The 57671-nt window shown below is 28.6% G+C and carries 47 protein-coding genes and 1 rRNA gene (1 of these 48 running past the window's edge); 26 read left to right on the top strand and 22 right to left on the bottom strand.

Translation table 4 applies throughout. From position 1 onward, the window contains the following. From ACXYRR_RS01855 to ACXYRR_RS01885, 7 genes are all read right to left on the bottom strand, one after another. A 16S ribosomal RNA gene (locus ACXYRR_RS01855) occupies positions 1 to 131 on the bottom strand; the annotation flags it as partial. Positions 132 to 354: 223 nt separating this feature from the next. Continuing rightward, entirely contained in the window at positions 355 to 9576 is a 9222-nt protein-coding gene (locus tag ACXYRR_RS01860) for a beta-N-acetylglucosaminidase domain-containing protein (RefSeq protein ID WP_458597545.1), read from the bottom strand. Between the two features lie 219 nt (positions 9577 to 9795). Next, positions 9796 to 12741, bottom strand: a complete 2946-nt coding sequence (locus ACXYRR_RS01865) for an AAA family ATPase (protein ID WP_458597546.1) — start codon at positions 12739 to 12741, stop codon at positions 9796 to 9798. Then, positions 12728 to 13438, bottom strand: coding sequence for a ribonuclease III (gene rnc, locus ACXYRR_RS01870; RefSeq protein WP_435129096.1), 711 nt, complete (start codon positions 13436 to 13438; stop codon positions 12728 to 12730). Before rnc ends, ACXYRR_RS01865 begins: the two co-directional genes overlap by 14 nt. Then, positions 13431 to 14399 carry a phosphate acyltransferase PlsX gene (gene plsX, locus ACXYRR_RS01875; RefSeq protein ID WP_458597547.1) on the bottom strand — a complete coding sequence of 323 codons (969 nt, stop codon included), beginning with the start codon at positions 14397 to 14399 and terminating at the stop codon, positions 13431 to 13433. Before plsX ends, rnc begins: the two co-directional genes overlap by 8 nt. Further along, on the bottom strand, positions 14399 to 16024 hold the full coding sequence (locus ACXYRR_RS01880) for a DAK2 domain-containing protein (RefSeq protein ID WP_458597548.1): 1626 nt from the start codon (positions 16022 to 16024) through the stop codon (positions 14399 to 14401). Before ACXYRR_RS01880 ends, plsX begins: the two co-directional genes overlap by 1 nt. Beyond that, positions 16024 to 16320 (bottom strand): hypothetical protein, encoded by a 297-nt coding sequence (locus tag ACXYRR_RS01885; RefSeq protein WP_458597549.1) that lies wholly within the window; start codon positions 16318 to 16320, stop codon positions 16024 to 16026. Before ACXYRR_RS01885 ends, ACXYRR_RS01880 begins: the two co-directional genes overlap by 1 nt. Before the next feature lie 96 nt (positions 16321 to 16416). On the opposite strand from ACXYRR_RS01885, the gene recO reads away from it, so the two are divergent. The 11 genes from recO (at position 16417) to ACXYRR_RS01940 (ending at position 29829) form a co-directional block, all read left to right on the top strand. Continuing rightward, positions 16417 to 17088: a DNA repair protein RecO gene (gene recO / locus ACXYRR_RS01890; RefSeq protein ID WP_458597550.1), complete on the top strand. Its 672-nt coding sequence runs from the start codon at positions 16417 to 16419 to the stop codon at positions 17086 to 17088. A 102-nt stretch (positions 17089 to 17190) separates the two neighbouring features. Then, positions 17191 to 18408 (top strand): hypothetical protein, encoded by a 1218-nt coding sequence (locus ACXYRR_RS01895; RefSeq protein WP_458597551.1) that lies wholly within the window; start codon positions 17191 to 17193, stop codon positions 18406 to 18408. Positions 18409 to 18435: 27 nt separating this feature from the next. Beyond that, positions 18436 to 18846 (top strand): hypothetical protein, encoded by a 411-nt coding sequence (locus ACXYRR_RS01900; protein WP_458597552.1) that lies wholly within the window; start codon positions 18436 to 18438, stop codon positions 18844 to 18846. Between the two features lies 1 nt (position 18847). Further along, positions 18848 to 19978 carry a hypothetical protein gene (locus ACXYRR_RS01905; protein WP_458597553.1) on the top strand — a complete coding sequence of 377 codons (1131 nt, stop codon included), beginning with the start codon at positions 18848 to 18850 and terminating at the stop codon, positions 19976 to 19978. 81 nt (positions 19979 to 20059) lie between these two features. Then, the gene (locus tag ACXYRR_RS01910) at positions 20060 to 21106 is read left to right on the top strand and encodes a S8 family serine peptidase (RefSeq protein WP_458597619.1); all 1047 of its coding nucleotides are present in this window, start codon (positions 20060 to 20062) and stop codon (positions 21104 to 21106) included. A 148-nt stretch (positions 21107 to 21254) separates the two neighbouring features. Next, positions 21255 to 22547 carry a hypothetical protein gene (locus tag ACXYRR_RS01915; RefSeq protein ID WP_458597554.1) on the top strand — a complete coding sequence of 431 codons (1293 nt, stop codon included), beginning with the start codon at positions 21255 to 21257 and terminating at the stop codon, positions 22545 to 22547. Positions 22548 to 22788: 241 nt separating this feature from the next. Next, positions 22789 to 23202 (top strand): 30S ribosomal protein S12, encoded by a 414-nt coding sequence (rpsL, locus tag ACXYRR_RS01920; RefSeq protein ID WP_435129073.1) that lies wholly within the window; start codon positions 22789 to 22791, stop codon positions 23200 to 23202. 34 nt (positions 23203 to 23236) lie between these two features. Then, the gene (gene rpsG, locus ACXYRR_RS01925; RefSeq protein WP_435129070.1) at positions 23237 to 23707 is read left to right on the top strand and encodes a 30S ribosomal protein S7; all 471 of its coding nucleotides are present in this window, start codon (positions 23237 to 23239) and stop codon (positions 23705 to 23707) included. 18 nt (positions 23708 to 23725) lie between these two features. Further along, positions 23726 to 25816 (top strand): elongation factor G, encoded by a 2091-nt coding sequence (gene fusA, locus ACXYRR_RS01930; RefSeq protein ID WP_458597555.1) that lies wholly within the window; start codon positions 23726 to 23728, stop codon positions 25814 to 25816. 289 nt (positions 25817 to 26105) lie between these two features. Next, positions 26106 to 27920 carry a translation elongation factor 4 gene (gene lepA / locus ACXYRR_RS01935; RefSeq protein ID WP_458597556.1) on the top strand — a complete coding sequence of 605 codons (1815 nt, stop codon included), beginning with the start codon at positions 26106 to 26108 and terminating at the stop codon, positions 27918 to 27920. A gap of 7 nt (positions 27921 to 27927) precedes the next feature. Then, positions 27928 to 29829, top strand: coding sequence for a M13 family metallopeptidase (locus ACXYRR_RS01940; RefSeq protein WP_458597557.1), 1902 nt, complete (start codon positions 27928 to 27930; stop codon positions 29827 to 29829). Positions 29830 to 29921: 92 nt separating this feature from the next. Here the strand turns inward: ACXYRR_RS01940 and rplQ are convergent, their stop codons facing one another. The 9 genes from rplQ to secY form a co-directional block, all read right to left on the bottom strand. Then, positions 29922 to 30284 carry a 50S ribosomal protein L17 gene (gene rplQ, locus ACXYRR_RS01945; protein ID WP_458597558.1) on the bottom strand — a complete coding sequence of 121 codons (363 nt, stop codon included), beginning with the start codon at positions 30282 to 30284 and terminating at the stop codon, positions 29922 to 29924. Between the two features lies 1 nt (position 30285). Further along, on the bottom strand, positions 30286 to 31296 hold the full coding sequence (locus tag ACXYRR_RS01950; protein WP_435129052.1) for a DNA-directed RNA polymerase subunit alpha: 1011 nt from the start codon (positions 31294 to 31296) through the stop codon (positions 30286 to 30288). A 31-nt stretch (positions 31297 to 31327) separates the two neighbouring features. Further along, positions 31328 to 31717 carry a 30S ribosomal protein S11 gene (gene rpsK / locus ACXYRR_RS01955; RefSeq protein ID WP_458597559.1) on the bottom strand — a complete coding sequence of 130 codons (390 nt, stop codon included), beginning with the start codon at positions 31715 to 31717 and terminating at the stop codon, positions 31328 to 31330. Beyond that, on the bottom strand, positions 31717 to 32085 hold the full coding sequence (gene rpsM / locus ACXYRR_RS01960) for a 30S ribosomal protein S13 (RefSeq protein WP_435129046.1): 369 nt from the start codon (positions 32083 to 32085) through the stop codon (positions 31717 to 31719). Before rpsM ends, rpsK begins: the two co-directional genes overlap by 1 nt. A 17-nt stretch (positions 32086 to 32102) precedes the next feature. Continuing rightward, on the bottom strand, positions 32103 to 32216 hold the full coding sequence (gene rpmJ / locus ACXYRR_RS01965) for a 50S ribosomal protein L36 (RefSeq protein WP_435129043.1): 114 nt from the start codon (positions 32214 to 32216) through the stop codon (positions 32103 to 32105). An 11-nt stretch (positions 32217 to 32227) separates the two neighbouring features. Continuing rightward, entirely contained in the window at positions 32228 to 32446 is a 219-nt protein-coding gene (infA, locus tag ACXYRR_RS01970; protein ID WP_435129040.1) for a translation initiation factor IF-1, read from the bottom strand. A 1-nt stretch (position 32447) separates the two neighbouring features. Continuing rightward, positions 32448 to 33194 carry a type I methionyl aminopeptidase gene (gene map, locus ACXYRR_RS01975; RefSeq protein WP_458597560.1) on the bottom strand — a complete coding sequence of 249 codons (747 nt, stop codon included), beginning with the start codon at positions 33192 to 33194 and terminating at the stop codon, positions 32448 to 32450. Positions 33195 to 33256: 62 nt separating this feature from the next. Beyond that, positions 33257 to 33916, bottom strand: coding sequence for an adenylate kinase family protein (locus ACXYRR_RS01980; RefSeq protein ID WP_458597561.1), 660 nt, complete (start codon positions 33914 to 33916; stop codon positions 33257 to 33259). Continuing rightward, entirely contained in the window at positions 33910 to 35334 is a 1425-nt protein-coding gene (gene secY, locus ACXYRR_RS01985; RefSeq protein WP_458597562.1) for a preprotein translocase subunit SecY, read from the bottom strand. The genes ACXYRR_RS01980 and secY overlap by 7 nt, the downstream gene beginning before the upstream one ends. Before the next feature lie 268 nt (positions 35335 to 35602). Between secY and ACXYRR_RS01990 the strand changes: the two genes are divergently transcribed. Beyond that, complete coding sequence (locus tag ACXYRR_RS01990) at positions 35603 to 37543, top strand: DNA gyrase/topoisomerase IV subunit B (RefSeq protein ID WP_458597563.1); 1941 nt, start codon at positions 35603 to 35605, stop codon at positions 37541 to 37543. A 427-nt stretch (positions 37544 to 37970) separates the two neighbouring features. Here ACXYRR_RS01990 and rsmG read toward each other — a convergent pair whose 3' ends face one another. Beyond that, the gene (rsmG, locus tag ACXYRR_RS01995; protein WP_458597564.1) at positions 37971 to 38663 is read right to left on the bottom strand and encodes a 16S rRNA (guanine(527)-N(7))-methyltransferase RsmG; all 693 of its coding nucleotides are present in this window, start codon (positions 38661 to 38663) and stop codon (positions 37971 to 37973) included. Between the two features lie 96 nt (positions 38664 to 38759). Here rsmG and ACXYRR_RS02000 point away from each other — a divergent pair, with 96 nt between their 5' ends. The 14 genes from ACXYRR_RS02000 to ACXYRR_RS02065 all read left to right on the top strand — a co-directional run bounded on the left by ACXYRR_RS02000 (position 38760) and on the right by ACXYRR_RS02065 (position 52862). Continuing rightward, positions 38760 to 40475 carry a Na/Pi cotransporter family protein gene (locus ACXYRR_RS02000; protein WP_458597565.1) on the top strand — a complete coding sequence of 572 codons (1716 nt, stop codon included), beginning with the start codon at positions 38760 to 38762 and terminating at the stop codon, positions 40473 to 40475. Positions 40476 to 40561: 86 nt separating this feature from the next. Next, a complete protein-coding gene (locus ACXYRR_RS02005; protein ID WP_458597566.1) occupies positions 40562 to 41437 on the top strand; it encodes a hypothetical protein in 876 nt (291 codons plus the stop codon). A 91-nt stretch (positions 41438 to 41528) separates the two neighbouring features. Further along, positions 41529 to 41987 (top strand): hypothetical protein, encoded by a 459-nt coding sequence (locus ACXYRR_RS02010; protein ID WP_458597567.1) that lies wholly within the window; start codon positions 41529 to 41531, stop codon positions 41985 to 41987. A 439-nt stretch (positions 41988 to 42426) separates the two neighbouring features. Beyond that, positions 42427 to 42702: a hypothetical protein gene (locus ACXYRR_RS02015; protein WP_458597568.1), complete on the top strand. Its 276-nt coding sequence runs from the start codon at positions 42427 to 42429 to the stop codon at positions 42700 to 42702. Then, the gene (locus ACXYRR_RS02020) at positions 42702 to 43415 is read left to right on the top strand and encodes a hypothetical protein (protein ID WP_458597569.1); all 714 of its coding nucleotides are present in this window, start codon (positions 42702 to 42704) and stop codon (positions 43413 to 43415) included. The genes ACXYRR_RS02015 and ACXYRR_RS02020 overlap by 1 nt, the downstream gene beginning before the upstream one ends. 81 nt (positions 43416 to 43496) lie before the next feature. Beyond that, a complete protein-coding gene (locus ACXYRR_RS02025) occupies positions 43497 to 44900 on the top strand; it encodes a hypothetical protein (RefSeq protein ID WP_458597570.1) in 1404 nt (467 codons plus the stop codon). A gap of 290 nt (positions 44901 to 45190) precedes the next feature. Further along, positions 45191 to 45607: a hypothetical protein gene (locus ACXYRR_RS02030; protein ID WP_458597571.1), complete on the top strand. Its 417-nt coding sequence runs from the start codon at positions 45191 to 45193 to the stop codon at positions 45605 to 45607. Between the two features lie 130 nt (positions 45608 to 45737). Further along, positions 45738 to 46418, top strand: a complete 681-nt coding sequence (locus tag ACXYRR_RS02035; RefSeq protein WP_458597572.1) for a hypothetical protein — start codon at positions 45738 to 45740, stop codon at positions 46416 to 46418. 43 nt (positions 46419 to 46461) lie between these two features. Beyond that, positions 46462 to 47460: a heat-inducible transcriptional repressor HrcA gene (locus ACXYRR_RS02040; RefSeq protein ID WP_435128989.1), complete on the top strand. Its 999-nt coding sequence runs from the start codon at positions 46462 to 46464 to the stop codon at positions 47458 to 47460. A 1-nt stretch (position 47461) separates the two neighbouring features. Then, entirely contained in the window at positions 47462 to 48310 is an 849-nt protein-coding gene (locus ACXYRR_RS02045) for a nucleotide exchange factor GrpE (protein WP_458597573.1), read from the top strand. A 76-nt stretch (positions 48311 to 48386) separates the two neighbouring features. Further along, positions 48387 to 50180: a molecular chaperone DnaK gene (gene dnaK / locus ACXYRR_RS02050; protein WP_435128983.1), complete on the top strand. Its 1794-nt coding sequence runs from the start codon at positions 48387 to 48389 to the stop codon at positions 50178 to 50180. A 140-nt stretch (positions 50181 to 50320) separates the two neighbouring features. Continuing rightward, positions 50321 to 51109, top strand: coding sequence for an NAD(+) synthase (gene nadE / locus ACXYRR_RS02055; RefSeq protein ID WP_435128981.1), 789 nt, complete (start codon positions 50321 to 50323; stop codon positions 51107 to 51109). Between the two features lie 8 nt (positions 51110 to 51117). Further along, positions 51118 to 51843, top strand: coding sequence for a YebC/PmpR family DNA-binding transcriptional regulator (locus ACXYRR_RS02060; protein WP_458597574.1), 726 nt, complete (start codon positions 51118 to 51120; stop codon positions 51841 to 51843). Continuing rightward, on the top strand, positions 51843 to 52862 hold the full coding sequence (locus ACXYRR_RS02065) for a ZIP family metal transporter (RefSeq protein WP_458597575.1): 1020 nt from the start codon (positions 51843 to 51845) through the stop codon (positions 52860 to 52862). The genes ACXYRR_RS02060 and ACXYRR_RS02065 overlap by 1 nt, the downstream gene beginning before the upstream one ends. Before the next feature lie 31 nt (positions 52863 to 52893). Here the strand turns inward: ACXYRR_RS02065 and hpt are convergent, their stop codons facing one another. The 5 genes in view from hpt to alaS are tightly spaced (at most 53 nt apart) and all read right to left on the bottom strand, a layout consistent with a single transcriptional unit that may run on beyond the window. Next, a complete protein-coding gene (gene hpt / locus ACXYRR_RS02070) occupies positions 52894 to 53436 on the bottom strand; it encodes a hypoxanthine phosphoribosyltransferase (RefSeq protein ID WP_458597576.1) in 543 nt (180 codons plus the stop codon). Positions 53437 to 53489: 53 nt separating this feature from the next. After that, positions 53490 to 53972, bottom strand: coding sequence for a transcription elongation factor GreA (gene greA / locus ACXYRR_RS02075; RefSeq protein ID WP_458597577.1), 483 nt, complete (start codon positions 53970 to 53972; stop codon positions 53490 to 53492). Then, positions 53962 to 54666: a BC85_0335 family putative methyltransferase gene (locus ACXYRR_RS02080; RefSeq protein WP_458597578.1), complete on the bottom strand. Its 705-nt coding sequence runs from the start codon at positions 54664 to 54666 to the stop codon at positions 53962 to 53964. The genes greA and ACXYRR_RS02080 overlap by 11 nt, the downstream gene beginning before the upstream one ends. Continuing rightward, positions 54642 to 55097 (bottom strand): Holliday junction resolvase RuvX, encoded by a 456-nt coding sequence (ruvX, locus tag ACXYRR_RS02085; protein WP_435128963.1) that lies wholly within the window; start codon positions 55095 to 55097, stop codon positions 54642 to 54644. The genes ACXYRR_RS02080 and ruvX overlap by 25 nt, the downstream gene beginning before the upstream one ends. Continuing rightward, on the bottom strand, positions 55079 to 57671 hold the 3' portion of the coding sequence (alaS, locus tag ACXYRR_RS02090; RefSeq protein ID WP_458597579.1) for an alanine--tRNA ligase. It continues 35 nt past the right edge of the window; 2593 of the gene's 2628 nt are visible here — the last part of the coding sequence; the start codon falls outside the window, past its right edge — the gene reads right to left on this strand; it ends in the stop codon at positions 55079 to 55081. Before alaS ends, ruvX begins: the two co-directional genes overlap by 19 nt.

Below are 57671 nucleotides of genomic sequence, written 5' to 3' on the forward strand. Positions count from 1 at the left end.
TAATCTAAAAGGTACGTTAAGTACGTGTTACTCACCCATTCGCCGCTAAGTTATAAATAACTTCGCCCGACATGCATGTATTAGGCACACAGCCAGCGTTCATCCTGAGCCAGGATCAAACTCTCGAAAAAATTGACTGTCATGTTTTATATCTAGTTTTCAAAGAACTTTAAAAGCATCTAAATGCTTCGTTATTTATTATATCACAATATTTCATATTTCAAAATATTTTTTTTGATAATGTAATTTAGATAAAATTTGCAATACTTAATTTATCTTATCATAATATTTATTAATTACTAATAATTTTTGATATTTTAATAAAAAAATCGCTTTTATAAGCGATTTTTATGTTTATTTTTTGTTCTTGCGACGTTTAAGATGGAAGATTAATCCTAAAATTGCTGCTAATGATGCTAACACAGCGATAACAACTCCTGCAATTACTCCACCATTGCTCTTAGGTTGAGGTTTTGTTTGCTCTGGTTTTACATTTTGCTGTCTAGAAACTTCAGTTTCAACTTCTTTTTTAAGTGTTTCAAGGTTAGCAATTTTTTCTAAACTATATGAACCTGATTTTAATGTATTAAGTCTGTTTTGGTAGTCTGCTTTTTTGTTATCTGTATCAGGAAGTTTGTTAATTTCTTCTTGTGCTTGACTAACAGCATTATTCAATGCTTCTGTCATTTTTCCTTGAGCAACACTACTATTATCTAATTCATCATTTAAATCTGATTCTAATACATTGTAATCTTTACTTGATACCTTAGCGAGTTGGGCTTGATATTTACTTCTTTGCACATCTGAAATACTTGGATCAGATAATCAGGTTGCTAATGTTTGTTCTTGTTTTTTAATCTTATCAAGTTGTTGTTCTTGTGCCTTTTGCTCTGAAAGCTTAGTTTCGGCTTGAGGATCTACTTTCAATACATCTGCTTTAACATCAGTGTAAACTAATAATTTTGCATCGTTATCAAGATTATCTAATTCGGATTTGGCTGCAATTTTATCATCACCTTTTAATGCATTTACTCATGATGTAAGTTTATTCAAGGTTGCTTGATATTGGTCTTTAGCTTGTTGTTGGTCTACAGAAGCTTTTAAATCAGCGTTTTCGTTTAATAATTTGTCTTTAAGTGTTTGATAATCAGCAAGTTTTGCATCTGATTTAGCATTTAATGCTGCTAATGCATCTAAGTAACTGCTTTGTTTTGCTTTAGGTAAGTTTCTGATTTGCGCATCGAGAGCAATCTTAAATTCAGCAAAACTCTTAGCATCGGCTGCGGCTTTAGCTGCTTGATCACTATCTGCAACTTGTTTTTGTAATCCTGAAATTTCAGAATATATTTTTGCTTTAAGGCTATCAAATTGTTGTTGGGTAGCATTTGGTCCTAATGCATCCATTTGTGATATATATTCAACTTGCTTAGAAGCATCAATAAATGAAATAATATGCATTAAATCAGCACGATTTGCTTGATAACTTTGATCTTCTAATAACTTTTGCACTGCTGGAATTTCTTTTAATTTATTTTCTAAATTATCTAATGCTACAGTTTGTTTTGCTTTTAGTAATTTACTATCAGTAAGCATTGCTCTAAGATCTGTCTGTTTATCAGCAGGAAGGATGTTGATTAAATCATTGATGTTATTTAAAGCATCGGTGTATGATTGAGCTTTTTGCTCTTGAGCTATTTTTGCTTTAACAAGAGAGTTTTGGCTAAGTTCGTTATATAAATTATTTACATAATCAACTTGTGGGTTAGTATTTGAATAAATTTTATTTAATTTATCCAAGTTTTCTTTATTAGTTGGACTGTCATTTTTTTGCAGGTATTTGCTAATTGCATCATAAATTAATTTGCTGTCTTGTGCAACTGCTAAATCCACATTATCAAATAACAACTTGTCTTTAAACGCTTTTAAATCTGCTAATTGACTTGGATCTTTAAATTCATTAAGTTGTTTATAGTAATTAAATTGTAAATCAGGTGCTAAGGTAGCAATCATTTTTACAAGTTGATCCTTAAGAATATCAAAACTTGCTTTTGCATCTATATCTTTAAGTTCAGGTTTTAAAGTAAATATTTCTTTCTTAAGAGCATCAAGTTGTTCAGTTGTAGCTGCTGCATTAACCTTATTTATCAAATCTTGTTGATTGCTTTGATCAAGACTCTTAATTAAATCTAATAATCTTGGTTTTTGTGCATCTGCATCGACTGCATCCATATATTGTTGTGCATTTGAACCTAATACTGCTTTTTTAAGGTCTGTTAATTGTTTGAATTTTGGATCAAGTAACTCTTCTTGTTCTTTTGCTGCTAATTTTAATTGGTTATTTAAACCTGAAACCATATCATTAAATTTAGCTCTTGCTTTTCTTACTTGTCTATCATCGAATCCTGTTTTAATATCAGAGAATTTAGTTAAGATTTCATCTTTTAATCCAGTAAGTTTATCCACATCATTTGCATATAGTTTTGCAAGTTGTTGGTAATTTACAAACACTGGTGAATCTTTTAATGGATTTAAATCAAAGATTGTTACTAAATCATCTGTTAATTTATCTATCTTTTTCTTTGTTTGATTTTGTGCTTGTAGTTTTGTATATGTATCAGTTAGACTTGGACGAATTGTAACCATTTTTTGATAAATTTCGTCCAACTTAGCATTTGCTTGATCATCCATACCATATACATTGATGTCGTTTAATGATGAAATAATATCTGCTTGATTGCTTTGTGGTAATGATTGAGCAAGTTCTAATAAAACATCTTTTCTAGTTTTAAGTTGCTCAATTAACGCATCTAAGTTTGCTTTTTCTTCTGGAACAAATGAATTATAAAGGTTTTCATATGCTTTGACTTTATCAGTAACTGGATTTAATCTTTCTTGATAATCAGCTGCTAGTTTTGGTGGAAGCAATGAAATGTATTTATTCAATTTATCAACTGTTTGGTTATATGCATCTAGTTTGCTTTGTGCATCAAGTTTTTCTTTTAATTTTGGATTATTTGCTAATAATGAATTTTCAATTGCATCAAGGTTTAATGATACCCCTTTTATTCCATAAGAATTTAAACGAGTTAGAAAATCATTTTGCTCTTGGGTTGGTAAAAATTCAGCTAACTTCTTAAGTTCATCAATTTTTGCTTTTGTTGCAGCATCTGGAGTGGTTTCTACAGGTGCTAAATCTAATATTAATTCATTACTCAATGCATTTAATACACCTAATGAATTTGCATCATTAACTTTTTTAATAAATGCTTCTTTAGTAGTAGCATCAGTAATAACTTGTGCTTGTGAAGTTAGTTTTTCTTTTGTTTTAGCAATTTGTGCATCTAAAGCAATTTGTGCATTTTGTGCATCGGTGATTGCTTGCATTAACTTTTGAGCATCCAAGATACTTTGCACATCAGATAATTGTTTAGTTAAAACTGCTTTGACACCAGCATCAGTGATATTTGCTAATGCATCTTTTGCTTGTTGTTTAAGAGTATTTAATGATTTTTCATCCTGATCAACAATTGCGCTTCTTAAATCAGATAATAATGATCTTAATTCATCATCTGAAATATTTGCATTATTTGCTTTTGTTTTCAAATCATTTAAAAGACTTTGATCAACACCTGAAATGCTTGATAAATTATTAAGCATACTTTTTACTTCTGCTTTTGCTACATCAGAATTTGTTAATGCTAAAGCATTTGTTGCATCATCAAGTTCTTTTTGTGCATCTGCAATTTGTTTATCAGCAACATCATTTGTAAAAGCACGTTGTTTATATAAATCAGCTAATGCATTGTATTTTGATGTATATGTGCTATATGAATCGATAGTATACACACCATTTTCATTTGATACTTTAGATTTTTGTAACTGTGCAACTGCAGCATTTTGTTTATCAATATTTGCTTGAACTTGTGCTATAGCAGCATCTATTGCAGCTTTAGAAGCATCAATAGTTGCTGAATCTGCATTTGGATTAGAAGCAATATTTCTTTGATCAGAAATTATTTTATTAAGTTGATTATATAATGATGGATAACTTTGATGGTATCCTAATGCTATATCAGTTAATTTGTCTGCTTCTTTAACAAAGTCTTGATATTTAGCACCACGTTCTGTTAATTGTGATTTAACCGAATCCATTAATGCACGAAACTCTTTGTTAATTGCTATTAAGTCAGTAACCTTGGTATCAGGCGAATTAACTTTATCTTTATTTGCTTCAACAAAATCTGCTAACTTAGCATATGCTTGTGGGTTGTAGTGGGTTAATTGTGCTTTGATATCTTCAAATGTATCAAAATCTCTTTTTACTAAATCACGAGCAAATACAGATGGTTTTAATGAATCTTGTGCTGTTTTTACATTTGCTAATAATTGATTATATGTTGGTTCAGTTAGACTATTAGGATCTGCAACGGCATTTTGCAATGCTGTCACTGCATCTTGGTATTGTTCATATGATTGATCAGTATATTGGTTATCAGCATTGCTGATTACATTCGCTGAAGCACTAGCAACTTGATCTGGTGTTAAAGTAACTTTTGCATATTTAATAACATTTTGCATACTAAAGTATACTGTATCAACTAGTTCTTGGGTAGCAAGAAAGTCCTTGCTTACAATTTGCTTTGCTTGTGCTTTAAGTTCATTGTATCTGTCTTGATCTTCTTTGCTTCATTGACTTATGTAATCTGGGTCTTTTGTGATTAAAGCACTTAATTGAGTTTTATCAGTTGCATTAAGTTGTTTATTATGGAATCCGAATAACTCAGTGATTTTAGGAACAGTTTTTCCTCATGTAATCTGAATACCAGTAACATATATATCACGAGGAATGGTAAATGATGTATCACTACGAGATAATTCACCTAGTTTTTTATATTTTAATGTGTTATCTTTTGTATCAAAATATTGTGCAGATACACTAACATCTGGATAACTTGTATCAGTGATAATTCTTAAATCAAGATTATCAAAGTAACCTTTTTCATTTCGATAAAGAATTTGTGAATTAGGGTTTTTTGGTTGATAGAAAGTTGTTGCATCACGATCAATCATCTTTTCTGGACTATGAGCATCATCGATTCCAACCGCAGATACAGCTTCACTTGAATCTTTTGGTGTTAATCCAGTGGTATCGAAACGATCATCATCATTAACTGTATATACCACAGGTGTAACTTTTGCTTTTAAATTAGTAAATGATAAATTAACATTACTTCTACCTGTATTTATTACACGAACAAATCTTGCATTTTTAGCAACAGATACATCAGTATTGTCTGCATTAATTGCTACATCAGTTCAGTGGAAACCATCTAGTGAATATTGAACTTTAATATCTTTTAGTGAATCAGTATTCATAGTTTTTGAATTTTCAGTAGTCCCTGAAGCTTGTTCATCTGCTGCTTGTTTTGCTTTTGAAGTAGATGAAGCAGCAGGTGCAGGTGATTGTGAATTTTGTTCTCCACCAGAACTACTTTCTTCGGACGAAACAACATTTTTATCGCTTGTTTGATCAGCAACACTAAATGTTCTAGAAAGACTAGTCAATTTATAAACAGAATTAAAGTCTATACCTACTGAATCATTTGGTTTTAAATCAACAGTAACAGGAGTGTTATGTGTTCCTTCTTTATTATATAAATCAAATTCTTTTCCATCGAAACCTGTTGATAAAGAACCATTATGATTTAATAAGTATTTAGAAATATTAACACGTCTTTCGATAATATCTACTGATTTAATGTTTCAGTGTGTTAATGTGTTTGTTGGTGTTGGTTGTGGTTGAGACTGACTTGATGGTTCACTATCAGTTGCTTGTTGTGAAACAGCAACTGCTTGCGGTTGCGCAACTACATGTTCAGCAATAACTTTTAATCCTGTTCATTCTTCTTTGTAATTTGCAGTAGTTTGATTACTAGAACCAGAAGTTGTTGTTGAATGATCATTAATTGAAATAGTTACTTCCCCAGTTTGTGCATCCTTAGTGGTAGAATATCTATCAGATGGGATATCAAATACTTCATTATTAACAAGCCCTTGGATTTTAATATCAGATACTTTTGCTTGTGGATCTTGTTTTATCTTTACTTCTGCTACTTTTGCTGGACGGTTGAAATTAATTACAAAATAATCGTTATCTTGTATTGTAGTTTGAGACGATGAACCTGTTGTATTATATTTAAATGATGCAAGGGTGGCATCGTTTGAATCGGTTAAGTTAGATAATTTGTTATTAGTAATTGCTGAATCTAAAACAAGATTTAAACCAGTTGTCGGAAATAACTTTAAATCAGCTTCATTACTTAATGATTCAAGTTGGATATTACCGATAGTTCAACGACTTCCATTATCGTGTGTTCCTTTAACTACTAATCTAAAGTATTGGAATGTAGCATTTCCATACACTGTTTGAATTGCAGAACCATTTAAGTGCCCGAATCCAAATTGTTTTCACTCACCAGTGTTTGGTTCACCATCTAGATACTCAACTGCAAAATCATTCATTCTATCACCTGCATTTTGATAGGTTTGGAATAAATATAGTTGGGTAATATTCATTTTTTGAGGAAGTTTAAATCCAATGCTTTGATTTGCTTGTCAACCACCTGATGGAGTTTGTAAATAAATTCCATTTGCTGTACCATTTGAATTGTCAAATAATAAATTAGTATTGTTCGCAAGTTGAAGCACTAACCCATTTGTTGCAGATGTTGAATTTTTATCATTAACATTTTCAGATGCTTGCACAAGGGTAATTTTTGAATTAGAATCAGTTGATGAAATTGATGGATTTAAATCTTGTGCATAATTAACTGTCTCATCTTTATTAACAATAAAACTTACTAGTGAAAGCATATTATCGCTAGTTGAATCATCTTGATTATTAACTATTCTAATTGCTGTTACATTTGCAATCCCGCTTTCACCTAATTCGGTTGTTCCTCATGTTGCGGTTGGATCACTTACAGAACCTGCAACTGACTGTGGATTATTAGAAGAAACTGTTAAATTAGTTATATCTATATTTTTTTCACCTTTATTTTCTTGTAAGTCTTGTCATTGATTTGGTTTATCAGATGTTTGATATTGTAATTTTAATTTAGATAATAAACGTCATTTTTCATATCACATCTTTACATATACATTATGTAAGGTTATTGGACGACTGAATTGGTATCCAAAATAATCACCCTTTTTCATTCTTTTGTATTTTCCATCGGAACTAATATCAAAAGTAAATGTTGAATCACTATTATCTGCTTCTAAATGACTTGGATCTCAGTCGGCTCTACCATCGCGACCTAGGTTAGTAAAGAATGTTTTTTGCACCGCACCTAATGTTGAATTATCCACAGTTGCTAAAACATTATTATGTAAATTAGTTAAAAACTCAGTTAAAATACTTACAAAGTTATTCAAATCTGAATCACTTATTTGAATTGCTTTTAAAGCACCCTTAATCATAGTTTTATATGTTTGTGAGCGATTGTAGACAAGTTTTGCTTCTTGGGTTAATTTACCAAATACTACAAAGTCAAAATTTTTGTAAGCAGTTGTGGCATCTAAAGCAATAATACCCGCATTAGCTAAATCATATAAAGATTGCAATCAAGGTTTTGTTTGTAAAACAAGTTGACTTTTACCAGCCGCTAAAAATACATAATTAATATCATCTACTAGTTTTGATAATTTTGCTCTTAATCCATTGATATCACTTCTTGAAACTGAATCGATTCCTCTACGAATTGAATCACCGATTCCTCCTAAATAAAAGTTAGGTGCAGAGTTTATATCAGTTGATTCAACTGGAAATCCTTTGAAGTTATAATTGAAATTTCCATTAGATAATCAGGTTCGGTTAAAGTCTCAATATAATTTATAAAAGTGAGTTGAAATATTATATAAAGCATCTGTTAATTGTGGATCATTATAACTTTGGTCTACTGCAAAGTTTAAAGCATTAAGATGGGTTCTTTGTTCAATTCTTAACGAATCTGAATCAGTTAATTTGTTATTTACTCAACGTTTTCATGCATAATCTGCAAAATCAAATAAAGTTACCTTTGAAGGTCCTTCCATTTGGTTTGGATCAATTGCGATTCCATCAATTTTAGCAAACTTATAATTGCTTTTGTCAGGATTATTATTATCACTTATATCTTGTAAGGTTTTTAATCAGAATTGGTTAATTCCTAACATCAGATAATCTAAACTACTTTCACCTTTATGTCAGTTTTGAATATAAATTATTTTTTTGTTTCCTGCAGTAAAGTTATTAGAACCATCGATATTTGGTCAATCAGTTCCAGAATCTATATATAATTGTACATTTGAATTGAATTGATCATAGTAACTTTTAAGGGATGTACTTCCACTTTTTGGATTTGAACGGTTTCGATAATCAAGATATCCAATCTTTGCATCTAAGTCATCATATCTTTTACTTTGTTCATTTCATCATTTAACTAAATCATCTAAAAATGCTTTTTGTTTATTTCCAATAGTAGTGTAATCTGATTGAGATAAAGTACCAGTAGTTGAAACTGCATCTACAAATGGTTCATTGCTAAGTGGTGTTGCAATAACTATATCTTTAACACCAACATCTAAAAGTTGTTGTATTTTAGTTTTTAAAAGAGGTAATTTATCATTCATATTTGCAGTTGTGATTTTATCAGAACCTACAAATGGATTAATAAAATATACAAACTTCATACCATTATTTGAAGTTGCTTTAATCAATGTTTTAATATCTTTTAATTCATCTTGGGTATATAAAGATGATCATAATGTAGTGGTTTTTAAATCAGTTTGTGGTTGGTAGTAATATCTGTTGTATTTTAAGTAACCAGCATAGTTAATTAAATCTAATTTGGATGCAAGGGTGCTAATTGATGAAGTATTTCTTAGTGACAGTCCACGTATTTCACGATCAGCTCAGTCTTTAATAGTGAAATTACGAAGTTGGCTTCCATCAATTTGTTTAAATATATGTCATAAAGTAGTAGCACCATAAAATGCTGCATCAGCATCTTTAGCATACAAAGTAATAAAATTATTTGATGATCTTAGATAATATGCATCATTGTGACTAAATAAATCTGCAGCATTATCTGAAGAACTATCTTTTAACTCACTTGAACTAATACCAACTGTATTTAATAAGTTATCAACAGTATTATCTGAATCACCTTTAATACCAATTAAGATATTGGTTTTACCAAATAATAAATTCTTGCTACGGGTAATATTAGAAATATGTTTTGATTTTAAAAGATTTTCAAATCTTTTAATTGTAACTTCTGATACACTATCATCATAAACGATGTTTACTGTATCAGTTAATGAATATGTATTATTTCCTCCATAATTGATTTGTTGCACACCTGGATAGACTTTGTAGTCAGGTAAAGCAACTACTGGATTGCTTGTTGGGGTGCTTGCAGGAGTTTCAGTAGCAGATTTTGCTGATGAATCACCGGCACCTGTAGCACTAATAGCAGCAAATAGTCCCAAAGAACCAGCTGCTGCTAGTAATGTCTTTATTTTCTTTTTCATTTTCATATTATAAGTTTATTAAATTTTCCAAAAAAAAAAAAAAAAAACGGATAAAAATAATTTTGTTTCTCCGTTTTTGTGGTAAATTGCTTTTATTTCATATTTTGACAAGAAAATATGAAATAATCAAAGATTTTGCAATAAAATGTATTGTTTTTTGTTGTAATTTTCCCTTCTTTTTCTTAAATAAAATCTAAGAAAAAGAAGGATTTTTATATATTATACACTTGGTGTATTTTCATCTTGGGTTGCTAATTTCTTAGCATCTTCTAATTTAACACTGAAAAAGCTAGTAACTCCGCGTTTTTGCATTGTTGCGCCAAATAAAGCATCTACTCTTGACATTGTTCCTGGGCGGTGTGTGATAACTAAAAACTGGGTTTGTTTTTTAAGTTCTTGTAAGTATTCAGCATATCTAACCACATTTGCTTCATCTAAAGCCGCTTCTACTTCATCCAAGATACAAAGTGGTAATGGACGAGCTTTTAAAATTGCAAATAATAATGAAATTGCAATTAATGATTTTTCTCCACCTGAAAATAATTTAAGATTTTTAACAGATTTGCCTGGTGGCTGAGCAAAAATACTAATTCCGCTTTCGAGAATGTTTTTCGGATCAATAAATTTAACTTCCGCACTTCCTCCACCAAACATTGATGAAAATACTTTATGCATCTCAATGTTAACATCATCTACTATGTTAGTTAAACGAGCAACAATTTTTTTATTCATTTCTGAAATCGCTTCATCACATAAACGTATTGCTTCGGTTACTTCATCACGGTTTTTGGTATTAAATTCATAACGTGATTCAACTTCTTGTAGTTGTTCAATGGCTTCTAAATTAACATTTCCAAGTTCTTGAATTTCATAACGCAGTTCCTTTACTAATTCTTCGGCAGCAACTGGTGACATATTTAATGGATAATTCTCAATTGCATATTCTAAAGTTAATGCATAATGTGAACTAAGACGTTCTTTATGTTTTTCGAGTAAGTTTTTAGATTTTTCAAATGCAGCAGTTTTTTCACGAAATGATTCATTAAGAGTCTTTTGTAATTTCGAAATTCTTTTGTATTCTTCTTCTCAACTTAGTATTTTTGCATCAAGTGCTTCTTTTATTTGTGTATTTGAACTGATATCAAATTCAAGTAGTTGCAATTGCTGTTGTAGTTGCGCAATAGTTTGTTCAGAAACATCTAATTCGCTGATTTGCTCGTTATTAGCAGATGAAATTTGTGTTTGTAATTTATAATTTTCAATTTTACCGAAAGTATCTTTAACTTGGTATGATAAATTAAGATATTGTGAGTTATAAGAAGCTTGATAAGTTTTTTGTTGTTGTAAACTTTCGTTATCTTCTAAAATAGTTTTTGTTGTTTGTGCGATAACATTTTTAATTCCTGGAATCAAGTCTTTAAGTTCTTTAATTTTTTGATCAAGACCTAAAATATCTTCGCTAGCTTCAACAGTTCCACCAACCATAACTCCACCAACACGCACGATGTCACCATCTGTGGTAACTACCATATATTTTTTTTCAATAATTGTTGATATTTCGTTGGCTGATTTAATATCAGAAACAACTAAAACATTACCTAATAAAAATTCATTTAGCACTTGATATTTGTTATCAATTTCTACCAAATCTTTAGCAACACCCACAAAACCAGGGTGATTTCGAACCACTAATAAATAATCATCACGGATAAACTTACCTTTAATTGAAGCAAGAGGAATAAATGTTGCACGACCTCCGTTATTTTTTTTAAGGAAATTAATTGCTTTAACAGCTGTATCAGAATGATCAACTACTATATGCTGTGCAGCATTTTTCAAAATTGCTTCTAGGGCAGGCAGAAATTCGTTAGGAATCTTTATTAAATCTGCTACTAGTCCTATAAATCCTTTAAGTAATGTTTTATTTTCTAAAACTGTTTTTGTTCCTTTGTATAAGTTAGTAAAATTATTTTTCTTTTCTTCAAGAATTTCAAGTTTTGAAATTAATTTAGTATATTTGTTCTCTAAATCCTTGACTTTTATATTACCATCGTTAATTTTACTTTCTAATGTAGTAATATTTTCAGTTGCATGATTTCGTTTAGTTTCCATTTCAGATAACGATTCACTTAAATAACGATATTTTTCTTGCAAAGTACGTAATTCACTTAAAATCGCTGAAATACGCTCTTTTTCATCGAAATTTCCTTGTCCACTGGCAATCATTTCACGACGAGCTCGGTCTGCAGAAATGGCTTTTTCGATATTATTAATGCGTTCTGATAAACCTTGTTTTTTACCCGAATCACTTGATAACTTACGGTTTATTTCAATAACTTCATCGCGTTTATTTTTAATTTTGATATCTAATTCCTCAAGTTGACTGTTATATTGTTTATCAGTTTCATCAACACCTGAAAGATCTTCTGTTAGTGTTTTAACTAATTCACTATGTTTTTTTATTTCGTGTGCTAAATAGCCTATTTCAACACTTTTTAACTCTTCGGCCATCTTTTTGTATTTTAGTGCTTTTTCAGCATGGATGCGCAATGGAGTAAGTTGTTTTTCTAATTCCTTTATTGATACTTCAACCTTTCCTAAGGTTTCTTGGGCTCGTTCGAGTTTTTTTTCTGCTTCTGCTTTACGGAATTTATATTTAGAAACCCCGGCTGCTTCTTCAAAAATTAATCTGCGATCTTCATCAGATGAGTGTGCTATATCCGAAACGGTTCCTTGCGAAATAATCGCTAACGAACTTTTTCCTATTCCTGTTTCCATAGCAATTGCTTTAATATCTTTGTGACGGCATTTTTGGTTATTGATATAGTATTCATTTATCCCTTTACCACGCTCTAAAACACGAGTAATTGAAATAACATCTGAATCAACCGAACTAAGACGATCCTTGTTATCAAAAGTCAATGTTACTTGTGCTTTTTGCATCGGTTGCACAGTTTTTGAACCAGAAAAAATAACATCTTCCATTGAATCACCACGTAATTCTTTTGAACTTTGTTCCCCTAAAACTCAGCGGATTGCATCGTTAATATTACTTTTACCAGAACCATTGGGTCCTACAATACCTGCAACTCCACCATCAAAGTGTAATACAATTGGATCTGCAAAAGATTTAAATCCTAATGCTTCTATTTTAATTAATTTCATCATTTCCCTTCATTTTCATTTTATTTAAGGCTGCTCTTGCTGCATTTGTCGTAGCTTCTTTTTTAGAAGCACCACTTCCTATTCCGTAAATCATATCTTCGTGAACGGCTTTAGCTATAAAAAGCTTATCTTTTTCTTCAAAAATATAATGAATATTGTTTTTACTAATGCTTTGAAAATATTCTTGAAGTTGTGTTTTAGGATCCTTGTTACTTTGAAATATATGATGTCCATCTACACTTATATTGCTTGCTAGTAGGTGTTTTTGCACAAATCATCAAGCCTTTGACATCCCTTGATCTAAATAAATTGCTCCTAGAAAAGCCTCAAAAATATCAGCTTGTACTTTTGGTGAATCTAAAACATCTGTATGCATTTGTCCATTTCCAGTTTTTAAAAATTTTAAAAGTCCAATGTTTTTAGAAACTGCTCCTAAGGTTTCGGTTTGCACCGCTGATGCTCTCCAGCGCGAAAGTTCACCTTGTGATTTATTGGGAAACTTTTTATATGCATAAATTGCTATCATAAACGACAACAGCGAATCGCCTAGATATTCAAGCCTTTCATAATTTTCTAACTTAGTTTTATCATGTGTGTTATATGATTTATGAGTAGTTGCTAGTTGATAAAATTCTATATGGTTTGGTTGTATTCCGATATTAATCAAAAAATCAATGAGATGTTGTTGTTTAAACATTTAATGCTACCTTTAGTTTATTCAATAAATCCTTAGAAATTGCATTATGCATTTGTTTTAGTGCTATATAAATAGATAATTCATCTGCTGCACCATGGATTTTTAATGCAAGGGCATTGATACCTAAAACTCATGCATTAGAAACATTTCGAAAGTCAAGTTTTTGTGCTATTTTTTTAAAACTAGGTTTTAATAATAATGCCCCTAATTTAGCAAAAAAACTTTGTTTAACTCGCTGCTTAATTGCTTGTTTGAAACTTATAACAGCACCTTCATAACTTTTAATGACTAAATTTCCACCGTATCCATCAATTAATCCTACATTTATGTTTCCTGCAAGCAAGTTTCGTGTTTCAGAAAAACCGATATAGTTAAGTTTTTGATCAGATTCTATTAAACTTTGTGCTTCTCTAACAACTTGCAATCCTTTGTATTCTTCAACCCCGACATTTAGCAGTGAAACAGTTGGATTTTGCTTATTAAACATTGTTGTATGAAATGCTGATGCTAATTTTGCTCACTCATATAAATATTCGGATTTTACTTCAAGGTTAGCTCCTACATCTAATAATAAAAGTTTTTCATCATTCAAACAAGTAATAATCGGCATAAAAGCAGGCCGAGAAACATTATCAATACGTTTTAGTTTAAAAGTCAGTGCTGCAATATAACTTCCTGAATCACCCCCTGAAATCACTCCATCAGCTTTATTTTCATTAATAATATTAATTGCTGCATTCATCGAATTATTTTCTTTTAAACTTGCTCGGATATTTCTTGGATCGCTTGGTTTATTTGGATTATAAATTATTTGGATATTCGGGTGTTTGTTTATAGATTTATCAAAGTTACCAACTAAAATAATTTGTACATCTTGATAATTATTAACAAATTTTGCTGCTGCATTATAAGCAACATTAACACCTAAATCTAATCCATTTGCATCTAAAACTATTTTCATTATTCAACTCCTATTAAGAATTGATAATTAGGTTGATTACCTTCAACTACTTCTATTTGTAAATTATAATTTGCTTCAAGGTAATTACTTAATTCTAAAAGTGTTGCTGTATCAACATCATCTCCGTAATATAATGTTATCATTTGAGATTGTTTTTTTACCATCTTAGTAATTAACTTTTTAAAAGTTATTGTTAAATCAAGTTCAGAAGCAATTATTTTTCCATCATGAATACCTAAATAATCACCTTTTCTTATAACAATATTATTTATCTTTGTTTTACGAACTGATTTAGTTATTTCACCAGTTTGCACATCAGATAAACTATCTAACATTAATTCTTCATTTTCCTTTGCACTAAATTCTGAATTAAAATTTAAAACTGCTGTTAAACCTTGAATTTGGGACTTTGTTGGAATGACAATAATATTTTTATCTATGACAACTTGCGCTGCTTGTTGTGCTACTAAAATAACATTAGAATTGTTAGGTAAAATAAAAACATTTTTTGCATTTACCTTAGCAACAGCATTAATTAAATCTTGAGCAGATGGATTTTGGATTTGTCCAGATTCAACTACAAAATCAGTTCCTAATTCCTGCATTCTTTTGATTATTCCGCTACCTAAATTACATGATACAAGTCCACATTCAGCCATTTCATCAGATGTTTTTGCATAAATTGATTTGGAATTGTTTGCTTGCAAAGTCATATTTTCAGATTTTATTTTAATAAATTCACCGTATTTTTGTGCTAGAGTTAAAAATTCTCCAGGTTTAACTGTATGACCATGCACCTTTAACAATTTATCATCGTTAACTATTACTAGTGAGTTTGCTATTTCTTCTATTTGTTTTGAAAAAATATTTTTATCAAAAGTATGTGGATTATTTAAATCAACTAAAACCTCAGTGCAGTAACCAAATTCACCTGAATATATTTCACTATCTGAAACCAAAACCGATATATCATCTCCGTTTTCACTTTTTTCAACTGGGTTTCCTTTTAAATATTCAAAAAAACCTTTAAAAATGATATATAAACCTTCTCCACCACTATCAGTAACCCCTACTTCGCGTAAAGTTTTTAATTTATTTGGTGTTTCATCACAACTCTTTCGCGAAAAATCTAAAACCTTAGTTCAAAAATCAAGCAAGCTCACTTCCGTTGCTTTCAAAAATTCTTGATTTAAATTTTCTGATGTTTCTCTGATAACAGTGAGCATTGTCCCTTCAGTGGGATTAAAAACCGATTTATAAGCACGGTTTGTTGCTTCTTGAAAGGCGATTAATAACTGTTTTAAATCTAAGGATGCTAAACCAGAACAAGCAAGCGAAAATCCTTTAAAAACCTGTGATAAAATCACTCCAGAATTACCACGAGCTTCATACATCATATTTAAGGCAAGTTGCTTAGTAACTTCAGAAATAGGTAAATTAAAATAAGATTCATCTAATTTAGCTATTGCTGCAGAAATTGTCGATGACATATTAGTTCCTGTATCTCCATCTGGAACTGGAAAAACATTTAAAGCATCAATGCGATTCTTAGCATTAACTAATGCATTTGAACCCGAAAGCATCCCTTGTAAAAAAGTTTTACTATCCAGCAAAATTTTTGACATTATTTAATCCCTTCAATGAATATTGTTAACTTGTTAAATTTTAATTTATTTTTTTTCATTTCAAACGCTAACCTTTGATGAAATTCTGCGATGATAACTTTTGCAAAAACATCTGCTATTAAAGAAACTGCGATAAAAAAACTATATCCTTTCGGTGTTTGAATAATATTAACACGATCTATTAGTTCTGTTGTATCTGTAACTATATCATCATCAGAAAGTGGATTTATTTCCTTAATTCCAGGTATTGATTCAGCAATCTTTAAAAACATCTCTTTGATTTTTAACAATTCCATTATGCCTACTTTCGATATAATATGCAAATATATCTTAAAAATTATTGATTATATTTTATAATATTATTAATATTTTTTAAGAAATTAAGGAGCAGAATGGCACTTTTAGTCGCAAAGGCAATTGTATTAGAAATTATTGAAAAATCAGAAAATGAATTTTATGTGACTTTTTTTAACGATAAAGGTGTTTTAATTCTTTTTGCACAAGGGTTAAATAAACAGTTATCTAAAAATCGTAGCAACTTACAAATTGGTTCATTGGTTGAAATTGAATATTTTTCCGCAAGATTAAAAGGTAGAATAGGTAGATTAAAAAGAGTAAATTTATTGCATATTTTTAGTATTACCAGTTCTGATACAAACATCTTTCTGCTAAAACTTATCAAACTCTTTAAAAACTTGAAAATACCAAATCATATTTTTAATTTTTACACTTTAAATATGGATAAATTTAAAAAAGACAATTTAAAAAAATATTTATGTGTTTTTTATGCACAAAGTAGTGTATATTTTGGTGTAAAACCTAGTTTTAATAAATGTAGAATATGTCATCAAAGGAAGAACCTTATTGATTTTAGCATCCTTGAAGGCGGTTTTATTTGCTCAAATCATAATCTTAATGATACAAAAAACCAAGAACAATTACTTTTATATTGATACTTATATTATCAACCAGAAAAATATGTCAAATTAGTATCACAAACAGAAAATATATTGTTGCTTAATCAACTCAAACACATAATTTCCGAAGCAGGATACTATTTATAAGAAATAATTTGTTTTATGTAAATAGTTGCGTATATTTTTATTATTTATTTTCTATTTTAGTAAATAACAAGTCGTTTTGAATAAAATTTATATAATTTAATTATGATAAAATATAGCATTAAAAAAATAAAAAATTTGTTTATTTTACTTTTTTTACCAACTTTGTTAACTTTAATTTCTTGCTCGCATAATCAAAATAATGAAGCAAAACTAAGTCAAAACATACATAATGAAAAATCAAATATTTCATACAATATAAAGAAAGATATTTTAAGGAAACTTTTAATAAATTCTACAAAGAAAGCTATGGAATTAGATAATGATAGCAAATTTTACAACCTTGTCGATTCATTATTTTCCAATGAAATTTATAACAATAAATATTCATTTTTACTTATGGATTATATCAATAAAATGAATGAATATCATAAAAATAGTTTTAATCAAAAACAAAATAAATATTATCAATTGAAGCTTTATAAACGTGACCATCTTTATTTTAATTATCTTTCTTTTGTATATTTGTTAATGAAATATGATAATGAAAATAATCAGATGATAGATATAAACAATATGAATTATTTACAAAGTAAAAATATCAAAATTAATATAAAAGGTATCCCAAAACTTGAAATTAACAAAGAAATCTATAATTTTGTTAATAATTCATATCACTTTTTAAATGATGAATCAAATAAAGAATATCAAGATAGCATAAGAAACTTAATAACTAAAAACTTTTTAAGCAATTCATTAAATTCTTATCAACTTTATAGTATTGACTATTTAGAAAAACCAATAACAAACTATATTCACAATGATGATTTATACAATAATGAATATCCACCTTTGTTAGAGATTTCAAGGACATATGGTTTAGATAAATATGACTTTGAAGATACGCCCGATATTGACTGAATCTACTATCAGCGATATCTAAAATATGACAAAAGTAATTTTCCGGCTCTAGATGTTTTTATTAAGAAAAATAATTTGGTTTATCCTGCTAAAAATGATACTGGCACTAATCTTTTTTTAACTGACAGTACAGATTTAACAAACATAAATAATAATTATGCTTTTTCAAGAAACATAATAAATAAAATAAAAAATGTTAATGTATATAAAGTTAACTATAATGAAGTAAAAAACATCATTAAATATAAAACAAATCATACTAAAAAAGAAAGACATATTTTATCATTTGATATTAATGATAATTTAGAAAATAGTAAATTGTTTCTTTCTTTCAAATCTTATCCTATTAACAATGACACTAACATAATAGTCATAAATGTAGATAAAATAGATAAAAAATAATTTTTAAATGATTTTGTTGATTTTTTCTTGCAAAATCACACTAAAAAATCTGAAAATATTAGTTACAACTCAAAATCATCATCTTTTGTTATAGATATTACAGATGAAATAGAAAACAAAACTAATAAAAAAAATATATTTTTTGTTAACTCTTATGATTTATACACACAGAATATGAAGAAAAATGAATATAAATTCTTCATAGAAAATAATTTTTGAAGAAATTACACAATAAATAACAATATAGAGAATTTACTTGCTACATCAGATAGTTTTGATATGAGATTATATGATAAAAAGGATAATTTTAATATTTATTATAAATGATATGCCGATTCAAAAACTTTATGAAAAAAAGAAACAAATAATAACCTAAATAATAAACCATGGACAAGTAATAAAAATATAGAAATTAAAGGATATTCAGCAGAGGATTAATATGAAAAAAAATATAAAGAAATTTCTTTGGTTTTTCGGTTTTGTAAGCATAACAATAATAACTGTTTCTGCTAATACATCAGCTCAAAAATATAACGAATCAATTTATATTAATAATAATTCTTATATTAATTTAAATGTAAATGACTATAATAAATTGATTAATATGTATGTACCATATTACAATAAACTCGGTTTACGCTATGAAAGAGGTAATAGCTATTTTACAAATGAATTTGATAAAGTAGGAATTATCGAGTTAGGAAATGTCGATCAAAATTTACTTTTCTTAAAAAATCCTGATTTCAAAATTAAAAAATTTGATATTGATAATTATCAATATTCAAATCATGCATGAAATGTTGTTTCTACTATTGGTACTGATTTTGGAATCAATAAAAATGCAGATATTTATTTTTCAAATAATTTTGATATACCAGATAGGAAATATTTTGATGTGGGAACAAAAGGAGATGAAGTTTGGAAACAAAAGGCATATTATAATATTCTAAAAAGAATGTATGATAGGTATGGTGTTAAAATTTTTAATATAAGCATTGGTCAATTAGATACACCATTAGATGGTTACTTTTTGAATTTTTCAGATAATATAAAAAAATTATTCATAAATGATGTTCAAAGTTTTGAAGATAATTATACAACAGAAGAAGATGAACAAAATTTTTATGCTTTATCAAGTGCGATAATTAATTTTTATTTTGATACAAATGAGAAATTTAATCACTCTATTACTAAGAACTGAAATAATTTGTTAAATGCTATTAATGAACAAGCACTAATATTTGACTGAAAAGTTATCTTCTCTGCAGGAAATTCAAGTGATGAAACAGTTGATGCATGAGAAAATCTGGATTCATATTTCGATAAAAACAATTTCTTTATTAATGATAAAGATAATCATTTAATAGACATTAATTGAAATAATGTCTTTAAAAAATTTAAAATTGTAGCAAAAAATATTTATAAAAAACATTATAGTAGTTTTAAGTTATATCCTAATTCAAAAGACATAAAAGGTATTTATTTATTATATGACTTTTTGAAAAATAAAGTCGAAAAGAATAACTATATTTATCATAGCAATACCTATGATGATTTTAATAATTGATAGTTCGGAAACCAGTTAATAAGTTCTCGCAATATTTTTAGTGGACTCTTAAAATGAGAGAGCATAAAGAACAAAGAAAATATAATTAATGTAGGATCTGTATCATATGATAATAAACCATCCGATTTTACATCGTTTGGTAATTCTAAATCTCCATATTTGCCTTTAATTTCTGCATATGGATCAAGTTTAGCCGAAGATGAAACAAAGATTAATAAAGATAATAAAAATCATTATTCAAGCGAGGAAATTAACTCTATAAACAAAAGATTACCTGAATATTTAAAAGAGAAAATTAATTATGCAATGAATTTTAATGGTACAAGTAAATCAGCACCAATGATTACTGGTTTAATTTCATTATTACAGCATAAATTACAAAGAGAATTATCATTGAATGAAACAAAATTACTTCTGATAAGTTCATCAAATTATGCATCAACAAATACAGCAAAATTAGGTAACTTAGATGTTGCACTTAATTATAGATCTAAAATTTTCCCAAGTGAAATTTGAAGAATAAATAGACAAAAAAACAAAACTGGGTTTGGAATACCAAAATTTTTCAAAATGTTTAAGATATACAATGAAAATAAAATAGAAAAACTAGATTTCAATCTCCTCAAAAAACAAATAGATGAGTATCCATGAAAAGACCCAGAAGCAAAAAGAGATAGCTTGCCTAATTTTCAAAATCTCAATCATACATTTGTCTCTTCATATAAAAGTTTTTTTTCAGATTATATCGAAAAACAATATTCAAATACAATAAAAAAAGAATATGATAATTACAATCTATGAGTTATTTTAAAAACATATATTTTTGAAAATGATAAGAAAAAAACAATAACATGAGATAATAGAAAATTCGATGATATAAACAAGGTTTATGAACTTACAGGTTATCTTAATTCTGTTTTAAAAAATGATAAAAATGAAATAATATATAAAAAACGTTGAATGAAATGATTAAGAACAGACTATTCAAACATCGATAGAATATATTTTGGTAATTATAAATTTCTTTTTAATCCTGAATATACTTTATATATTTACCTTATCGAACTAAAACACTATATGTTAGAATATACTAATGCTTTTTATGATAAAAAAACAGAAAAACGATGCTAATTATCAGCAAAATAAGAAGAATAATATATACGAACAAGAATTAAATAAAAATCTTATGATTTTAATTGACGGATACTTTGAACACATAAAAGAGAATTTAGAAATTTTGTCTTATTATGAACATAATTAAAGGTTAATTTTATTAATTATGAAAAAAAATAAATATCTTTCTCTTTTTTTGTTATTTTCAGTTTCTTCTATTACATTAACATCTTGTGGAATAAAAAATGAATTAAAATTTGATTTATCAAAAGAACTTATAAATAAGTCAATACATTACTTAAACCAAGATGGACAAAACTTAGTTAGAAAAATTAGTGAACATAAGAATTTAAATAATGAATTTAAAAAACATATAAATTCTTTTTTAAATTCATTATCAAACTATGACAACAATAAAGAATACTATAATCAATATCTAAGTTTTCTTAATCAAATTATAGAAATACAAAATGATACATCGTTAATAAAACTTTCCGATACAGATCACTATATCGGTGATAAAAACATCCAAGCATTTTATAATCGAAGTTATAGTTATAATATACAAAATGAATTAAATCATATAATTTCCGTTGAACACAGCGATAATCCAAATATGAATAAAATTCCTGATATTTACATCAAAGAACTCTCAAATATTTATTCAACTATCTTTGATTATAACAATCCGTTTCTTCTTTCATATGATACAAAAAATCAAAATAATGTAGATTCTGCATTACAAAAATCTTTTTATGATGACAATTATTTGGATACAAAATGAAATTTTGAAAACAATTTTTCTCCGAGAATACTAAATCCTGAAATTTTTGATCTGAAGACAAATAAATCACAGGAAATAATAAATTATTTGGACCCGATTAATACATATTTTCCTTTTCGTAAAATTTTGCGTTTTCAAATAAATGATGATTTAAAACAAAATGATTACTATATAAAAATTCAAAAAGAGAAATTAACTAGTGGTTCTATTTTTATTAGTTTTAAATTTGTTAAACAAAATAAACCAATCAGTTTTAATAAATATATTCAGCAAAGGTATGCTAAAAAACCTTTATTTGAAGTCAATAAACCACAAAGTACCTTATTTATAGATATTTCTAGATATTTAGAAAAAAACATAAAAAATAAGATGTTATTTTATATTTTCGCTTACGATGCCGATTTAAAAAATACTGAGGAAAAAATTTATGATTCTTTCTTGAAGAATCAAAACATTTGAAAATATCAACAACCCCAAAAAGAATCCATAAGAATTTTCCATCTAGAAAACACAATAATTTCATCTGAAACCTTTGATTTTACATCTGCTTTGGTTTATAATAAAAATGATAAATTGAAACAAGAGTATTATCGATTATTATCATTATTATATAACGGAAAATCTGTGCTTTCTTTGTTTGAAGACTACAAAAAATACAACAAATCAAATCCTTAATTTGATAAATCATTTAAAATTGGGATATATCAACCTTTTATGCATGATGCTTTATATAATAAAATCTGAATTTTAGTAATTTTGTAGTATAAAAATAATAAAATTTATATTTTGTAAATTTTTATCCCTTGTATATAGTAATAAAAAACTGTAAATATGATACACACGGAGCAGTTGTTAGTGTATAATTAAAAAGCAATTTTTATATCATTATTGTTAATATTAATTTAGAAAGGATAAAATGCCAACAACTAATCAGTTAGTTACAAATGGTCGTAGTTCAAAGGTTAAAAAGCAAAATGCGCCTGCTTTAAACCAAAGCTACAACTCATTAATTAAAAAATCAAAAAAAATGGCTTCTCCATTTAAGCGTGGTGTATGTACTCGTGTCGCAACAATGACACCTAAAAAACCTAATTCAGCATTACGTAAATATGCTCGTGTTAAGTTATCAAATACAATGGAAGTTACAGCGTACATTCCAGGAGAAGGACACAACTTACAAGAGCACTCAGTGGTATTAATACGTGGTGGTCGTGTTAAGGACTTACCTGGAGTAAGATACCATATAGTTCGTGGAACACAAGATGCTGCTGGGGTTTCAAAACGTAATCAAGGTCGTAGTTTATACGGAACTAAAAAAGAAAAGAAATAAGCATAATAATTAATTTTAAACATAAGGAGGACAAATGTCAAGAAAGAAAAGTGCACCTATCCGTGAAGTACTTGCAGATCCAGTTTTTAATTCAGTAGTTGTTACAAAATTAATTAACCAAATTATGCTTGACGGAAAGAAATCTATCGCACAAGATATTTTATATTCAGCTTTTGAATTAATCAAAAGTAAAACTAACAAAGAGCCAATGGAAGTATTTTTAGCTGCTGTTGAAAATATTACACCACAACTTGAAATTAGAACAAGAAGAATCGGTGGAACTAACTACCAAGTACCTACCGAAGTTCCTACTCGCAGAAAACAAACATTAGCATTAAGATGACTTGTTCAATATGCTAGATTAAGAAACGAAAAAACTATGGATGTTCGTTTAGCAAACGAAATCATTGATGCATCAAATAAAACTGGTGGAGCAATTAAAAAACGCGAAGACACCCACAAAATGGCAGAAGCTAACAGAGCTTTTGCACACTTTAGATGATAATCAGAGTTATAAAATAATATGGCAAGAGATTATGATTTAAAAGATTACCGTAATATCGGTATTATGGCCCACATTGATGCAGGAAAAACTACAACAACCGAAAGAATTTTATTCCATACAGGTAAAATCCATAAAATCGGAGAAACCCATGATGGTGGTTCTCAAATGGACTGAATGGATCAAGAAAAAGAAAGAGGAATTACCATCACATCTGCTGCTACAACAGCTTTTTGAAAAGGTAAAAGAATCAATATTATTGATACCCCTGGACACGTTGACTTCACCGTTGAAGTTGAACGTTCATTGCGTGTTTTAGATGGTGCAGTCGCTGTCTTAGATGCACAATCTGGTGTTGAACCACAAACTGAAACAGTATGAAGACAAGCAACAAACTACAAAGTTCCTAGAATAGTTTATGTAAACAAAATGGATAAAGCTGGTGCTGATTTTGCTGCTTCAGTTGCTTCTGTTAAACAACGTTTAGGTGGAAACGCTGTTGCTATTCAGTGACCAATTGGTGCTGAATCAGAATTCAAAGGAATTATCGACCTTGTAACTCGTGAAGCATATACATATAATGGCGAACCACAAGAAGAAGAATTTGCAACAGCAATCCCAGAAGATCTTAAAGACATCGTTGAAATTAAACGTCAAGAGTTATTAGAAGCAGTTGCTGCTTTTGATGATGAATTAATGATGAGTGTTTTAGAAGGACATGAAGTTGAAATACCTGCTTTCAAAGAAGCAATTCGTAAAGCAACTTTATCTTCCGAATTCTTCCCGGTAGTGTGTGGAACATCATTTAAAAATAAAGGTGTAAAAAAGATGATTGATGCTGTTGTTGATTATCTACCATCACCTGTTGATATTCCAGCAATCAAAGCACATGATAACGAGCATGAAGTTAGTGTTGAAGCAACCGATGATGGTGAATTTGCCGCATTAGCTTTTAAAGTTATGAACGATCCTTTTGTTGGTTCTTTAACTTTCTTCCGTGTATACCGTGGAGTTTTAACAAAAGGGAGTTATGTATATAACTCTACTAAGGGGGAAAAAGAAAGAATCGGACGTGTATTGCAAATGCATGCCAACAGTCGTGTCGAAATTGATGAATGTCGTGCCGGAGATATTGCTGCAGCTGTAGGTTTAAAATATACTACAACTGGGGACACTTTAGTTAATGAAAAAGGTGCGAAAATCATCTTAGAAAAAATGGTGTTCCCTGAACCTGTTATTTCTCAAGCTCTCGAACCTGAATCAAAAGCAGCTACCGAAAAACTTTCAATCGGATTACAAAAATTAGCTGCTGAAGATCCAACCTTTAGAACATATACCGATGATGAAACAGGTCAAACAATTATCGCTGGTATGGGTGAATTGCACCTTGATATTATTGTAGATCGTTTAAAACGTGAATTCGGAGTTCAAGCAAAGGTTGGTGCTCCACAGGTTTCTTACCGTGAAACAATCACAAAAACAGCAGATGTCGAAGGAAAACATATTAAACAATCAGGTGGTAAAGGGCAATATGGTCATGTTTGATTAAAATTTGAACCAAATCCTGATGGTGGTTTTGAATTTGTTGATAAAATTGTTGGTGGAAAAATCCCTAAAGAATACATTAAATCAATTCAAAAAGGACTTGAAGAAAAAATGGCTGCAGGAATTTTAGCAGGATATCAAATGATTGACATTAGAGCAACATTATTTGATGGTTCATACCATGATGTCGATTCATCTGAATTAGCATACAAAATAGCAGCTTCTAAGGCCTTAACAAAAGCAAAAGATATGATTGGGACTGTTTTATTAGAACCTATTATGGATGTTGCGGTTGTTGTTCCATCAGATCATATGGGAGATGTTATCGGTGATTTATCACGTCGTAGAGGACTGGTGAATGATCAAGAACAAAGAAGCGATGGTGCAGTTGTTGTTAAAGCAATGGTTCCGCTTGCTGAAATGTTTGGTTATTCAACCGAACTTAGATCAATGACTAGTGGACGTGGTACATATCAAATGCAATTTGATCACTATGAAAAAGCACCAAAAAACATTGCTGATGAAATTATTAAACGTAGAAATATTCAATCTAAAGACGAAGATTAATATTAACAATTTCATAAAATAATAACAAAACACAAGAAATTTTCTTGTGTTTTGTTATCTTAGATATGGATTTTATGTTTACTTACAACTTATTTCCATATCATTATATCTACTTTATTTTTAGTAGAAGACTTATAAATACATACTAATAACAAATAAATAAAAATTACTTTTTTGCATTATAATTTAAATATAAAAAAGTAACAAAACAAATTTATAATGCAACGCAAATGATACATTATACAAAATTTAATACGCATAAAGAAAGAATTTAATATAATTTAATAATATGAAAATAGACAAATCAAAAATTAAAAATTTTTCAATCATCGCACATATTGATCATGGTAAAAGTACCCTCGCTGATCGCATTCTTGAAATAACTAACACTGTTGCAACAAGAGAATTAAAAGAGCAATTTCTTGATTCAATGGATTTAGAAAAAGAGCGTGGAATTACTATAAAACTTAATGCAGTGCAAATTAAATATAAAGATTATATTTTTCATCTTATTGATACCCCTGGTCATGTTGATTTTACTTATGAAGTTTCACGTTCCTTGGCAGCTTCTGAAGGTGCTTTGTTACTAGTTGATGCAACACAAGGCATTGAGGCACAAACTCTTGCAAATGTATATCTTGCTCTAGAAAACAACCTTGAAATAATTCCGGTAATTAATAAAATTGATTTGTCATCTGCAGATGTGGAAGGTGTTAAAAAAGAAATTGAAGATGTTATCGGGATACCAACCGAGAATGCTGTATTAGTATCAGCAAAAACAGGATTAGGGGTAGATAAGTTACTTGAAGCAATTATAAAATATATCCCGTCTGCAAAAGATGCTGATGATGATAAACCATTAAAAGCTTTAATTTTCGATAGTTATTTTGATCCATACCGTGGTGTTGTAATGTTAGTTCGGATTTTTGAAGGGATCTTAAAAGTAGGTGATAAATTTAAATTTATGTCTCGAAACGATGAGAACAATCGCTATCATGTAATCGAATTAGGGGTCAGAAATCCTTATGAAACTAAAAAAGAGGTGTTACAAGCAGGTGAAGTAGGATGAGTTTCTGCAGCCATCAGAGATGCTAAGGAAGTTAATGTCGGTGATACCATTACACATTTAGAAGAACCAACTCAAAATGCTTTACCTGGTTATAAGAAAATGAAACCTGTTGTTTTTACTGGATTTTATCCAGTTGATACACGAGATTATTCACTACTTAAAGAGAGTTTAGAAAAAATTTCTTTAAGTGATTCATCAATAAGTTGAGAACAAGAAACATCCAAAGCATTAGGATTTGGATTTCGTGTTGGTTTTTTAGGACTTTTACATATGGAAATCCTACAAGAACGATTAGATCGTGAATATAAAGTTGGTATCATTGCAACTTCTCCAAGTGTAGAATATAAAGTTACCACCACCAAAGGTGAAATAGAAATGATCGCCAATCCTACCTTACTCCCTGATCGAACATTTATTGAAAAAATCGAAGAACCTTATGTGCAAGCACAAATTTTTATCCCTAACGACTATATCGGTAATGTAATGGAATTATGTCAAAACAAGCGTGGGATATATAAGTCGCTTGAAATAATAGATTCTAAGCGTTCTAATGTAATTTATGAACTACCATTGGCTGAAACTATTTTTGATTTCTTTGACCGTCTTAAATCAACTACCAAGGGGTATGCTTCATTTGAATATGAATGATTAGGATATCGTGAAAGTGATTTAGTAAAAGTAGATATTTTACTTAACGGGGATAAAGTTGATGCTTTTTCAATTATATGTCATCGTGATCGAGCTTATGAACAAGCTAGACAATTATGTGTTAAACTAAAGGATGCTATTCCTAGACAAAACTTTGAAGTCCCTGTGCAAGCAACAATCGGTGGAAAAATTATCGCTCGAGAAACTATTAAGGCTTATCGAAAAGATGTTACTGCTAAGTTATATGGTGGAGATGTAACTCGAAGACAAAAGTTACTTAAAAAGCAAAAGGAAGGTAAAAAACGTATGAAAAAACTTGGTAGCATCGAAGTTCCACAAGAAGCCTTCTTATCAATTTTAAAAACTAATATAGAAACAAAAAAATAGGAGAAATATGAATAAAAAAGATGATTTTTATGAATATGTTAATGCAGAATGATTAAAAACTGCTAAAATACCAGAAGATCGTTCATCAATCGGATCTTTTGTTGAGTTAGAGTTAAATTTAGAAAAATTACTTAAGAACTTAATTTCCCAATGATCATTAGGTAAACAAGAATTGCCAGAAGATCATCCGATGATGTCTGATTTAGTAAAATTTTATCAACTCATTATTAATTCAAAAAAAAGAAATGAATTAGGTTGACAACCTGTTCGTAATTTTTTAGATAGAATATATCAATTTAACTCTTTTAATGATATTTTCAATGCAAATCGTGATGTGTGATTAAATTACAATTTCTTACCATTAGAATTACAAATTTATGAAGATTTTGCAGATAATGATAAAAGAATTTTGTGACTTGATTCAGTTTCAGTAATCTTGCCATCTAAGGAAACTTATGAGCAACCAAAAGAAAAAGAAAAATTACTTAATGCATGAAAAAATATGGTAAATGATTTACTTTTAGATTACGGTTTTGCTCAGCAAAAAGTAAATATAATGATTGAAAATGCGATTGCTTTTGATGATATTTATAAAGACCACATTCTTTCATCAGTCGAACAAGCAGATTATGTTTCCTTATATAATCTGAAAACCAGAGAAGAACTAAGTTTGTTTTCTAAAAAATATGACTTTTTAAGACTCTTAGACTTAATTATTGGACAAAAAGTATCAGAAGCATCAATTCCAAACCTAAGACTTTTTGCTAAGTTTGATGAAATTTTTAATGAAACAAACTTCGAAAAATTCCGTGATTTAATGTTTATTAAAAATATGCTAGCAACTACAACTTATTTATCAGAAGAAATAAGAATTAAAGCAACCGAGTATGCTAATGCAGTAAATTCAGTGGCAAAAGTAAGAGAATTAAATGATTTTGCATATGATTTAACCAGTAAGTTCTTTGGAATGCCACTCGGAATGTTCTATGCTGATAAATATTTTGGATCAAAAGCTAAAGCAGATGTGGAAAATATGATTGCATCTATGATTGATGTATACAAAGATAGTTTATTACATAACAGTTGACTATCAAAAGAAACAATTCAAAAAGCAATCTTGAAACTTGAAAAATTTGAACCAATGGTAGGTTATCCAGAAAAAATTCGTCCATATTATGCTAAATTTAAGGTAAAAACATATCATGATGGTTCTAATATTTTTGAAAACATTAACGAATTTAACAAACATATCAGTGAATATCAATTATCCTTATATCATAAATCAGAAGATAAAAAACTTTGGGGTATGACACCTGCTACAATTAATGCTTACTATAATCCAATGCGAAATCAAATTGTTTTTCCTGCTGCGATATTATCATCTCCTTTTTATGATATAAATCAGTCTAAGTCAGCTAATTTCGGTGGAATCGGGGTTGTTATCGCACATGAAATTTCACATGGTTTTGATAACAATGGGGCACAATTTGACGAAAACGGTAAGTTAAACAACTGATGAACCGCAAATGACTTAAATGAATTTAAAAAACGCACACAAGCTGTTATTGATCTTTATGACGGAACAGAGACAGAATATGGTAAAGTGAATGGAAAATTAACAGTTTCTGAAAATATCGCAGATTTAGGTGGATTTGATTGTGCTTTAAAAGCAGCTCAAAAATATCCTGATTTTGATGCACATGCATTCTTTGAAAACTGAGCTACTGTTTGACGAGCAATTTATAAAGAAGGTAGAGCAAAAAGACTACTTGATTCAGATGTACATGCTCCAACCAAAGTACGTGCAAATAAAGTTTTATCTAATAACGAATTATTTTTAAAAACCTATGATATAAAAGATGGTGATCAAATGTATTTATCACCTGAAAAGCGCATTAAAATTTGATAAAAATATCCACTTATGTGGATATTTTTATACAAAAACAACCCTAGGTGGGCTGTTTGCAATAAATTTTTAAAGCTCTAAAATAAGTAAGGAAATTAAACTAATTCAATTAAGGCCATTCGAGTATTATCACCCAATCGTTTTGGTAATTTAATAATTCTTGTGTATCCACCGTTTCTTTGTGCATATTTAGGTGCTACTGTGTCAAATAAATGTTTAAGAACATTTTTGTTACCTTCAACTTTAATGTCGCGAACATATGAAGCAACTGCACGTCTGTTTGCTAAGGTAGGGGTTTTTGCTTTTTGAATCATACGTTCAGCATGTCTGCGAACTTCTTTTGCACGGGTTAAGGTTGTTGTTAGATGTCCATGAGCTAGCAACTCACTAACTAATGAACGCATTACACCAGTTCTTCATTTTGTATCACGTGAATAGATTTGTTTTGGATTTGCCATATTATTCAACTCCTTCTTTTAAAATAATACCTTGTTCAGCGAGTTTTTTGACGATTTCTTCAATAGATTTTTTACCTAAGTTTTTAATGTTTTCAAGGTCTTCAAGTTTCATTGCAGCAAATTCACTAAGTTTGCGTTTATTAGCTTTTTTAAGTGCATTATATGAACGAACACTTAAACCAAGTTGTGAAATATCAATATCATCATCAGGTTTTTCTTCTTCAACTTGTTTTGGTTCTTCAAAGATTTTTACATCTTCCATACTATCAACATTACCGATAACAGCGAATAAACCGATTAAAATTTCTGATGCAGATTTAATCGCTTGTTTTGCTGAAACCGTTCCGTTTGTCTTAATATTTAATTCAAGTTCTTCTTCAATCTTGGGTGATGATGAGTTTAGTTCTCTTTGTGTATATCATACTTTTTCAATTGGAGAAAAATCAGAATCAACTGCGATATATTCAGCCTTTTTAATATCTGTATCTAACGAAACTTTGATTTGCGGATTTAGTAAAAGAACTTTATTCTCCTCAAATGAAACAAATCCACGTCCTGCACGTAAAAACATTTCTAATTTTAATGCATTTGGATTCACTACTTCTGCAATGTGTACTGATGGATCAATAACACGAACACCAGGGTTTGAAATCTGCATTTTTCCTGCTGTTAATACACCTGATTCATCTGCTACCAATTTAACCTTAACAATTTCATTATCTGAAACAATATTAGGATCATAAGTGAATTTAACCTTACGTAAATTCATAATCAAACTTGGAACATCTTCTACAACTTCTTTAATTGTAGAAAATTCATGCTCTACCCCTTCGATGCGAACACAAAACGGTGCAAGCGAAGTAGTAGATGAAAGCAATACACGTCTTAATGCAACTCCTAATGTGTTTGAATAACCTCTTTCGAGTCCTTGTAAGGTGAATGTGGTTTCATTATCGTCTGTTTCTCTAAATACTGGTTTTTTTCTATAAGATAATTGTTTCATCTTTTCCATATCGAGACTCCTTTAAATACTATGGTATTAATTATTTTTTTGCACGTTCACGTTTTAAAATACGTTTTGGAGGTCTAGTACCATTATGCGGAACAGGTGTAACATCTTTGATTTCAGTAACTGTAATTCCAGCAACTTCGATTTGTTTTCTAGCAGCATCTTTACCTGCTCCTAGTCCTTTTAATTCAACCTTGACTGTCTTCATTCCGTGTTCTTTTGCAGCTTCCGCGGCTGCTTGTGCTGCTAAACCTGCAGCATATGGAGTTTTTTTCTTGGTTCCTTTATAACCAATTGCTCCTGCTGATGATCAAGCAATTACATCACCTTTTTCATCTGTGAAAGTAACAATAGTGTTTTGATTTGTTGAGTGAATATGTGCTATTCCACTAACAATATTTTTCTTTTTTGATTTACGAACCATTATTTACCTTTCTTTCCTGCTACAGTTTTTCTTGGACCTTTACGGGTACGAGCATTCTTTTGGGTTGATTGACCACGAACTGGTAATCCTTTACGGTGTCTGATCCCACGGTAGCATTTAATTTCCATTAAACGTTTAATGTTTAAAGTTACTTCTCTGCGTAAATCACCTTCGGTGGTATATACTTTTGCAGCTTCACGAATTCTTGATAATTCTTCTTCACTTAGATTTTTAACACGAGCATCTTCACTTACTTTTGCAGTTTTACAAATTTCTTTTGCTAAGGTTCTTCCAATTCCATAAATATAAGTTAATGAAACAACTACACGCTTATCATTTGGAATTTCAACATTTAAAATTCTAGCCATTTAACTTTCCTTTCTTATTAACCTTGTCTTTGTTTGTGTTTTGGATGAATACAAATCACACGGTTTACACCTTTACGTTTAATGATCTTACAATCTTTGCAAATACTCTTTACACTTGCTCTAACTTTCATAGTTTCTCCTTTTATTTATGACGATAGACAATGCGTCCTTGTGTCAAATCATAAGGGCTCATTTCTACATCAACTGTATCACCAGGTAAAATACGAATATGATTTACACGCATTTTACCTGAAATATGAGCTTTAATTAGGGCACCGTTATCGCTTAATTCAACTGTATATAAGTCTGTTGTATGAGCTTCTTTAACGACTGCTTTAAATTTAATTGCGTCTTTTGCCAAATTATATTCCTTTCGTTAGAACGACACCATGAAAATCCTTTATTAAAACGGTATGTTCATAATGGGCTGTATTTGTTTTATTAGCGCTAATAACAGTTCAACCATCTGATAAAATTTTAATATGTGGAGTTTGAATTATCATTGGTTCAATACAAAGAACCATACCGTTTTTTAATAATGGACCACTTCCTTTATGTCCTGTATTATTAACATTTGGATCTTGATGGAGATGACTTCCAATACCATGACCACAAAACTCAACAGGTGTATATAATCCGTTTTTTTTGATATACCTACCTATTGCAGCACTGATGTCACCAACTCGAGCGCCTCTTTTAATTGCTTTTAATCCTGCTTCAAAGGCTCCTTTTGCAACATCAATAAGTTTTTGGTCAGATGCAGATACATTACCAATAGCTTTGGTAAATGCACTATCACTATTAAACCCCTGTCAGATGCAACCGATATCAACACTAACTAAGTCACCATCTTTTATAATGTAATTATTAGGGATTCCGTGGATCAATTGTTCATTTACAGAGATGCATGTGGTTGCAGGAAAACCATATAAACCTAAAAAAGCTGGTTTAGCACCCCTTTTAGTAATTTCTTTAAAAGCTAATTGATCAATTTCTTTTAAAGAAACCCCTGGTCTTATGAAATCTCACAAAATTTGTTTTACTTCTGCCAAGATTTTACAACTTTTGGTAATTTTTTTGATTTGTTCTTCGTTTAAAATTTGAATCAATACTACCTCCAGATGTACTTTTGAAAACAAAAAAATGATACTTTTTCAAAAGTATCATAATTTTATCATCTTATTTTAAAATGAGAAGCAATTTCATTAGCAACTTCTTCAGGATCGCCTTCACAAGCAAAAGTTAGTAATTCACCTGTTTTTTTATAATATTCTAATAATGGTTTAGTTTGTTCATCGTATATTTTAAGACGGTTTTTAATTTTTTCAGGCTTGTCATCATCGCGTGAATAAAGCCTTCCACCATCAATATCGCAATAATCGGGAACGAAACTTCTTTTGAATTTTATATGATAACCTGTCCCACAAATTTCGCAAGCAAGTCTACCAGATAAACGTTCCATTATTATTTTTTCAGAAGCAGTTAATAATATAACTTTGAATTTTAAATTAGGAATTTGTTTTAGAAATTCTGCTTGTGCAATAGTACGTGGATAACCGTCTAAAATAAAAAACTTATTTTCTGCTCGTAGTTTCAAAATTGCATTTTTAACTATTTCATTTGTGATTTCATCAGGAACATATCCACCTGAGTTTACATAATATTCTACTTTCTGACCAAGTTGTGTTTTATTATGGATTTCTTGACGAAAAATATTTCCGGTAGATAAATGTATTCATTCGGTTTTCTTAGCAAAAACTCCTGCTACAGTTCCCTTACCTGCTCCAGGTTGTCCCATTAAAATTATATTTGTATCTATTTTTCCTATCATAATAATCCTGTTCCCATCTTCTTATCATCGTCTGATTTATCAGAATTTAAATTTTCAAAATTTTCAAGAGTAAGTCGTTTTGCCTTAGATAATTTGTTGCTCATACGACGTGCTTTAAGTTGTCCGAGTGTTTCAAGTGAAGTTGATACCAAAATCATTAAACCTGTTCCACCAAAAGCAATTGCTTGAGGAAGTATATGAGCCATAATTGCAATAAATTGCATACTTCCTAGAATTACTAAGTAAAGTGATGAAAATACACTTAAACGAAAAACTATAGCAACTAAATAATCTTGCGTTTCTTCACCAGGACGCACCCCAGGAATAAATGTAGAGTTTTTAGTAAAATCTTCTGCTATTTTATCAACTTTTGATTGCTGAATTCCCATTAACACTGAAAACACTAACACTATTACAATTAACAAAGTAAATCCAATCGGTTGAGTGAATTGTAAATTTGTGTTTATTCAAAATTTGGCAGCACTATGTTGTGGTAAAACATTAGCGATCATTGTAGGAAATGATAAAACTAACATTGCAAAAATTATAGGCATTATCCCGCCCGGATTCGCTTTAATTGGTAATTTACCCATTTCCTTACGACTCTTTGAGCGTCCTGCTCCGACTTGTTGAATCGGCACATGTCTTTCCGAAACATATACAATTGCAATTATTACAATTGTTAAAATATAAACTAATAAATAACTAATAAAGCTTATTATGCCTTTCATTATTCCACTTTCAGCTAAATCACCTATATAATATAAAATTGCTGTATGAAACTGACGAGGTAACCTTGCTGCAATACCAGTAAAAATTAATAAACTAGTTCCGTTACCCACTCCTTTGTTGGTAATTTGTTCTGAAATAAAAAGTGCTAATAACGAAGCAGAAACTAAAATCATCGGAATTATAAAATATACTAATGCATTTTCACTAAAATACTGGGTTCCTGTAATTGAAATAAATACAGATGATGGACTCCCTGATGAAAGAGCTCTTGTTAAAAACACTGCCTGCGGATAAGCAATTGCTAATGTTACAAAACGGGTAATAACATTAATTTTCTTTCTTCCTTGTGGCCCACTTTGTGAAAGTTTGTAAATTGGTGGAACAAACTTTGATTGCAAAATCATCATTATCAAGGATGCATTAATAAAAGGGCTAATCCCTAAGGCAAAAATCGAAAACTGACGCAAACCCCCACCACCAATTAAATTAAGAGTGTTTAAAAAAGCATTATTCGAAAGTTGACTTGGATCAGCAATCCGAATAAATGGTGCTGTAATAGTGGTTCCAAAAACAAAAACAGTAAGCATTATAATCGTAAAAATAATTTTTTTACTTAAATTTTTATTCTCTCAAAACTTTCTTCAGCCTTTAGATAGTTTATATCAAAGATTACTAAAAGTCAACAAATTTACTCCTTTATAAAAAACATTTTAATTATACCTTTTTTTATTAAATATGTGTGCTTAAAATAGTAAAGATATTTTACATTTTTGTCTATGTATCATACTTTTAAATATTATATTGTTTTAATTAATATAATTTCAAAAAACTAAATTGCTTTTAAATTTCTTATTATTTTAACGAAATTTGAAAGCAATTTTAAAAATTTATAAAACAAACATTATTTTGCTTTTCAATTTTAAATGTAGCGAAAATAATTATATAATTAAAATTATGAATGAGCAATATAATGCAAGTAGTATCCAACAATTAAAAGGTTTACAAGCGGTTCGTAAGCGTCCTGGAATGTATATTGGTGGAACTGATATAAATGGTTTACACCATCTTGTCTGAGAAATTGTAGATAATGCAATTGATGAAGCTTTGGCTGGTTATGCAAACAAAATAGCAGTATTTTTAAGAACAGATGGTTCGGTAAAAGTTACAGATAATGGTCGAGGAATCCCTGTAGATAAGATAAAAGATGACGATCGCAGTGCTGTAGAAGTTGTTTTTACTGAATTACATGCTGGTGGAAAATTCGATTCAAGTGCTTATAAAACATCAGGTGGTTTACACGGTGTTGGTTCAAGTGTTACCAATGCTTTGTCAACTCAATTAATAGCAACTGTAGCAAGAAATGGTAAATTATATCGCACTGTTTTCGAAGGTGATAATATTAAAGAGCGAACCCATGAAGTAGGAAAGAGCAAGGAGACAGGGACATCGGTTGAATTTTGACCCGATTATCATTTCTTTAAACGTGCTAAATTAAATATAGATACAATTTCTGAACGTTTAAAGGAAAGTGCTTTTTTAATCTCTAATTTAGAAATTAGAGTTGTTGATGAAAACATCGGTTTTGATGAAACTTATCAGTATAATAATGGTATTCAAGCATTTATTGATTTTCTAAATGATTCCAAAACACCTTTAACTAAGGCGATTTCGTTTAAAGACACCAAAAAAGATATTGAAGTTGAATTTGGTTTTCAATGAACTGATTCCTATTCGAATTTGTTATTAAGTTTCGTTAATAATGTTAAAACTCGCGATGGTGGTAGTCACGAAATTGGATTACGTAATGCTTTTAACAAAATAGTTAATGAATACGCCTTGAAAGAAGGTTTTTTAAAAGGCAAAAACATCTTTGATTCCGAAGAAATCAAGGAGGGCCTTACTTGTGTTATTTCGCTCAAAATTCCTGAACATCTTTTAGAATTTGTTGGACAAACAAAAGACAAATTAGGAACACCTGAAGCAAAGAATATTAGTGAAGAAATTGTTTCAAAATACTTGCAAAAATGAATTGAAGATAATAAAAATCAATTTAAGAAAGTTTTGGAAAAAATTAAACGTGCATATGAAATCCGACTTGAAGAACGTAAGCGTCGCGATGAAGCAAGACAATCTAAGAAGTCACTAAAAGAAAAAAGTATTATAAGTGACAAATTAACTCCAGCGACATCAAAAAAGGCTTCTGAAAGAGAGTTATTTATTGTCGAAGGCGATTCAGCAGGGGGATCTGCTAAAAGTGGTCGTGATCGTCGTTATCAAGCGATTTTGCCTCTGCGCGGAAAGGTTATAAATTCTGAAAAGAAAAGTATTATTGATTTACTTAAAAATAATGAAATAGCAACTATTATCAATGCAATTGGTGCTGGTTTTGCCATGGATTTTGATTTAAATAAATGCAATTACAATAAAATAGTTATTATGACGGATGCTGACACCGATGGGGCACATATTCAAATTTTATTACTTACTTTTTTTTACCGTTTTATGAAACCTTTAATTGAAGCAGGTAAAGTTTATATCGCAATTCCTCCGTTATATAAAATTACTAATAAAAGCAAAAAAAACATTTTATATGCTTGAGATGAAAATGATTTAAGAGATATATTAACAAAACAAAAAGGTGCTATCGAACTACAAAGATATAAAGGGCTCGGTGAGATGAATGCTGATCAATTATGAGAAACTACAATGAATCCACAAACACGTACATTAATTAAAATTAGTATCGAAGATGCTTCACTTGCTGAAAGAAGGGTTTCAATTTTAATGGGTGAAGATTCATCGAAACGCAAGCAGTGAATTGATAGTAACATTGATTTTTCAGAAGAAGATTTGGATTTTATAGAAAAAATGGAAAAAATAACAAAAAAACACTAAAAATTTACTTATTTTGTTATTTATTATGATATATAAATATTTTTTGTTGTATAATAAAATTCCTAAGTGTATTGTCAAATGTGCTTAGGATTCATTATTGATATCAAAATACTTAATACTTAGTAAAATCAAAATATTCATTTAAATATCAAATCTATGTTCTATTATTTTATTCGTAAATTTTCATTTAAATTTTTACTCAATAATTCATAAAATTATTTAGTTTATTTATGTTCTCTCTTTTCATTCAGTTTTCGTTAACAAAATTTCTCTTTCATTATTCTTTGTTATCTCGTTATAATTTTTCACATAATTTAATTTCTTTCTTATATTTTGTTTAAACTCTATATAATATAAATTGAAAACTGTAAATTAAAAATTTTAAAAGTAGTCAAATTTTTGACTACTTTTTTATACATATAAATAACTACCTTCTAAGTTTTATAACATCTTTTCAAACATACGGAATAGAATTTGGTGTACTTCTAAGTTTTGTAATATATACAATATGATTATCTTTGTTTATTTGTGTCATAGAAAACTTTTCAATATCCAACTTGTATTTAACTTGTTTAAAAGCAAATTCTGCATCTTCTACTTCTTTTAAAACATTTTTACCCTTTATCAATATCATTTTTCCACCAACTCTGATAAGGTGAAAGGCAACTAAAATTAATGTTTGGATATCTGCAACAGCACGGGCTGTTACAATATCGTATATATTTTTTTGTTTTTGTTCCTCAACTCGTTTTTTATAAACTTTAATATTAGTGATATTTAATTCTTTAATAACAAGATTTAAAAAATCACAACGTTTTGTTAGTGGTTCATAGATATCAAGTTGAAAATTAGAATTTAAGTTAGCAATAAAATAAGGAACTGATGGAAAACCTACACCTGCACCGATATCTAATACATTGCATTTATCAAACACTTTCATTATTTTGTCCATAAATGCTAGGGATTCCAGGATCCCTTCACTTCATAAACGATCATCGGAAAAACCCGTTAAGTTCATTACTTTATTTTTTTCTTCTATTAAATTGACATATTTATCAAGTTTTTCAAAGTCTCAACCTTTTTGATAACACAACTTTTGCACATATTCTTTTGAATCCATAATAATATTTTAACTTATTCAAAGTTTCTTTGTATTAAATTTTCAAATTATAAAATTTTATTATAATATCAAAAAAAGATATTTGAAAGGACAGTTATGAAATTTGATACAATTTCGCTTGCAATCGTCTTTGCTTTAGCATCCTTGGCTTTATTTATTTATGCAACTAAAAAGTTATCTACATCATTAAAAAGTATCGGTGATTCAAAATTTCGTAAGGTGATAAAATTTATAACTAAAAATAACTATATTGCTTTGCTGGTAGGGATTCTATTCACAACTTTTATCCAATCTTCGGATGGTGCAATCGCATTAATAATGGGACTTTTAGCAGCACGATTTATAAGTTTAAGAGCAGCTATTGCCTTTTTACTCGGTGCAAATATAGGAACTGCAACAACATCCTTGATCGTTTCATTTCAATCAAGTTTTAAATTTACTGAATACTTTATTTTATTTATGGTTATCGGAGTGTTTGGTTCATTACTCACCAAAAAAGATAGATGACAAAACATTTTTTTGCTAGCAATAGCAATAGGAATGGTATTTTTATCACTAAAAATAATGTCATCTGCAGCAAAAGAAATTGTAAAACAAGATTTCTTTAAGAAAACCTTGTCTGTTGCTGGAGCAAATCCATGATCAGCATTCTTGTTTTCTTTTGTTCTTACTGGGATTTTACAATCTTCTAGTGCAACTGTTACTTTATATCAAATTGTCTTTAAAGAGCAAGATACATTACAAATTTATTCAGCTATCGCCTTAGTTCTTGGTGCTAATTTAGGAACAACCATAACCGGTTTAATAGTTTCTTTCACATCTAAAAATAATAATTCTAAGAAAATTGCTATCTTATGAGGATTTACTAATTTATCAATTGCCTTACTTATCTTACCTTTCTTATATCCTTTGACTTATTATGCAGACTTTATATTATTAATGGCACCCACACAAAAGGCCTTGCAATTATCCTTGGCTCACTTGTTCTTTAACTTTATCCTAGTTGGTATTTTCTTTTGGTTAATTAAATATCTTGAATTATTTGTAAATAAGATTATAAAAGATAAAAATATAAACAAAGAATTTGAAATTATTCTGCCTGCTCAACTGATTAATGAAAACCCATCATTGGCACTAAAGGCTGCTAAAAATGCCTTGTATACCCAAGGTAAAATTTCTCAAAAAGGAATGAAATTGCTTTGAGAATATATAAAAAGTGGAGATCAAAAAATTTTGAAGGAATACCATCACTTGGAAGAAGTTATTGATAATACACGGACATTAATATATAACTATTTAGTTCAGCTTAACAGTCGCAATTTGAATAACGACGATGCTAAGTTACATTTATCATTAATTCTTTCAAGTCGTTCAGTTGACAAAATAATGGGATTAGGAAACGATGTTATCTTAGAGTTAAATAAAACTTATATATCAAAATCAACACAAAAATTCGACTTAGATAGCGAAATAATAACTGAAATAAGTCAATTAGTAGAATCTTTGCAGACTTTGTTAAAAAATTCAATCAGACAATTAGAAAACCAAACTGATGAAAGAAGTAATTTTATTGATAAACTATACACAAATATTAATAGTTTATCGGATGAATTCACTAAAGTAAATGTTGAACGTTTGAAAACACAAAATGGACAAAAGCAACTTGATAAAGATTTTGATTATGGTATTTTATTGAGAACCATTGAAAGAATTGCACATCACTGTCAAAGAATAAATCATTATATTAAAAACACTAGACTTAATATTTATGATATTTCACTTGATGAACAAAAAAACTTTGTTGATGTTTAGGGAATTTGCATATTTTATATGCTTTTGTATTTTTCGTTTTATCAGAATAATTGTGTAAAATTATATCAAGTCAAAAAGGAGATGAAATGAGTAGAACATTGATAAAATTAGGTGATCCTATAACAGGTTTATCAGGTGTTATAGGTATTCCGGTTCAAAGTTATAATATCCCTCCTAATTATCACAAAATAATAGATGCAAGGTTAGAAAGCACGGGATATGATAATGAATTAAAAAAAGAAAAAAATAATCATATTCTTGAAATGACTGGTGAATTATATTTATTTGAAAAATCACTTCCTGACTTTCTTAATTCAAGCATGTCATTAAATGAACTAATGAGTAAGGTAAGTAAAAAAAATTTCAGCAAACTATTAAACAAATATGTAAGAAGATTAGTAGATGATAAAGTTATTTCAAGTAGTGATGCAAATTTAATTACAAACCAAAGTCCAAAAAAATTTAATGAAATGTATGATAAATTTCTTGGTGAATTAAGACTTTCTGTCGATAAATTGAAGCTACAGATACAAGAAAATATTAAGAAAGAAAAAAGAATAAGAAAAATTAATAGGGTATCTCTAGATGATGAAAAAGGATATAAAATAAATATTGAAGATGATATAGAAAATTCAAAAAAAATAACTATTAGGTTCTTTGAGGTTGAGAAAAAAATAGAGCAAATAAAACCTATTTTGAAACTCTTGAATGAGGGGGTTAAAAGTACTAATGATATATTATTAAAATTAAATTCTGCTTATCTTTCTCTTGCTGTTACTTCTACATTATCAGGAATTGTAGCATTTTTTATTCCAGTTGTTGGTGCTGTTTTAGGTGCTGGTTCTGCTTTTTCATTAATTGTTCTAACAGGGGTTATAATTTATTTTAAGACAAGAAAACAGAATTTTTTAGATAAAAATGCAGCATTAAAAAAAAATAATTTCACTTGATGATGGATCTAATGTTGAAGAATCAAAAATATCTTATTTCTATGATGCATACGACTTTGCATCTAATGGATGAAAAATAACAGACAATATTTTTAAATTAGTAATGTATTTTAAAAGTAAAATTTCAAATGCTATTAAGGATATGCTAGAATTTTCATTACCTTCTTTGGAATCATTAGGGATTGATGGCTTATCAATAATACTTGCATTAGGTGATAGAACACAAATACAAAGAGAAAATGATATTATAAATAATTATACAAGTGATTTAAAGAAGACATTAGATTCGCTATATAATGAATTAAATAACATAAAAAAAGTAGAATGAGTTGTAATAAAAGAGACACCTAAAAACGATTCATATAATCATGGCGGAAAAGGTGGAAGAAATTTAGTCTTCAAAAACCTTGAAACTGGTCAAATCCTTACAATTAATGAAATGTTACAACAAACAGACTTGCAACTATATAAATGGGGACTAAAAAAAGTATATAACCCTGCTCGAAAAGTAACATATATAAGAAAATTACCAAATAAAACAAAGTTAGATAATTTAGGTTAATATGTTTTTATTATTTCTTTCTCTCCTAATACTTCCTGCAATATTACCACTTAGTATGGTATTAATTCTTATTATTTATAAATATTGTTTTCAAATTTTCTTTTATATCCTTAATGATACATACAAAAGACATCAAATGTTACACACAAATAAATACCATATTCATTTTGTGCATGGTTGATATTTAATGAATAAGAAAATAAATAAGTTAGTGATACTTCATATTATTTTGTTTTTATTTACATTTTTACTTCACTCAGGAGCAATCATTGCAACTTTTATGTTAGTTCCTTATTTGCAAGAAGATTTCATAAATTTATTTTACTCACTTATTCCACCAGCACTTTTAATAACTATTGCATCTGTTTTGATTTTTTACATTATATTCGTTCGAAATATGTATATATCTATAAAATCAAAGTCATATTTCAATACAATAATGAAATCAACAAAAATAACTTATGACAATATGTTAAATGATGAATTTAAAAATAATGGATTACTACCCCTTAATTACATTGTTATATATGATATTATAGCAATGTGAAATATAATTAATATTAAAAAGCTTAAAAAGATTTTTAAAGAAGATACATATTACATTCTAGCTTTTTATATTTATGATATGGATAAATCAGAAAAAAGTGAGTACATAGATAACTATCAAGGTTTTTTCTACAACTATGTAAATTATTTTAATAAGGATGATGTCTAATGTTTGTATGAGCAATTATTAATATTTTTCTTGCTTTAGCTACCATCTATATTTCATTATATTCTTATTTTGTTCTTAGATTCTTTACTATAAACTTTAAATTTATAATCAAGAAAACTAACATTTTAATAAAGATTAAGCATACAAAAACACATTACACATTCAAATATGGTGCATTAGCTTTTTTGAAATGACAAAGAATCACACATCTTTTCTTTGTTTTTTTAAGTTTTTTCTTAATTATTTTGATTACTATAAATGCGCTTCTTGTAATTAAATTTAACAGTAGTAAGCTATCAGTAAGTGCAGAAGCACTTTTATATATTAATATAACCTATATACCTCACTTTTTACTTTGTTTTATTTGTAGCATTCTATTTATTAAACTTAGAATCAATCGCACAAATATTATTTATAAACTTATTGATAAATTTGAATTCACCTTTGATGATTATTTTCTTCCTAAAAAAACACCAAAGTTAAACAAAAGAAACGAAACTTTTTTTGATTTTTATCATTTAAAAGGTAGAATGGTTGTTTTAAACATATATCCATTAAGAATATTTATAAAATCAAAATTAGATGTTATAAATATTCATTATTTTATGATTTGAGGTTATCATTTTGATGAAGTCAATAAAGGAAACTATATTTGAGAAGGGTTATATGCACAATTTTGAAATTATAAGAAGACATCTATTATTTGACAATAATTCTTTCAGAAACTTTTAAATATATACATAGATTGATAGGTTGTCTTAAATATTTTCATAAAATTTATATAAGGAGTTAAAATGAAGAAAATATTATTAAATTTAGGTGATCCGATTGCTAGTTTAAGCAGTATTACAAATATGCCAGTATACGAATATAAAATAAATCATAATCCTGAAAATATGAATCAATCAAATACAGGAATTAATACATTTATTGATTATGAATATTTAATGAAAACAATTGATGAAAAGTTGTTTACAAACAAATTAAATGGTGACAATTTCTTTCGTTTCTTAAATTCTGAAAAAAAGAACAAAAGTTTAAAAAATTTAATTTCTTTTCAAGATTTTAAGAAAATGTTTGACTATTATATTGTAAATCTGAAAAAGAGTGGAAAAATTGCTCCATACCAAGAAAAAGAAATCATAGATTATAATATTCATCAAATATATTCAAAATTTATAGAAGAATTCGAAATTTCTGTTAATTCTATTGTTAATGATATTACAAAGAAAATAAAAAAAGTTAAAGTAAAATCTAACATAAAAAGAGTTCTAATAAATAATGATTTGAGATATACTATAAATATAGACCAAAATGAAGTTAATTCAAAAAAACTAAACATTAAATTTCATGAATTAGAAGCCGAAGCAGAAAATATTAAGGAAGTTTATTCTATAATAGAAAATAACATTAATTCAATACAATCTAAAATAAAAAATGCAACAATAGCATCAATAGCAACGACAGCTGCTTCTGTGTTATCATCAGTATTATCTTTTTTCTTTCCGTTTATTTTTGCTTTTGTTAGTGTAGGCACTTCTGTGGTATCTCTAGGAATAACATTTTATATAGACTCACTTAAAAATCAAAAAGAAGCTTTATTATCAAAAAAAGAATTTATAAATAAATTGCTTAACATAAAATCTAACACAACCTCACATGATGACTGATACACAGCTTTTAATTATATATGGGGTGTCACTAACGGTATAACTGGTAATGTATTTAGAATTGCAATGAATTATAAAAAATTAAAATCTGTTGGTAGTTTTGCATCAAAACTTGTTAAAGCAATACCATCCATTACTTTTACAGGAATTGATCTTGCTTCATTAGGTGTTAGTATAGATGAATTAAACAAACTTAATAAAGAAACAGAAGAAATTCAAAAGTTTTTGTTAAATCTTACAAGTAAATTAAATGAAATCGACAAATACTTAGATGATATTAGAAAAATTGAATGAGTTGTAATGAAAGAAACTGTTCAAACAGATTCTTATGAAAATGGTGGAACAGGGGGTAGAAATCTATTATTTAAGAATTTAAAAACAGGTGAATTTAAAACTATTGATCAGATGCTTAGTGTTTCAGAATGACAACTGTATGAATGAGGACTTCAAAAAGTATATAATCCTGCTAAAAACATATGGTATATAAGAAAATTACCAAATAAGACTAAACTAGATAATCTAGGATAAATATGTGATTTTTAGCAATTTTACTTATTTCTGTTTTTATGTATTTCCTTATAAATCCAATTATTTTTTCTGTTGTATATTACTTTAGATTAAATATTTTTTATTATATTTTAATAGATACATATAAAAGAGACATTGAATCCAATAAAAATTATCATATTCACTTTATAAACGGGTGAAATATTATAAAAATTCAAACAAAGCAATACAACTTTATTTCTTTTATTATATTATTTGTAATAATATTCTTATTCATATCTGAAATTTCTTTTTTATTATCAATGAATTATATGACTTTTTTATCAGGTTATGATAATCAAATAGTTTATTATATTCTTCCTGCTGTTATAATGAGTCTTATAGCATATACACCATATTTTCTAACTGTATATAAACATATTAAATTTTCATTGAAAGCAATAAAACATTTTGATTCAAAATTGAAGAATATAACAATAAACTATGAAAAATGGTTACCAATTGAGTTTAAAAACAACGGATTATTACCGATAAATTATATGCATATTTATTCTTTTTTGATGATATATAACAAAATAGATATTAAAAAAATAAGAAAAGTTTTTAAGGAAAATACATATTATATTCTTGCTTTCTTTATCTACAATATGCATCTGTCAAAACAAACAGAACATCAAAGTTATTATATAGGTATGTATTATAACTATATTAATTATTTCAATAAATAAGGTATAAAATATGATTTTTGTATTTTTTGCAATTAACTCTGTTGTAGATATACTGTTAGTAATTTTTAATATTTATATCATTTTTTATTTTATCTTTTTAAAAAGATTATCTACTTTTTCAATTTATAAGATGCATAAATTAATTAAAATTAATCAAACCATAACTAATGTCATCTTTAAAAAAGGTGCTAATTCTTTTATTAAGTTAATGAAAAAGTTTTATTTTATTTTATTGTTGAATATAATCTTTTGTCTACTTGCTATTATTTTAAATTTTATTTTTTATAATATTATTTATGATAAAAACAGAATAATTTCTAATGCAGTTAATTTTAGTGAAAATTATTCAAATTATAAATTTTCTATTAATTATCTTACATATGCTTACATTCCAGGGGCAGTTGATATTATAATTCCTTTATTATTACTTATTTTTTACACTTTATTATTTAAAAAACAAACAAACCAAATAAAAAATTTGATAAATAGCTTTACTTTTTCCTATTGTAATTATTTTATACCAAAGCCTTTTTTTGAGAATTTAATACAAGTAAAGAAATTTTATTTCGATTATCATAGTATAAATAAAAAAGTTAATTTAGATATACATAATCATAAAGAACAAATACATAATGAAAAAGAAAGATTATATATTTTTTATTTTATCATCTGAGGATATCATTTTGATCAAATAAATAAAGGAAATATTATTTATGATGACTTATATTCTAATTTCATAACAACCTATCAAAAGGTATTTAATGAAGATATAATTTACCAAACATCAGAAAATAAAAATTTAGCAATTTAATTATTTATTTGCTAAATTTTTATTTTTATGCTAGAATATTATTATGATTAAAGAGGAAATAAACAAAGGTCATGAGTTAATTCTAAAGTACACTGTGCTTTTATATATTGAATCAGGTGAGGCAGTAAGTAGTGCAAAACTTATTAAAAGATTTAATGAAATAACTTTTTCACCTGCTAAAATTCGGTATTTAATGAATGATTTAGAAAACAAGGAATTTTTGATAAAACCGCATTTATCTAGTGGTCGCATCCCAACATCAAAAGGACTGAGCTATTATGCAAACTTTTTATCAGAAACATATGAAGAAAAGTTGTTAAGAAAACTTGAAAAGATTTTAGACAAAAAAAGAAATGAAATAGACACAACTATTGAGCAAGCAGCAAAAATTATTTCAGAAATTACTAATTTAACATTAGTTACAACTGATTTATCACAAAAGCATCTGCTCAAAAGCATCGAAATGGTTCCATTAGATCAACATCGAGCCACGATTGTAATGGTAATTTCAAATGGAGAAGTTTTTTCAAAAATAATTACTTTTGATAAAGATGTAAGCATTAATGACTTACGAATTGCGATAAAGATATTTAAAGATCGCCTTATTGATATCCCATTAGATAAGTTAGCAGACCATGTTTTATCACTTGCTGAACCGCTTGCATCACAAATTAAGAATTATCAAAAGGTAATCGATTCATTTATTACTCAGGTTTTTACAGAAAAAATTAATCACATTACTCAAAATAAAGTTTTTGGTAAATCGAATATTATCTTAAGAGATGATATAAATAGAGAGACATTAAATAAGATGTTAGAATTAATCGAAAACTATTCTGTTTGAGATCGCATCGAAGAAAGTGTTGAAAATGATCAAAAACTTAAAATATCAATTAACGATGAACGAACATATATGTCTAAGCGAATCGAAAACAATAGCAATGTCACTGAGGTTTCAGTAATTGGTGCTCAAGCATCTGATTACGATGCAATGAGAACAGCATTAAATGTTTTAGAAATTTTACTAAAGAAAAGAGGTTAATATGTTTAATAAAAAATATAAACATGGAGATAAAATAACAGGTGATTTTCGTCTTTATTTAGATGGTCACCATCAAAAAGAATATGATAAAAATACTACAATTACCTTAGGAAATAATGAATATTTACCAGATTTAGATAAATATATCATTGGTCGTAAATATAAGAAAGTTTTAGAGGTTGAATTTACTTATTCTAAAAAGTTCGATGATCCAAAATTTGCCGGAAAAACAGTTAGGTTAGTAATAACACATGTAAATTCAAACCATATTGTTTCAGATGATAGCATAGTTGAAGAAGGTGGGGTCAAAGAAGAACTTGCAAAACTAAGAGCAGAAGTTTTCCTTTTAAGACAACAAATTGCTCAAAAAGATTTAGATATACTTAAATTACAAACAGAGTTTAAAGAAAAAGCATCGCAGTTATCAAAAAAGGCAGATCAGATGTTACAACAAGAAATTCAAAACCAAAAGCAAAAACTTGAAAACGAACGAAATGATATTAAAAATTATGCTTTGCAATCTTTCTTTGAAGATTTTGTTATTCCTTATAACAACCTTGTAATGGCAGTTAACTTTGGAAGTAATTCAACATCTGAAGAAACTCGTAATTACACAATAGGATTTAATATTGTTTTAAAACAATTTGAAGATGTTTTTTCAAGTAATGGTGTTGAAATAATTAATCCACAACTTGAAACTGAATTTGATCCAAGTTCACAAGCAGTAGTTGATTTTATCGACTCCGATATTGATAATATAGTAAAAAAAGTTACAGCATATGGTTTAAAATTAAACTCACGTTTAATTAAACCTGCATCAGTTATACTGACAAAAAAAATTAGCAATTAAATTCTTTGTTTGCTAAATTATGTTATAATTAATCTATATAACAAACAAAAACAAAAAAACTATTAAGGAGAAAATCATGGCAAAAGAAATTATTTTAGGAATAGATTTAGGAACTACAAATTCAGTAGTTACAATTATGGATGGAAAAAAATCAGTAGTTTTAGAAAACCCTAACGGTAAAAGAACTACTCCATCTGTAGTATCGTTTAAAAACGGAGAGCAAATTGTAGGGGATAATGCTAAACGTCAAGTTGAAACTAACCCAAATACAGTTATCTCTATTAAAAGACTTATGGGAACTGATAAAACAGTTCATGTAAATGGAAGAGACTATAAACCAGAAGAAATTTCAGCAATGATTCTTTCATATATGAAAGAATATGCTGAAGCAAAATTAGGAACAAAAGTTAAAAAAGCAGTTATTACTGTTCCTGCATACTTTGACAATGCACAACGTGAAGCAACTAAAATTGCTGGTAAAATAGCAGGATTAGATGTATTAAGAATTATTAATGAACCTACAGCGGCTGCATTAGCATTCGGTCTTGATAAAGATCATAAAGGAATGAAAGTATTAGTATATGATCTTGGTGGAGGAACATTTGATGTTTCAGTTCTCGAAGTAGAAGATGGAACATTTGATGTATTATCTACCTCAGGTGATAACCACCTAGGTGGAGATGATTGAGATCATGAAATTGTAAACTGATTAACTAAGAAAATTAAAGATGTTTATAAATTTGAAGTTGGAACTGATAAAACTCGTTTAAATCGTCTTAAGGAGGCTGCTGAAAAAGCAAAAATTGATCTTTCTGAGCAAGGACAAGTTACTATTGCAATTCCTTTCTTTGGAATGACAGAAAATGGACCTGTTAATGTTGAATTAAACCTAAAGCGTAGCGAATTCGAAGAAATGACATCACATTTATTAGATCGCACTAGAAAACCAATTGAAGATGCTTTAAAAGAAGCTGGAATTACTGCTAAGGATTTGCATGAAGTATTATTAGTTGGTGGATCAACTCGTATGCCTGCAGTGCAAGATATGGTAAAACGTACCTTAAATAAAGAACCTAACCGTTCAATTAACCCTGATGAAGTCGTTTCAATTGGTGCCGCTATTCAAGGGGCTGTATTGGCAGGTGATATTGATGATATCTTATTATTAGATGTTACACCATTAACCTTAGGAATTGAAACTATGGGAGGTATTGCAACTCCATTAATCAACAGAAATACCACAATTCCTGTAACTAAATCACAAGTATTCTCAACAGCAGCTGATAATCAAACCGAAGTAACAATCCGTGTTGTGCAAGGTGAAAGACAAATGGCATCAGATAATAAGACTTTAGGTCAATTCAATCTTGGTGGAATCGAACCTGCACCTCGTGGAGTACCACAAATTGAAGTAAGTTTTACAATTGATGTTAATGGTATTACAACTGTTACAGCTAAAGATTTAAAAACAAATAAAGATGCAAAAATTACAATCACAAATTCAACAAAACTTTCTGAAGAAGAAATTCAAAGAATGGTTAAAGAAGCAGAAGCAAACAAAGAAGCAGATGCAAAGCGCAAAGAAGAAGTTGAAACCATTGTTCGTGCTGAATCATTAATCGACCAAATTAAAAAGGCAACTGCCGAACAAGGTGATAAAATGGATGAAAAAGCAAAAGCAGAGAGTGAAAAACTTATTAACGAATTACAAGAATTAATTGATAAAAAAGATATTCCTGCATTAAAAACAAAATTAGAATCAGTAGAAAATGTAATGCGTGATTTTGCAAACTATGCAGCACAACAAAATGCTACAAAATCTGAAACAAAAAATTCCGACGAAGACACAGCAACAGTTGTAGAAGACTAAAAATAACCCTATTATGGGTTATTTTTTTTACTTTTAAGTCTAGATAATAGGCTTAAAAGTAATTTTATATTACTATATAGTAATTTTTATATAGAAAAACATATTTTATAATATAATATAACTTATGTAGAAAGGTAAGTATGAGTAAAATTACCAATTATAATGGTTTTGAACATTCTTTTAATGAGCAAAAAGCTTATGAATATATAGATGTTCTAAAAACTTTTTTAAATGATATGTTACAAAAAGCAAATGCAAAAGGATTTGTTGTCGGAATTAGCGGAGGAATTGACTCATCGTTAACATATGCTTTAGCGAAATCTGTAACAGATAATACGATTGGGGTTGTAATACCGGTGCAATCAATGCTACAAGCCGATTTAGCAGATATACAAGCACTTGAACAAAGGTTTAACACAAAGTTTAAAACTATTAAATTAGGTGCTGCATTTAAGGCAATAAGCAAGGAATTAAACCTAGCAAACCCTCTTTCAATCGCTAATATTAAGCCACGTTTAAGAATGACAACTTTATATGCAATAGCACAAGAAAATAATTATTTAGTTTTAGGAACTGATAATGCTGATGAAGTATATATAGGTTACTTTACTAAATACGGTGATGGTGGAGCAGATTTATTACCTATTTGTCAACTAACAAAGGGTGAAGTTGCTTATCTAGCTCAACTTTTAGGTGTACCGGATAGTATTATAAATAAAAAGCCATCAGCTGGTTTATGAGATGGACAAACAGATGAAGGTGAACTCGGTTTTTCATATCGTCAATTAGATTTTTATATAAATCACCTTGATAAACCACAAATTATTAAACAACACTTAACAAAAGATATAATCAACAAAATAGAATATAGACATAAAAATACAGAACATAAAAGACAACCTGTTTTTAAACCAAAACCAGTAGAATAGGAGACATTATGGCAGGACATTCACACTCAGCTAATATTGCGCACCGCAAGGGTGCCCAAGATGCAGCAAGGGGAAAAATTTTCCAAAAACTTTCAAAAGAAATTTTTGTTGCAGCTCAATTAGGACCAGATCCAGATAAAAATCCTACTTTAAAACTTGCTATTTCAAAAGCAAAAGCAAAAAATATGCCAAAAGACAATATCGAAAGAGCAATCGCTAAGGCAGCAGGGAACAAAGATGGTTCATCATATACAGAATTAATTTTTAATGCTACTATTAGTGGTGGTGCTACCTTTATTGTTGTAACTTTATCTGATAATATAAATCGTGTTAAATCGAATATCCAAGCATATTTTAATAAGCAAAATGCAACCTTAGGAAAAACTGGACAGATACCTTTTTCATTTGATAAAAAAGGTATTATCGAATTTAGCAAACAGAATATTTCAGAAGATGATTTAATGCTTATCGCATTAGAAAATGGTGCAGATGATGTACAAAGTAATAATGAAACATTTGTCATCTTAGTGCAACCTGAAAACTTTAGTGAGCTTAAATCTGCACTTGAAACAGAGTTTAAAATCGATAACTTTATCCAATGTGAAGTTACATATATTCCAAATATGTATGTAAATTATGATGCAGAAAAACAAGCAAAATTATTGGATTTTGTTGAAAAATTAAAAGATGACGATGATGTACAAGATGTATTTCATAATGTAGAAATTAACTAATGCAGTGATTAAATAATCTTTATTTAGGTATTAACAACGGGATAAATAACCCTTATTTATCGAAATTTTTATTAAGTTTAATCTTTTTAATTGTTCTTTTAATGGTTCCTATTATCTTATCATTTGTGCTACCGATATTTAAAAAACAAATTCAAAAAACTAAAGTATACTTATATGCTTTTTCAACTGGTTTTTTTATAATACTTGCTTCCTTTGGTTTCTTGCGTGAATCATTAGAAGTTGCTTCGCATCATTCTGAAATATTTGGCGAAGGTACATCAGTATATTATTTATCTAATATTGGTATGGTAGGTGGAGGAATTTTAGTCGGATTAACATTTGCTTTTGTTTTAAAATTTGTTATTTCTTCAAAATTAAACAAACAACTGATGAAGTCAAAAAAACTTAGTGTTTTTGTCCACGAACATAAACATAGCAACAGCGAACATGACCACACCCATAGTCATGAAGAATTTTTAAGCAACCGAGAAGATAAGTTACAACTTGTAGAAAATACTCTACTAGCAAAAACTGAAGGAAAGTTAAAACTTATCGCTCTGCTATTATTACTTACACATCGCATCCCGGAAGGATTATTAATTGGTTATAACCTTTCACAAGTAGCAGCCGATGCATCAAAAGCAAGCGATATTACTGTAGCATACTTTATTTCCTTAATCTTACATCTTATACCCGAAGAAACCATCTTCTACCTTAGATTACGGGATGCAGGATTTTCCCCTTGAAAAGCATTATTTACATCGTTTGCTGGGTTAGGTTTATTTTTACCCTTTATCCTAATTGGTATTTATGGTGGTGATTTTGTAAGTGATCCTCTTAAAAGTCTAATCTATTCAGGTATAGGTGGTATCTTTATTTTTACATCATTAGTTGAATTCTTTCCTGAATTCTATCATGAAATATTTAATAAGAAGAAATGATTTATTACATTATTAATGTTATTTTTAGGAGTTGTTTTTTCAGTTATTATTCTTTCAATCCATTCACACGGACATTAAAAATACGGAAATTTTCCGTTTTTTTTAATGTCTATAAATATTTTTTATCAAATATCCCTATATATGGTAGATTTCTTAGTTTTTCTTTATAATCTAAACCAAAACCAACCAAGAATTCATCCGGAACTTTTATTGCTGAAAAATCTGCTTGCAAATCATTCTTTCGATGAAATGGTTTATCTAACAAAGTCAAAATTCTTAGTGATTTTGGTTTACGTGATAATAAAAGGTTTTGAATTTTTTCTAAAGTAATTCCACTGTCAATGATATCTTCAACAATTAAAACATCTTTATCAAAAATATCTTCTGCTAAGTCCATAATTATTTTTACACTACCTTTGGATTGGCTGCCTCCTGCATAACTACTTGCTGTAATAAAATCAAGCGAATGGTCAACTTCAACATCTTTAATCAATTGTGCTAAAAACGGTATAGAACCCTTTAATAAGCCAACAATAACTAAGTTATCACTTGTTTGGTAAGTTTGATTAATTCATTCTGCACACTTTTTAATTTCTGCTTCCAAAAATTCTTGTGTATATAATATTTCTTTAATGTGTGGGTGTTTGTTCATTTTGTTCTCCTTGTGTTGTATTAAAAAAAGCCGTAGTAAAATACAGCTTAATTTTATAAATGTTCTACATTTATGATTTTTATTGAATATTTATTTGGAGCTTCAATTTCAATAATATCTCCTGGTTTTCTACCAATCATAGCAACTGCTAAAGGACTTGACATTGATACCTTATCTTCAAACGGGTTGGTATCGTGTGATCCGGTAATAGTAACTGATTTTTCCACATTCTTTTCCAGCACCAAAAAGGTTACCAACGAGTTTATTCCAACTGTGTTATCAGATTTATCATGTTTTGATTCGATAATTTGTGCATTATCAAGAATATTTTCAAGTTCGCTTATACGTCCTTCAACAATTCCTTGACGTTCTCTTGCTGCATCATATTCAGCATTTTCAGATAAATCACCTTGAGCACGTGCTTCTTTAAGTGCTTCCTGCACTGCCTTACGTTCAATATTGACTAAATTTTCATATTCTGCTTTATACTCGTCATATTTTTCTTGTGAAAGGTAAATAATGTTTTTATTGTTCATTTGATACTCCTAAATTATCTGTTATTATATCGTTTTTTACAATAAACAAGAATCGATTTGTAATATATGATACTTCATGTTTAATATTTTTATCTTTAAGCTTTTTATCTAACTCTAAAATTTCTGAATTTTTATATTTCTTTAGGTTTATTGCAAGCATACCTTTTGCATTGAGATTTGGATAATGATTTTCATACAAAGTATTAAGGTTCTTATCACTGTTAAAAACTGCCACAAAATCAATATTTTCATTATTATAAGGTAATACTGGTTGCATAAATTGATCTGGAAGTTTTCTACGAACTTCATTATATTTTATAAAATCAAATTCATCTAAGTCGTAATAACCTGCTAATTTGACTTTTTCAACCAAGCAAGCAAATGGGAATAAATCATTCTTAGATATAACTAACAAAGAAGTATATTTATTTATATAAAATGTATTAATTAACCCTTCGATATCTAAATCATCGGCTTTAGATTTAAATTCATCCTTGAGAATGTAAGGGAGTGTACCAATATCATTCCGTAAGGTTTGTATCTGAATTTGTGCTTGTTTTTGTGATTTTTGTACATATTTTTTTCTGATATATCTTGCATAAATTTGTAATCCGATATATATACCTATACCAACCACAAAAATCACAACAGCAGATACTCATAAACCAGTTATTGTTGCTTGCGATAATTCCATTTAATATCCTTTCTTTGTTTATAATAATCTAAATACTCTTGCAAAATTAAAACTGCTGCTATTTTATCTTTATATAATTTTCTTTTTGCTCTTGTATATCCTGCTGAAATTAAAGCTTCGTGAGCTTTCTTAGTTGTATATTGCTCGTTTACAAATAAATAAGGAATATTAAAATTTTCTTCTAGTAATTTTGCAAATTGTTCTACCATTAAGGTTCTTTCGCTTTTTTGACCACTAATTTTAAGTGGGTAACCTAAAATCACACCATCAATTTGGTATTGATTTATATACATTTTTATTTTATTTATAACTGCTTGAAAATCATTTTCATCCATTTTAAAATTTTCTAAACCACTTGCAATAATCTCACTTTCATCAGTTATTGCAAAACCACAGGATTTTGTTCCTAAATCTAAACTGAGTTTTCTCATTTAATACTATATAGCAGTTGTAAAATGTTTTTGTTATCAGAAATTTTTCCCATAGCTAAGATGTTATTTCCTCCACCTCTACCATTTAATTGCTGCATAATTTGCTGTGCAATAAGGTTTGAATTATATTTTTTTGATGCAACAACTAACATTGGATCTATATCAGAAGAAGTTAAAACAACTAAAGCATCTGGATATTTTTCTCGCAATGTTGAAGCAACTATTTTTATTTGTGATTTATCAACTGATGTATTCAAATAAACTTTATGATTGTTAATTTCAACAAACTCCGCTGCATCATAGTCAAAAACAAATGATTCAGTCTGTTTTTTACTTTCTTTTATATAATCATTACGAACTTGCTGTATCTGATTATTTAAATATTCAATTGCTTGTTGTAAATTATTTGGTATCTCAATATCTTTTTTATAATTTGGATTGATTTTTTCAACTTTTTCAATACTTTTATTTAATTCTATAATTAGCATATCCTTTTGTTCATTTAAATATTCATTTACTGTTTCAAATGATGAAATAGCGCGAATCCGGTATACACCAGCCGCTTTCTTTTCAACATTAGTAATTTTAAAATCTTCTAAATTAGCAGTATGTGATAAATGAGTTCCACCACATAAATCGGCTGTAATGCCTTCAAATTTGACTATACGGACTGCTTTTGGGTCCATATATTCAGCTTCTTCTAAGGTCATTATTGCACCAATTTCTTTGGCTTGTTCAGTTGACATAATTAAATAATCACGTTTTGCATCTTGTTTAATATATAAATGAATTAAGTCTTCGATTTCTTTAATTTGAGCTTCTGTAGGTTTTTTATCTGCTGGTAAATCAAATGTTAAGCGCTCTTCATTGTTATCGCTACCAAGTTGTTTAATTTGTGGCCCTAAAACTTTTCTTAGAGCACAAAATAACAAGTGAGTTCCGGAGTGGTTTCTCTCTAAACCACGACGAATTTTTTCATCAACATAGCATTCTATTTCATCGAAACGATTAATTTTACCTTCAACCTTATGAATATGGTTTCCGAACTTATCTTTAAAGACATCTATGATAATTATTTTATTATCATTTTGCAGCATATATCCTCGATCGTGTTTTTGCCCACCACCTGTAGCATAAAATGGAGTTTGCTTTAAAATAACATAACTTATTTTATCAGATGCATCAATTTCTTTTTCTGTATCTAGCAGATGTAAAATAGTGGTTTTAGATTTTGTATCAGTATATCCTATAAATTCATCTTCTTTATTTTTAATTAAGGTTAATGAGTTAATAACTTTATCCATTCCTGAAAGTTTTTTACCACGACTTATTTGACTATGTTTTTCTTTTGCTTGATGATACGAATCCATTTCAATACTTATTCCATCTTGTGCAAGTATTTCAGTTGTTAATTCGATTGGAAATCCATATGTTTCAAATAATTTAAATGCTATTTCACCTGAAAAAATTTTTTGATTTGGCTTTATCTCAGATTTTAATAATAATCTTCCGTTCTCAACTGTTTTTAAGAAATTTTCTTCTTCTTCATAGATAATTTGTACTACTTTTTTGGCATCATATTCATATGGTAAAGTGCTTTTTATAACATCAACTAATTTATATAAAAAAGGTTTATAAATACCTAATTGCATTGCTATATATGCGCTACGACGCACTAAACGACGTAAAATATAACCACGACCTACATTTGATATCTTAGCACCATCGGCAACAGCATTAACAACTGCACGCATATGATCAGCAATTATTTTAAAATAACTATTTATTTTATTTTGCTCAGGTTCTTTGATAAAATAGTTATTTATATCATATCTAAAGTTAGTATATTTTTCTATTTCATAAATTATTGGCAAAAACAAGTCAGTATCATAGTTTGTAGGGGCATCTTGTAAAATTGAAACAATTCTTTCAAAACCTGCACCTGTATCGATATTTTTTTGCTTAAGTTCTGTATAGTTTCCTTCACCATCTGAATTATAAGTAGAAAACACAATATTTCATATTTCTATATAGCGGTCATTTTCAATATCTTGTTTTAAAAGTTCGATGCCACGACTATCATATTTTTGTCCACGATCATAAAATATTTCAGTATTAGGTCCGCAAGGTCCAGATCCTACTTCTCAGAAATTTGTATCTTTTGTCCCTGCTATCAAGTGTTTTTCCGAAATCCCATGACTTAATCACAGATTCTTGGTTTCTAAATCTTCATAATAATATGTAAAATATAACTTTTCTTTTGGTAGTTTTAAATCATTTAATAAAAACTCTATTGCAAATTCAATAGCTTCTTTTTTAAAATAATCCCCTATCGAAAAATTTCCAAGCATTTCAAAAAAAGTATGGTGTCGAGCTGTTACCCCGACATTTTCTATGTCATTAGTTCGAATCGATTTTTGTGAGTTAGTTAAACGTCGAGATTGTGGAATTTTTTTACCTGAAAAATAATCTTTTAAGGTTGCTACACCCGAATTAATTCAAAGTAATGATGGATCATTTTGTGGAATCAAACTTTTTGATTCAACAATATAGTGGTTTTTAGATGCAAAAAAA

Source organism: Mycoplasma sp. 246B (assembly GCF_054353935.1).